This window comes from Kribbella deserti (assembly GCF_042434725.1).
GTDB lineage: Bacteria > Actinomycetota > Actinomycetes > Propionibacteriales > Kribbellaceae > Kribbella > Kribbella deserti.
In genome coordinates this window covers 1-57,671 of the sequence record NZ_JBHLTC010000005.1, presented here as the reverse complement: position 1 = coordinate 57,671, position 57,671 = coordinate 1, and the positions used below count along the sequence as shown (strand labels likewise).

The 57,671-nt window shown below is 65.8% G+C and carries 52 protein-coding genes (1 of these 52 running past the window's edge); 25 read left to right on the top strand and 27 right to left on the bottom strand.

Features of this window, described 5'->3' with window-relative positions; all coding sequences use genetic code 11:
• The 3 genes from ACFFGN_RS04410 to ACFFGN_RS04400 all read left to right on the top strand — a co-directional run.
• Nucleotides 1–478: the 3' portion of a GAF and ANTAR domain-containing protein gene (locus ACFFGN_RS04410; protein WP_380043990.1), read on the top strand. The gene continues 182 nt to the left of window position 1, outside the view; the window shows 478 of its 660 coding nt (coding positions 183–660); the start codon falls outside the window, past its left edge; its stop codon occupies nt 476–478.
• A 334-nt stretch (nt 479–812) separates the two neighbouring features.
• Complete coding sequence (locus tag ACFFGN_RS04405) at nt 813–1,454, top strand: hypothetical protein (RefSeq protein ID WP_380043989.1); 642 nt, start codon at nt 813–815, stop codon at nt 1,452–1,454.
• Nucleotides 1,455–1,630: 176 nt separating this feature from the next.
• Nucleotides 1,631–1,966: a hypothetical protein gene (locus tag ACFFGN_RS04400; protein WP_380043988.1), complete on the top strand. Its 336-nt coding sequence runs from the start codon at nt 1,631–1,633 to the stop codon at nt 1,964–1,966.
• Nucleotides 1,967–2,150: 184 nt separating this feature from the next.
• Here the strand turns inward: ACFFGN_RS04400 and ACFFGN_RS04395 are convergent, their stop codons facing one another.
• Entirely contained in the window at nt 2,151–3,023 is an 873-nt protein-coding gene (locus ACFFGN_RS04395; RefSeq protein ID WP_380043987.1) for an alpha/beta fold hydrolase, read from the bottom strand.
• Nucleotides 3,024–3,117: 94 nt separating this feature from the next.
• Between ACFFGN_RS04395 and ACFFGN_RS04390 the strand changes: the two genes are divergently transcribed.
• Nucleotides 3,118–4,044, top strand: coding sequence for a LysR family transcriptional regulator (locus ACFFGN_RS04390; protein ID WP_380043986.1), 927 nt, complete (start codon nt 3,118–3,120; stop codon nt 4,042–4,044).
• A 91-nt stretch (nt 4,045–4,135) separates the two neighbouring features.
• Here the strand turns inward: ACFFGN_RS04390 and ACFFGN_RS04385 are convergent, their stop codons facing one another.
• On the bottom strand, nt 4,136–7,747 hold the full coding sequence (locus ACFFGN_RS04385) for a DUF8189 domain-containing protein (RefSeq protein ID WP_380043985.1): 3,612 nt from the start codon (nt 7,745–7,747) through the stop codon (nt 4,136–4,138).
• A gap of 347 nt (nt 7,748–8,094) precedes the next feature.
• On the opposite strand from ACFFGN_RS04385, the gene ACFFGN_RS04380 reads away from it, so the two are divergent.
• Entirely contained in the window at nt 8,095–8,574 is a 480-nt protein-coding gene (locus tag ACFFGN_RS04380; protein ID WP_380043984.1) for a TipAS antibiotic-recognition domain-containing protein, read from the top strand.
• 49 nt (nt 8,575–8,623) lie between these two features.
• On the opposite strand, the gene ACFFGN_RS04375 is transcribed toward ACFFGN_RS04380, so the two are convergent.
• The 8 genes from ACFFGN_RS04375 to ACFFGN_RS04340 form a co-directional block, all read right to left on the bottom strand.
• A complete protein-coding gene (locus ACFFGN_RS04375) occupies nt 8,624–8,836 on the bottom strand; it encodes a hypothetical protein (protein ID WP_380043983.1) in 213 nt (70 codons plus the stop codon).
• 400 nt (nt 8,837–9,236) lie between these two features.
• Nucleotides 9,237–10,769, bottom strand: coding sequence for an AbgT family transporter (locus tag ACFFGN_RS04370; RefSeq protein WP_380043982.1), 1,533 nt, complete (start codon nt 10,767–10,769; stop codon nt 9,237–9,239).
• Nucleotides 10,766–11,683 (bottom strand): CE1 family esterase, encoded by a 918-nt coding sequence (locus ACFFGN_RS04365; RefSeq protein WP_380043981.1) that lies wholly within the window; start codon nt 11,681–11,683, stop codon nt 10,766–10,768. The genes ACFFGN_RS04370 and ACFFGN_RS04365 overlap by 4 nt, the downstream gene beginning before the upstream one ends.
• A gap of 92 nt (nt 11,684–11,775) precedes the next feature.
• A complete protein-coding gene (locus ACFFGN_RS04360) occupies nt 11,776–12,534 on the bottom strand; it encodes a creatininase family protein (RefSeq protein ID WP_380043980.1) in 759 nt (252 codons plus the stop codon).
• Nucleotides 12,531–13,214: a FadR/GntR family transcriptional regulator gene (locus ACFFGN_RS04355; protein ID WP_380043979.1), complete on the bottom strand. Its 684-nt coding sequence runs from the start codon at nt 13,212–13,214 to the stop codon at nt 12,531–12,533. Before ACFFGN_RS04355 ends, ACFFGN_RS04360 begins: the two co-directional genes overlap by 4 nt.
• Nucleotides 13,215–13,344: 130 nt before the next feature.
• Nucleotides 13,345–13,776 carry a nitroreductase family deazaflavin-dependent oxidoreductase gene (locus ACFFGN_RS04350; RefSeq protein WP_380043978.1) on the bottom strand — a complete coding sequence of 144 codons (432 nt, stop codon included), beginning with the start codon at nt 13,774–13,776 and terminating at the stop codon, nt 13,345–13,347.
• Nucleotides 13,777–13,778: 2 nt separating this feature from the next.
• Nucleotides 13,779–14,291 (bottom strand): VOC family protein, encoded by a 513-nt coding sequence (locus ACFFGN_RS04345; RefSeq protein WP_380043977.1) that lies wholly within the window; start codon nt 14,289–14,291, stop codon nt 13,779–13,781.
• Between the two features lie 439 nt (nt 14,292–14,730).
• Nucleotides 14,731–18,195, bottom strand: coding sequence for a glycoside hydrolase domain-containing protein (locus ACFFGN_RS04340; RefSeq protein ID WP_380043976.1), 3,465 nt, complete (start codon nt 18,193–18,195; stop codon nt 14,731–14,733).
• Between the two features lie 201 nt (nt 18,196–18,396).
• Between ACFFGN_RS04340 and ACFFGN_RS04335 the strand changes: the two genes are divergently transcribed.
• Nucleotides 18,397–19,149: a class I SAM-dependent DNA methyltransferase gene (locus ACFFGN_RS04335; RefSeq protein ID WP_380043975.1), complete on the top strand. Its 753-nt coding sequence runs from the start codon at nt 18,397–18,399 to the stop codon at nt 19,147–19,149.
• A gap of 16 nt (nt 19,150–19,165) precedes the next feature.
• Here the strand turns inward: ACFFGN_RS04335 and ACFFGN_RS04330 are convergent, their stop codons facing one another.
• On the bottom strand, nt 19,166–19,420 hold the full coding sequence (locus ACFFGN_RS04330; protein ID WP_380043974.1) for a hypothetical protein: 255 nt from the start codon (nt 19,418–19,420) through the stop codon (nt 19,166–19,168).
• 361 nt (nt 19,421–19,781) lie between these two features.
• Between ACFFGN_RS04330 and ACFFGN_RS04325 the strand changes: the two genes are divergently transcribed.
• From ACFFGN_RS04325 to ACFFGN_RS04310, 4 genes are all read left to right on the top strand, one after another.
• Complete coding sequence (locus tag ACFFGN_RS04325; protein ID WP_380043973.1) at nt 19,782–20,741, top strand: glycosyltransferase family 2 protein; 960 nt, start codon at nt 19,782–19,784, stop codon at nt 20,739–20,741.
• Nucleotides 20,738–21,934 carry an ATP-grasp domain-containing protein gene (locus ACFFGN_RS04320; RefSeq protein ID WP_380043972.1) on the top strand — a complete coding sequence of 399 codons (1,197 nt, stop codon included), beginning with the start codon at nt 20,738–20,740 and terminating at the stop codon, nt 21,932–21,934. The genes ACFFGN_RS04325 and ACFFGN_RS04320 overlap by 4 nt, the downstream gene beginning before the upstream one ends.
• Entirely contained in the window at nt 21,931–22,548 is a 618-nt protein-coding gene (locus ACFFGN_RS04315) for a GNAT family N-acetyltransferase (RefSeq protein ID WP_380043971.1), read from the top strand. Before ACFFGN_RS04320 ends, ACFFGN_RS04315 begins: the two co-directional genes overlap by 4 nt.
• An 88-nt stretch (nt 22,549–22,636) precedes the next feature.
• A complete protein-coding gene (locus ACFFGN_RS04310) occupies nt 22,637–23,761 on the top strand; it encodes a hypothetical protein (RefSeq protein WP_380043970.1) in 1,125 nt (374 codons plus the stop codon).
• Here the strand turns inward: ACFFGN_RS04310 and ACFFGN_RS04305 are convergent.
• Nucleotides 23,694–24,686, bottom strand: coding sequence for a GNAT family N-acetyltransferase (locus ACFFGN_RS04305; RefSeq protein WP_380043969.1), 993 nt, complete (start codon nt 24,684–24,686; stop codon nt 23,694–23,696). The genes ACFFGN_RS04310 and ACFFGN_RS04305 overlap by 68 nt on opposite strands.
• Nucleotides 24,687–24,742: 56 nt before the next feature.
• The gene (locus ACFFGN_RS04300; RefSeq protein ID WP_380043968.1) at nt 24,743–25,762 is read right to left on the bottom strand and encodes a hypothetical protein; all 1,020 of its coding nucleotides are present in this window, start codon (nt 25,760–25,762) and stop codon (nt 24,743–24,745) included.
• A 110-nt stretch (nt 25,763–25,872) separates the two neighbouring features.
• Between ACFFGN_RS04300 and ACFFGN_RS04295 the strand changes: the two genes are divergently transcribed.
• From ACFFGN_RS04295 to ACFFGN_RS04285, 3 genes are all read left to right on the top strand, one after another.
• Nucleotides 25,873–26,523 (top strand): hypothetical protein, encoded by a 651-nt coding sequence (locus ACFFGN_RS04295; protein ID WP_380043967.1) that lies wholly within the window; start codon nt 25,873–25,875, stop codon nt 26,521–26,523.
• 286 nt (nt 26,524–26,809) lie between these two features.
• Entirely contained in the window at nt 26,810–27,286 is a 477-nt protein-coding gene (locus ACFFGN_RS04290) for a hypothetical protein (protein WP_380043966.1), read from the top strand.
• A gap of 40 nt (nt 27,287–27,326) precedes the next feature.
• Nucleotides 27,327–28,337: an NAD-dependent epimerase/dehydratase family protein gene (locus ACFFGN_RS04285; RefSeq protein WP_380043965.1), complete on the top strand. Its 1,011-nt coding sequence runs from the start codon at nt 27,327–27,329 to the stop codon at nt 28,335–28,337.
• Between the two features lie 90 nt (nt 28,338–28,427).
• Here ACFFGN_RS04285 and ACFFGN_RS04280 read toward each other — a convergent pair whose 3' ends face one another.
• Nucleotides 28,428–28,649, bottom strand: coding sequence for a hypothetical protein (locus tag ACFFGN_RS04280; RefSeq protein WP_380043964.1), 222 nt, complete (start codon nt 28,647–28,649; stop codon nt 28,428–28,430).
• Nucleotides 28,650–28,742: 93 nt separating this feature from the next.
• Here ACFFGN_RS04280 and ACFFGN_RS04275 point away from each other — a divergent pair, with 93 nt between their 5' ends.
• The 4 genes from ACFFGN_RS04275 (at nt 28,743) to ACFFGN_RS04260 (ending at nt 33,252) form a co-directional block, all read left to right on the top strand.
• Nucleotides 28,743–28,880, top strand: coding sequence for a hypothetical protein (locus tag ACFFGN_RS04275; RefSeq protein ID WP_380043963.1), 138 nt, complete (start codon nt 28,743–28,745; stop codon nt 28,878–28,880).
• 831 nt (nt 28,881–29,711) lie between these two features.
• Nucleotides 29,712–30,098, top strand: coding sequence for a CU044_2847 family protein (locus ACFFGN_RS04270; protein WP_380043962.1), 387 nt, complete (start codon nt 29,712–29,714; stop codon nt 30,096–30,098).
• Entirely contained in the window at nt 30,095–32,578 is a 2,484-nt protein-coding gene (locus ACFFGN_RS04265; protein WP_380043961.1) for a S1 family peptidase, read from the top strand. The genes ACFFGN_RS04270 and ACFFGN_RS04265 overlap by 4 nt, the downstream gene beginning before the upstream one ends.
• Nucleotides 32,575–33,252, top strand: coding sequence for a hypothetical protein (locus ACFFGN_RS04260; RefSeq protein ID WP_380043960.1), 678 nt, complete (start codon nt 32,575–32,577; stop codon nt 33,250–33,252). The genes ACFFGN_RS04265 and ACFFGN_RS04260 overlap by 4 nt, the downstream gene beginning before the upstream one ends.
• Nucleotides 33,253–33,417: 165 nt before the next feature.
• On the opposite strand, the gene ACFFGN_RS04255 is transcribed toward ACFFGN_RS04260, so the two are convergent.
• Nucleotides 33,418–35,025, bottom strand: coding sequence for a Shedu anti-phage system protein SduA domain-containing protein (locus tag ACFFGN_RS04255; protein ID WP_380043959.1), 1,608 nt, complete (start codon nt 35,023–35,025; stop codon nt 33,418–33,420).
• Between the two features lie 631 nt (nt 35,026–35,656).
• Between ACFFGN_RS04255 and ACFFGN_RS04250 the strand changes: the two genes are divergently transcribed.
• A complete protein-coding gene (locus ACFFGN_RS04250; protein ID WP_380043958.1) occupies nt 35,657–38,920 on the top strand; it encodes an AAA domain-containing protein in 3,264 nt (1,087 codons plus the stop codon).
• A gap of 499 nt (nt 38,921–39,419) precedes the next feature.
• On the opposite strand, the gene ACFFGN_RS04245 is transcribed toward ACFFGN_RS04250, so the two are convergent.
• The 8 genes from ACFFGN_RS04245 to ACFFGN_RS04210 form a co-directional block, all read right to left on the bottom strand.
• Nucleotides 39,420–39,794 carry a hypothetical protein gene (locus ACFFGN_RS04245; protein ID WP_380043957.1) on the bottom strand — a complete coding sequence of 125 codons (375 nt, stop codon included), beginning with the start codon at nt 39,792–39,794 and terminating at the stop codon, nt 39,420–39,422.
• A gap of 35 nt (nt 39,795–39,829) precedes the next feature.
• Nucleotides 39,830–42,760 carry a DEAD/DEAH box helicase gene (locus ACFFGN_RS04240; protein WP_380043956.1) on the bottom strand — a complete coding sequence of 977 codons (2,931 nt, stop codon included), beginning with the start codon at nt 42,758–42,760 and terminating at the stop codon, nt 39,830–39,832.
• Complete coding sequence (locus tag ACFFGN_RS04235) at nt 42,757–44,109, bottom strand: ATP-binding protein (protein ID WP_380043955.1); 1,353 nt, start codon at nt 44,107–44,109, stop codon at nt 42,757–42,759. The genes ACFFGN_RS04240 and ACFFGN_RS04235 overlap by 4 nt, the downstream gene beginning before the upstream one ends.
• Nucleotides 44,106–46,262: a tellurite resistance TerB family protein gene (locus tag ACFFGN_RS04230; protein WP_380043954.1), complete on the bottom strand. Its 2,157-nt coding sequence runs from the start codon at nt 46,260–46,262 to the stop codon at nt 44,106–44,108. Before ACFFGN_RS04230 ends, ACFFGN_RS04235 begins: the two co-directional genes overlap by 4 nt.
• A 385-nt stretch (nt 46,263–46,647) precedes the next feature.
• A complete protein-coding gene (locus tag ACFFGN_RS04225) occupies nt 46,648–48,099 on the bottom strand; it encodes an SAVED domain-containing protein (protein WP_380043953.1) in 1,452 nt (483 codons plus the stop codon).
• A 2-nt stretch (nt 48,100–48,101) separates the two neighbouring features.
• Nucleotides 48,102–48,554: a Mov34/MPN/PAD-1 family protein gene (locus tag ACFFGN_RS04220; RefSeq protein ID WP_380043952.1), complete on the bottom strand. Its 453-nt coding sequence runs from the start codon at nt 48,552–48,554 to the stop codon at nt 48,102–48,104.
• A complete protein-coding gene (locus ACFFGN_RS04215) occupies nt 48,551–50,086 on the bottom strand; it encodes a ThiF family adenylyltransferase (protein ID WP_380043951.1) in 1,536 nt (511 codons plus the stop codon). Before ACFFGN_RS04215 ends, ACFFGN_RS04220 begins: the two co-directional genes overlap by 4 nt.
• Nucleotides 50,086–51,084 (bottom strand): SMODS domain-containing nucleotidyltransferase, encoded by a 999-nt coding sequence (locus ACFFGN_RS04210; protein ID WP_380043950.1) that lies wholly within the window; start codon nt 51,082–51,084, stop codon nt 50,086–50,088. Before ACFFGN_RS04210 ends, ACFFGN_RS04215 begins: the two co-directional genes overlap by 1 nt.
• Before the next feature lie 632 nt (nt 51,085–51,716).
• Between ACFFGN_RS04210 and cutA the strand changes: the two genes are divergently transcribed.
• The 5 genes from cutA to ACFFGN_RS04185 all read left to right on the top strand — a co-directional run bounded on the left by cutA (nt 51,717) and on the right by ACFFGN_RS04185 (nt 54,370).
• A complete protein-coding gene (cutA, locus tag ACFFGN_RS04205) occupies nt 51,717–52,037 on the top strand; it encodes a divalent-cation tolerance protein CutA (RefSeq protein ID WP_380043949.1) in 321 nt (106 codons plus the stop codon).
• Nucleotides 52,038–52,266: 229 nt separating this feature from the next.
• Nucleotides 52,267–52,800 (top strand): hypothetical protein, encoded by a 534-nt coding sequence (locus ACFFGN_RS04200; RefSeq protein ID WP_380043948.1) that lies wholly within the window; start codon nt 52,267–52,269, stop codon nt 52,798–52,800.
• Between the two features lie 322 nt (nt 52,801–53,122).
• Nucleotides 53,123–53,536 (top strand): hypothetical protein, encoded by a 414-nt coding sequence (locus ACFFGN_RS04195; protein ID WP_380043947.1) that lies wholly within the window; start codon nt 53,123–53,125, stop codon nt 53,534–53,536.
• Complete coding sequence (locus ACFFGN_RS04190; RefSeq protein WP_380043945.1) at nt 53,533–53,952, top strand: hypothetical protein; 420 nt, start codon at nt 53,533–53,535, stop codon at nt 53,950–53,952. The genes ACFFGN_RS04195 and ACFFGN_RS04190 overlap by 4 nt, the downstream gene beginning before the upstream one ends.
• A 211-nt stretch (nt 53,953–54,163) precedes the next feature.
• Complete coding sequence (locus ACFFGN_RS04185; RefSeq protein WP_380043944.1) at nt 54,164–54,370, top strand: helix-turn-helix domain-containing protein; 207 nt, start codon at nt 54,164–54,166, stop codon at nt 54,368–54,370.
• Nucleotides 54,371–54,416: 46 nt separating this feature from the next.
• Here the strand turns inward: ACFFGN_RS04185 and ACFFGN_RS04180 are convergent, their stop codons facing one another.
• Entirely contained in the window at nt 54,417–54,632 is a 216-nt protein-coding gene (locus tag ACFFGN_RS04180; protein WP_380043943.1) for a hypothetical protein, read from the bottom strand.
• Between the two features lie 15 nt (nt 54,633–54,647).
• Nucleotides 54,648–55,844 carry a helix-turn-helix domain-containing protein gene (locus ACFFGN_RS04175; RefSeq protein WP_380043942.1) on the bottom strand — a complete coding sequence of 399 codons (1,197 nt, stop codon included), beginning with the start codon at nt 55,842–55,844 and terminating at the stop codon, nt 54,648–54,650.
• A gap of 157 nt (nt 55,845–56,001) precedes the next feature.
• Here ACFFGN_RS04175 and ACFFGN_RS04170 point away from each other — a divergent pair, with 157 nt between their 5' ends.
• Nucleotides 56,002–56,175 (top strand): hypothetical protein, encoded by a 174-nt coding sequence (locus ACFFGN_RS04170; RefSeq protein WP_380043941.1) that lies wholly within the window; start codon nt 56,002–56,004, stop codon nt 56,173–56,175.
• A gap of 16 nt (nt 56,176–56,191) precedes the next feature.
• Nucleotides 56,192–56,383: a hypothetical protein gene (locus ACFFGN_RS04165; protein ID WP_380043940.1), complete on the top strand. Its 192-nt coding sequence runs from the start codon at nt 56,192–56,194 to the stop codon at nt 56,381–56,383.
• A gap of 251 nt (nt 56,384–56,634) precedes the next feature.
• Here the strand turns inward: ACFFGN_RS04165 and ACFFGN_RS04160 are convergent, their stop codons facing one another.
• The gene (locus ACFFGN_RS04160) at nt 56,635–56,892 is read right to left on the bottom strand and encodes a hypothetical protein (RefSeq protein WP_380043939.1); all 258 of its coding nucleotides are present in this window, start codon (nt 56,890–56,892) and stop codon (nt 56,635–56,637) included.
• A 4-nt stretch (nt 56,893–56,896) separates the two neighbouring features.
• A partial coding sequence (locus ACFFGN_RS04155) for a hypothetical protein (RefSeq protein WP_380043938.1) occupies nt 56,897–57,671 on the bottom strand: 775 nt, incomplete at its 5' end.

The window sequence follows — 57,671 nt, the reverse complement described above, 5'->3', positions numbered from 1 at the left end:
CGAGGCCGCGCGGCTTCAACTGGACACCATGGCTGGGCCTAATGTGTCGGCCCTGAACCATGGATGTGACTGTTTGGTCGCCGATACCAGCCGGGAACTGCGCTGGCCGGCCTGGTCGGCTGAGGTGGCGAAACTGCCGGTGCGCAGTACTTTGGCTCTGCATATGACGGCGCGCCACCAGGCGGTCGGCACGCTTCTCTTGGTGAACAGCTCGCCGTACCAGTTCAGCACGGTGGATGCGATGCTCGCCGGCACATTCGCCAGGCACGCCGCAAGCGCTTTGCAGTGCGTGCGACGCGCGGCCGGGTTGCATGAGGACATCGGCGGCAGGACGGTGATCGGTCAGGCCCAGGGCATCTTGATGGAGCGAATGAGTTTGACCGGTGACGAAGCCTTCGAGCTGTTGAAGCGGACCTCTCGGCGCAACGGTATCAATCTTCGCGAACTGGCCGAGCAGCTCACTACACCGGCCAGTTGAGTTCGCAGCTGGACCACAGCGACGGCCCGGGCCCGCGCAACTCCCGCCTTCATTGACGGGCGTGCGCGACGAGGTTGGCGCAGATGGGGGAGTGGATGGGCTACCGGGCGAGCCCGGCGGCAGATCGGGCACACGCCGCAGGCCTCCAGCCACGGAGGGCTGATCAACGCCGCCCGGCATCCGAGTGATACGAACCCGGCGATCTCCGCGCGATCCGCGTGACATGAGTTTGAGCGGCTGTGACATTCGTATGACCAAGTGTGGTCCACAGGTATAGCCGGTGGCGGGCCGGTTACCTCCACGTTCGTACAGCTCGACCCGAACTGGAGAGGACGTGATCACCATGGCAGTCAACGACGACCCACGCGAGACCAATACACAGAGTGCGCCGAGTGCGCCCGGTCACAACGGCCGGTCGGCTCTTGCCGAGGTAACGGTCAAAGACGCGACAACACCTCGGCGGCTTGATCCCGTGCGCTGGAGTTCGGTATGGGCGGGCCTCCTCATCGCGTTGTGCGTCTTCATCCTGCTCGAGCTGCTCTTCTTCGCAGCAGGCTGGCTGAGCCTTGAGCGAGGAGACGGGAGTTCCAGTGCCGGGTGGATAACGGGCCTGATCGGCTTGGTGGCCTTCTTCATCGGGGGCCTGGCCGCCGGGGCTTCCTCGCTGTGGTGGGGCGCCAGAGAGGGCATGCTCCACGGACTACTGGTGTGGGCGCTTGGCTTGGTAGGGATCCTCATGCTGTCGTTGTTCGGTGGCGGCGCGCTGTTCGGCGCGGCGTCCTCGGTCTTCGCTGACCTGGCGACCTTCGCTCAGGCGGACCTTCCGGATGTTGAGGCAGGCGAGGTGCTTCGTTCCGCCCGTGACGCCGCAGCCTGGGCGACGACGACGTTGTTGCTCTACCTACTTGCCGCGGTGGCCGGCGGTGCGATCGGCGTGAAGGTGGGCTCGCGCCGCTCAACCCGCCATCGCTCATGACCGGCGGTCTCGACGGTACGAGGCCACGGCGCCCGGTGGGCCTGAGGTGCTTTCTCGCCGTCGTTCTGGCTGTGGTGAGTGGCTGCGCCGAGTGGACACCGGGTGCCCTGACCGAAACGACAGGCGCTGGTCAGTCGGCTCGAACAGGGCCACTTCTTCTGCGCAACGTCGTCGCGGTGTCGGTGGGCGATGACAAAGCGACCTTGTTGATGACGATCCTTAACGAAGGTGCCCACGGCGATGCTCTCGTCGCCGTCCAGGTGCAGGGCGGCAGCGCCACCGTTCGGCCACGGCCATCGCCCATCCCGGCACAGGGCATCACTGTCTATGGTGTGAACACCTCACAGACAGAAGATCCGGATGAAGTGGTCTTGCGGGGGCCGGTGGTCGACGCTGGATACATCGTGCAGCTGACTCTGACCTTCCGGTACGCCGCACCGGTCGAAGTCGGCGCCTTGGTCATGCCTCACCGTGGCCCTTACCGTTCGGTCCCCACGCCGGTCGTGGCCTGACGCCGTCAGAGGTCACCGGCGCCGCGTTCACTACTCGACCCGAGGCGTTCGTCCGGACACGAGCACGAGTTGTGGAACGGCATCGCCGTCCCTCTCACCATCAAGTAGCGGCACCGAAGAGCCGCCCGAGGGCGGTGGCGACCGAGAACCAGAGCAGCCCAGCCCACGCGACTTTTCGCATAACTCATTGCTTGAACGCGCCTTGGCTGCGGTCGTGACGGGTTGAAATCGCTGCTATCGCGGCGGAGTGTACGCGTGGCGGCAGTTCGTGCCCGGCGGGCAGCAACTGGAGGCTCGAACCGGGAATCTCGGCCGCCAAGGCGGTGGCGTTGGCGGGCGGAAACAGCGGATCTTGGTCGCCGTGCAGGACCACCGTCGGTACTGCGATCGCGCCGAGACGCTCACGCCACCGGGGTCCCTGATCGGCGATGGGGTGGTTGGTGACCGCCGACCGTACATTGCCCGATCGAACGACGCAGCTGGTACAGATGTCGCGAGCGGCCTGGTCGTCGAACGGCGCAGCCGCCAAGGATCGCTCCGAGTCGACCAGGTAGTCGATCACCGCCGAAGGCTGGTCCCAGCTCGGCTCGCAGGTCCGCTCCCATACGGCGAGGAGATCCGCGGTGACTTCTGGCAGATCGGGATCGGCTGGGCCGTGGCCGGTCGGCCGGGTCGAGATCAAGGTGAGGGCAGCGACCCGGCCGGAGTGGTCGAGCGCTGCGAGCTGGCTCACCCAGCCACCTTGGGAAAAGCCGACCCAGTGCGCTCGGTCGATGCCATAGCCGTCAAGGACATGAACGGCGTCAAGCGTCAGATCTGTCAGCGAGTACGTCGGTCTGCCGGGTTCGTCACGGCTGGACCTGCCGGTGTCACGCTGATCAAAGCGAATGACGAAGAAGCCTTCGCCGGCAAGCGCCGTACAGAATTCCGGAGTCCACCAGTCCATCGAGCACGACGTTCCGGCGACCAGCAACGCGGCGGGATCCGCGGGCGAGCCGAAAGCCTGCGTGCACAGCTCGATTCCGTTGGTTTCGATCATTCGTTCAGGGTTGGTCATGCCATCGATCCTGACGGGCCACGCGATGACCCGTCCAACACCTTTGCCGCCGGCATTGACGCGGAGAGTGTGTCAATCGGGTAGAACTGATCCAGTGGAGAAGAACCTTGACCTGCGACTGGTGCGGCACTTCGTGGTCGTCGCCGAGGAACTGCACTTCCGCCGGGCGGCGGCCAGGCTGTTCATCGCCCAGCAGGTCCTGAGCCGCGACGTCCGCAAACTGGAGGACCAACTGGGCCTCCGGCTGCTCGATCGCACGACGCGCACGGTGAAACTGACCGCCGATGGCGAAGTGATGCTCGCCGGAGCGCGCGATCTGCTCGCCCGTCAGGACGACCTGCTGCAACGCCTACGAGGCCCAAGCGACCGCCTCGTGATCGATGTCGGCGGACACGGAACCACGCCCGACGTACTAGTCGCCGAGGCTCGATCGCACGAAGGCGGTTTCGAGTTCTATACGACGTTCAACTCCGGGCTGGGCGAGTCGCTGGCTCAACTCTCCGCCCGGGCCCTGGACGTCGCGTTCGGCGCCATCGACGTCAGCCCGCTGCCGCCCAATCTCCAGCGCCGGCTCGTGCGGCTCGAGCCATTTGCGCTCCTGATCCCCGACGGACACCCGTTCACCGAACTGCCTGCGATTCCGCTCGCGTATCTTCGCGGTGAGCCGATCTGCTATCGGGCCGGCGATCACGTCACCACCGAGTGGGAGGCGATCGCCGGGCAGTTGGTCACGCTGACCGGGGCCATCCCTGCGCCACCTCACCCGAAGGTCCGCGGCGCAGACGAACTGGCCCACCACATCCGCCCCGGGGAACCAGTGGTGCTGACCCTCGCCAGCCAGTACGCCGTCGCCTCCGCGGTACTGCGCCCGCTAATCGACCCGACGCCGCTCTACCCGTGGCACATGCTGTGGCGGAGCCGGTTCCACCACCCAGGACTGGACCTTCTGAACCAGGTAGCCGACTCCCACCTTCAGGCGTGGCTCAGCCGTCCCGCGAACCACTGGCTCCCCACACCCTGACTCGCGGCAGGCCGCCAGATCGGGCCGCTCGTGGCGGCATTGGACACGGTTGCCGCGTCACCGTCCTGCCTCGAACGGTGACGCGACAAAGTCAGCCCGCGATGCCCTCGCCGATGAACGAGGTGCTCCAGGCCAGGCTGGACGTGTTCTGCGAACCGTAGACGAGTCTGCTGCCGCTGCGGACGACGTAGGTCAGTCTGCGGAGGTGATCGAGCACGAGGTGTGGCTCGCCGTCGATCCTGCCGCCGGAAAGGCTTGGAAGCACCGTGGCGTGCCAAGGACCGCTGGCGGGCGCGTGCTGCCAGCCGTGCAGGATGCGGCCGTCCGACGTACGAACGGCGTAGGCCACCCGGCCCGCGTTGTCCTGGGCCAGGGTGGGATCGCCGCTGGCGGCAACGGTCTCGATTGGGCCCGTATCGGTTTTCGGCTCAAGTGTTATCGAGGTCCATCTGGCTGCATCAGCACCGAGGCCCCAACCGTGTTGCAGCTTCCCGTCTGCCCTGCGCGCGATGAAGACCGTCCATCCGTTCGCGTCCAGACCGATCGCCGGACGTCCCTGCAGAGGCGACGTCGTCTGAGTGCCGACGATGGTGGTGCTGAAGGTCGCCGAACCGGGGTGCGTCTGACGGCCGATGATCAGCTTGCCGTCCGCCGTCCGCGCGCCGAAGGTCAGTGCGCCGTCGCGGTCCAAGGTGAGCGCGGGATCGCCTGCGGTCGCCACGACTGCGCCGGTCGAGTCGAGAATCGGCGTGGCTGTGCCGTCGCGGCCTAGCAATAGTCCGTTGCCTGTGCGTGTGACGTACACGAGGTGACCGTCGGTGTCCATGGTCGCCGCGGGATCACCGACGGCCGATGCGGCCAACGTGATCACTTCTGAGCGCCAATCGAGGGTTCCGATCGTCTCTTCCCAGCCGTGGAGGATATTGCCGTCGCCGGTGCGGGCGAAGTAGTGCGTTCGCCCGGCGCTGTCCAAGGTCACCGATGGCGTTCCGGCGGCCGCGGCGGCGCCTGCCGGTACGCCGTTGTAGCGCCACGCCGCGCCCGGCGACCCCTGACGTCCGAACGTCAAACCGCCCGCGGTGTTGCGGCTGACGAACGCGAGCCGGTCCAGGGCGTCCCGGGTGAGGTAGCCGGGGGCAGGTGCATGACGGTTGCCGCTGGCTGGTACGACGTCGATGTAGTCCAGTTCCGCGAAGCTGCCGGCCCGAGTGATGCGGAAGGTGTTGCGCCCTGCCCTGAGGTGGACATCGACGGCTCGCAGCACCCACTTCTCCCAGGCGTACGGCGCGTAGGTGACGGTCGCGGCCCGGGTCCCGTTCACGGCGAGGTGGTGTGCTGCGGGTTGCTGCATACCGGTCGCGCCACTGAACATCAGCCTGTGGGTCCCGGCGTGGGCAGCGTTGTAGGTGAGCTCGACGTAGCTGGTCGCGTCATCCAGATGGCCGGCTTTGCCTTTGTTCGAGGCGTAGTAGGTAGGCAGCGCCTTCGCCAAACCGCCCAAGGTGCCAAGTTCCGCCTCAAGGCGCTTCGGCCGTGTGTCGGTCATTCCGCCGAACCAGCCCGCAGCTGCCCTGCTGTAGCCGCTTGCGCTGAGATGGACCTTGTCCCCGTTGGCATCGCTCGTGCTGTTGATCCGAGGCCGGTTATCGAGCAGCCTGATCTGCCGACCGGCCTCTAGCCGGGTACGAACGACCTCTGCGATGGCGTCGTTGGCCCGGGTGGTTCGGGCCACGTCATCGGCGCCGTCCTGGGTGATCGGGCCGACCGTGGCCAGGTAGATCCACGCGTCCGGGTTCTTCGCCCATGCCTGATCCAGCAGCGCATTGAGATCGGCCGCAAGCCGGCTCAGGTCGTACGTTTCGGACAGGACTTCTCGCGCCCCGGCGTGGATCAGGAGCGCGTCCGGCTGATATGTGGTCATCCACTGGTCGACATTCGCCCGGAACACGGCGAGGTCTCCATTGATGCCGGCGTGCTCGCGATCGCCGATGATCTGGTCGGCGTCATAGGACGGTCCGACGAAGTCAACCTGCTCCGGACGGCGACCGTCCTGAACCAGCCACTGCCACAGGTCGGGTCGGGCACCCGCGTTCGAGGCCGGACCAGAGTTCGGCTCTGCGGTGTTGCCGTCCATGGTCGACGAACCGATCGGCAGGACCCTCAGTACATCGGCGGCAAGTGAGGCGGTCCCGTCGAGCTTGGTGATCAGGTCGAGGATCTGGGCTCGATGGTGACGAAGTGCCTCCGAGGATTTGGAGTGTTTCGCAGCCGCGTCGCGAAGGTGTACTGCGGCGAGCAGTCGTTCGGCCTGCACCTTCAGGGCTGGGTTCACGCCTGTGGTCGCACCACGGCGTTGGAGCTCCTGCAGCAGGTTGTAGTCCTCGAGACCGTCGCGGACGTTCGCCAGTCGCTGCGAGCCCAGCGGGCCGGTCGCGCCAGGGTAGTAGAGCGACCCGTCACCTGCCGTTCCTCGGAAGGTGGCCGGGTTCCAGTTGCTGTAGATGCCATCAGTGATCGGCCCGTGTTGTCCGTCCGGTGCGAACCAGCGATCGATGTTGTAATACAGGACGCCATCGACGCCTTCCGCGTGCGTCATCACGCCCATCAGCATGCGGGCATCGATGGGTGGATAGCCGTTGAACCAGTTGGGATACGGCGCTCCACTGGCGATCGCCGGATACCAGAAGACCTTGTCACCTTGCGCCTGTGCATATTGCTTCCCTGCCCGTGGGTACCTGAACAGCTCCGGTGCCCACCAGTCCACGGAAGTGAGCCCGGTGTCTTTACCCATCGACGGGTCGAACAAGGTTGTCATGATGGGCAGCTGTGGGTAGGTCTGCTTCACCCGATCGAACATCTGCCGCACGAACTTCCGGCCCTGGACCGAGTTCAGCTCGTCGAACCCGTACACGTAGGCCTTTGCGGCGAGACCTTCGGCGGTGTAGACCTGCATGTTCGCGGACAGCTCGGTCATCCGTGCGCTGATCGCAGCCGGCCAGGTCGCTTCATTGCCGAGGTCGAGTCCGGCCGGCAGATCGGGACGGAGATAGTAGGCCGAGAACCGGTTGAGCCGGCCCTTGGATTCGAGGTACTTGAGGTCGTCCGGGTCTGGTCCGGTTCGTGTCTTGGTGTTGTAGACGATTCGACTGGCGTAGATGTTGTCCGGCTCGATGCGATATTCGGCCAGGAAGTCGTACGTCTTCCGCACGTGTGCACGCACTTGGGCGTGGTCGGTCATCCCGTAGACCGATTGGGCCGCCTGATCTGGGTGAGTGGTCAAAGTCGTCGCCAGCTCGTTACGCTCGCTGATCGTCACTGGCCAGACCTTCGCCTCGACCTGCTGTTCGACCTTGGAGCCGGCGGAGTCATTCAGTTCAACCGTGATCCGGTAGCGGCCGGGAGGAGCGTCTCGGCCGGCAACGACCTCCAGCCAGAACGGCTGCCGTGACCCGGCCGGCACGTCGACCTGCTGGAGATCTTCGCGAATCGGGTCGGGAATCCAGCCCGCGTATGTGTGCGCGCCTCGGTACTGCGACGTCGGCGTCACTTTGAGGAAGCCCAGCGGTGCGATCGAAGCGCTGACAGCGGCCGGATCGGCTGGCGCCCCGCCGGGCCCGGTAATCGCGCTCACGCGCGCGCGAAGTCCCGACACCGCAGTGTCCGCCAGTACGACGACCTGGGTGTCTTCGCGCTCACCGCGCACGAGGTCGAGGATCCGCCGTACAGGCACAAGGCATGTCGGCCTTGGGATACGACAAATCCATCGAGTCTGCCGTGGCAACCGAGAAAGGGGCGGCCAAGGAGACATGCTGGGCAGTTGGTGGAGGAACGGCACGGGCGGCCAGTGGGGGAGCGAAGCCGAGCGCTAGCACAAGCGGCAGAATCGCCTTTCGAGGTCTCATGCGGTGAAACTAGCCACGTCAGCACAACATGACGATCCCTTCAATCCACAGTGAAATATGGGCGTTGCTGCGCTAGGCCGAGCCCTGTGGCGCTTCGTGACCATGCAGTACTTGAAGCTGGCCTTACGTCAGCGTCTACCGTGCAGGGATGGCAAAACGGAAGATCCAATCACCGATGTCGGCAGGCGAAAAGCGCCAGGTGTGGGGCGAATTCGCCGCGGGTGAGGCCGAGTACTTGGGAGAGGTCGAGCAACGCTGGGGCGGCACCAGCGCCTACGCTCAGACGGCGCGTCGGGTTGCACGCTATGGGAAGTCGGACTGGCAGCGGATCAAGCAGGAGTATGCGGGTATCGAGGCCCGAATCCGGGAGCTGATCGATGCGGGCACTGCTCCGCACGAGGCAGCCGCTATGGACGTAGCCGAGGCTCAGCGCCAGCATGTCTGCCGCTGGTACTACGACATGAGCCACGAGTTCCAAGTCAGTAAGAGCGACCTGTACCTCCTGGATCCGCGCTATCGCGAACCTCTCGAGGACAATACTCGTCCTGGCGCGGCTGAATGGCTGGCTGCCGCGATCAAGGCGAACGCCGAACGGGCCGAAACTGACCTCACCCGTCACGACCCGTAACACGCGGGATCGCGCAGCTTGTCAACGAGGCTGACCGTCGACACCGACATCAGCCCGGACTACTACCTGCGGCGATGCCTGGGCGGACGTGAATCTCACGGCGTCGCTGGTCGCGTTCGGCTGGTGTGACGTGGTGTGCGGCGACCGCGACCGGGCAGGCCGCTTTCGCAATGGCTCGGCGGGCGACCGGGTCGCCGATGGGCAGCGGGCCGGCGTGGGCGCCGATCACGATGAGGTCGACACGCTCGCTTTCCTGGCCCAACGTGGCCACTATGCATCCGGTGTGAATGTACGACGATCAGGTCGCACTTGCGGTCGGCCGCGGTCCGGAAGGCGAACTCGACCGATTCCAGCGACAGAGCGGTGCCGTCGATCCCGACCGCGATGCAGTGCTCGGCGGTGATCGGCTGCCATCCGGTCGGCACCGCGATCACCGGGCGACCGGTACGCCCGGCCAGAGCAAGGTTGCCCTGTGCGGCAATGAGTCCGATCGCGTCCCACCACCACAACTGGCGCGTCGCGTGCGACTCGTTGCAGCACCTTCACCCGCGAGCCTTCCATCGACAGGGGGCTGACTCCAGAGTCCGACGTCCCATCCTCACAGGATCGGACGGCTTCACCCGTCGTGCTGAGATAGTTCTCCGGACGCCAGCGTCGAAGGGTCAGCGGACGGGGGCGCCAGGGCCTAGGGGGATGCCGAGGATCCACCAGGCCAGGAAGAGGGCTGTCCAGACCAGGGTCATCGAGATGGCCAGTGGCACAGTGTAGGAGGCGAGAGTGCCGATGCCCGCGTTCTTGCGGTAGCGCTGGAGGAAGCCGAGGGCCATCAGAAAGTACGGGCTCATCGGGGTGATCGCGGTCGAGCCCGAGTCGGCGATCCGGAACAGCGCCTGCGTGGTCTCGGCCGGGACCGCCAGCAGCATCATCATCGGCACCAGGATCGGCGCGGTCAGCGACCACATCGCCGAGCCGCTGGTGACGAGAACGTTGATCAACGTCAGCAACACCAGAATGCCGAGGAAGATCACCACCGTCGGCGCTCCGAGATCGCCCAGCACGCGTGCCGAGTTGGCGGACAACAGATCGCCGAGGTTCGACCAGTTGAAGTAGGCAAGGAACTGGGCGATCGCGAAGAACAGCACCAGTACCGGCGCCATCTGCCTGATGCCCTCGGCCATCAACGCCGGTACGTCGCCTGCCTTGGTGATCTTCGAAACGGTCACGCCGTACACGATGCCGACCAGACCGAACAGCACGGCCACCACCATCGCGATCCCGTCCAGGAAGGGTGATTCGACGATACTGCCGTTCTCGCCACGCAACGGGGAGTTGCCCGGAGCAATCATCGCCACCAGGGCAACGATCGCGAGCCCGAAGGCCAGGCCGGCCAGCCGCAGACCCTTGCGCTCGGCAACGGAAAGCTTCAGCGCGTCCAGGTCGTCCGGTTCCGAGTCGGCGTCCGGCTCAAGGTCCGTGCGCTTGCTCAGCACCAGTCGAACGACCACGGTGATGATCAGCGAAAGCACGATCGACGAGGCGATGTTGAAGTACCAGTTCGACAACGGCGAGACGTACGCGTCCGGGTCGACCGTGCGCGCCGCGGCGGTGGTGATCCCGGCGAAGATCGCGTCGTTCGGGGTCGGGATCGGGCTCGCGTCATACCCGGAGGCGATCGCGGTATAGGCGACCACCACGCCGAGGATCGGTGACCGCCCGACCGCCCGGAAGGCCAGTCCGCCCAGCGGCACCAAGATGATGTACGCCGCGGCGGAGGCGACGTGGGCCATGGTGCCCGCGAACGCCACCGCGAACACAACCATCGACGCCGGCACTCGGGAAACGCTGACGCGCATCAGCGCCTCGAGGAAGCCGGTCCGCTCCGCGATCGCCACACCCATGATGACGACCACGATCGTGGCCATCGGCGGGAACTCGGCGAAGTTCGAAACGGCCGTCGAGACCGCCATCTGCAGGCCCTCGCCGGACAGCAGATTCTGCACCTCGATGGTCTTGCCGTCCGCCGGCGAGATGGCCGAAACGTCAAGCCACGAGAGGATTGCGCTCACCAACGCCAGGACGGCGGACAAGATCCAGAATAGCCAGAACGGATGGGGCAACGCATTGCCGACCCGTTCGATTCCGGCCATCGCCCGAACCAGGCGCGGCACCTCGTGAGTGTCGACGGTTGTGCTCATCGGGTCATCCTGTGCTTGTTGAAGAAGCGCCCGATCAGCTCATGCGCCTCGAAGGTCTGGGTGACGTAACCGGGCCCCGAGCTCGCGTCGGAACCAGGCCAGGTGTGACCGCCTTCGGTCACCGCGACGTGCACCACCTCGGCCCGCGACCGGCAAGCGTCGTACGTCATCGTGGTCACATCGTTCCCGAGCAGGGTGACGCGGGGGATGAGCTGGCAGTTGTTCCGGACGGCCCAATCGCGCACCCAGGTCTCGATCGCCGGGAGATCGCGGGAACCGTCGCCGTCGTACGGGATGGTGTTGTCGCCGGTGCCGTGGATCTCCAGCATTGGGACGGGACGGCTCGGCGTACACCGCTGCGGGCTGAGGCGATAGAAGGCGCCTGCGACGGGCGCGATGGCCGCGAAGCGGTCGGCCATCGTGCACGCCAGGATGCCTGTGAAGGCGGCGCCGTTCGACTTACCGGTCGCGTAAACGGCGGAGCGGTCCACACACGTCGTTGCCTCAAGCTGGTCGAGCAGGTCGGCGGTGAACTTCACGTCGTCGACAACCTTGACCGAGTACGGCGCCCCCTGCCAGGCCTGCTTGTTCTCCGCGTCGAGTACGCCGTTGGGGTATGCCACTACCGCGTTGAGCTTCGACATGTCCGAGAACTGCTCGGTGAAGGCTCCAGTCTTACCGCGCCCGTGGAACACCAGGATCAACGGGTACGGCTTGCCGGGCTGGTAGCCCTCCGGAAGGTGCAGCCGGTAGGTGCGGGTCAGGCCGCCGCTTACGATCGACTGGTCGGCACTGGCCGGTGGAGTGGTTCCACAGCCCTTACTGGGCAGGGGTTTCGCCTCGGCGGCACTGGACGTCGTGGGGATCGCGATGGCTACGGCCAGCGCTGTCGCCAGCAGGATCAGTTTTCTCACGGGGGTCTCCAAGGGCAGGCTCGCGCCTGGAACGCACCAGACGTTCCAGCGGGCGGGTGATACGGGCGGCTTCCCCAGTCAGCCAGCGATCTTCAGGTGTTTAGTAGTTCGGCAGAGAAGTCGGCGATGCGTTGAGCGGCCGTCTCGATCAGTAGCCGGCCATTGGCTGCGGTCGCGGTCCGGGGATCTCCCAGTACGCCGCGCTCGTGGTACTGCTCGAAGCCGATCGCCAGCCTCGGTCCACGCTTGGTGCGCGCCAACCGGCCGGCGGAGTTGAGGTCATCCCGGCCGGTGACGCCGGGCTCGAGTCGTTCGGCGTACACCAGCTCGGGTGCGAGGTGCAGCATCTGCGCGGTCTCGGCCTCCCCGGCATGGCCGTGGATCTCGCTGACGGCCATGCCGGCGATCACGTCGGGCACGATCTCTGTGATGGGCGTCCAGGCGAATCGCAGGTCGGGAAGCTCGGTCAGCAGTTCCTGCGCCAGCACGGACAGCGCCGCGTTGTTGCCGCCATGACCGGTGATCACCAGAACGTGGCGCCAGCCATGCCGGTACAGACTGTCGACCAACTCGCGAACGACCGTCCGGAAGGTCGTCGGCGAGAGCGTGAGAGTCCCGGCAAAGGCCAGGTGATGCGGCGAGACGCCGTACGGGATGGCCGGCGCGACCACGGCCTTGCCGTCGAGCAGTGTGGCCACCAGATCCGCCACGCCATCGGCCCGAACCGTGTCGGTGGACAACGCCATCCCGCCGCCGTGCTGCTCCAGCGCGCCGACCGGGATGATCGCGAGCGGCGATGCGGTGACCGCATCCGCCGCCTCGTCCGTGGTGAGTCGCGCCAACCGGGTCATGCGAGCTCTCCGGCCGTCTCGACGGCCTGGCGGATGTGCTGCAAATGCGTGCGCGTCAGGTCCTGGGCGGTTGCGGCGTCACCCGCGCGAATGGCCTCGACGATCGCGTAGTGCTCTTCGTGGTCGCGCTGGCGGTTGTCGTACAGCTGCCGGATCTGCTGCTGCTCGCGAACCCGGACCGACAGCATCGACTCGATCAACTCGCGGACCAGGTCGTTGCCGGTGGCCGCGGCCAACTCGACGTGGAAGTTCAGCGCGAACTTGGGGCCGCCGGGAGGCGTGAGCGCATTCGTCACCGCCTCCTCGAGCCGCTCGAGGTTAGGGCGTTGCTGCGCTGCCGAGGCGGCGATGCCGGGCTCGATCATCAGGCGCGCGTCGATCAACTGCAGCACGGAATTCCGCGTGATCGGCGGTCGATGCGGATTGGCGAGTACAGCGTTGTTGATCGTTGGCCCGACGTACGTGCCCGACCCGTGCCGGAACTCGACCGCGCCCGTGGCCTCGAGTTTGCGCAACGCCTCGCGAATCGTCGGCGTGGTGATCTCGAACCGCTTGGCCAACTCCCGCGCGGACGGGATCGCATCACCCGTCGACAGCCCTTCGTCCCGGATGATCGCCAAAATGGCCTCGGTCAACCGGTCGGACAGGCTGGGAGCCGCATCGATCCTCGCGCTAGACATAAAGTGACTAAATCACTTGGACACTGCGTGGTCAAGAGCTAGCTCGACGGCGTTCGGATGTTCCCCGAAGCGGTAGTAGGTCAGGTACGAGGTGCCGGTGGCGTATGCGACGCGGTAGGGGGAGAACGAATCAGTTGCGTATGAGCAGCGCTACCGGGATGTCTCGGCTGGTCTTGCGCTGGAAGTCGGCGTACGACGGCATAGTCGCAACGAACTGCGGCCAATACCGGGCTTTCTCGTCGGCCGTCACAGTGGTTGCTCTGGCCTGGAAAACCTCGGCTCCGACCTGGACGGTCACTTCCGGCTCGGCGCACAGGTTCAGGTACCAGGCCGGGTGCCGGGCTGAGCCGCCGTTGGAGCCCACCACGAGGAACCGTGGTCCGTCGGTCCAGTAGTTCAGGACCGTGCGCCGCAATGCTCCGCTCCGCCGGCCGCGGGTCGTCAGCAGGAGCCTCCGGGCGGAGCTGCGACCTTGTTTCCCGTCGGTGGCCAGGAATTGCTGAAGGTGCTTGTGCACCCAATCGACAGGGCTGTCGTGGATCTCTTCGGATTGGCTCACCATGGCTAGCTCCGCAACAGATCGGCTCGGCGGTGCATTTCGTCGACCAGGGTGTCGACCGCGACCTTCATCTTGGCGAGCTCGTCCGGGTCGCTGAACACGTCCTCGAGTTCAGCCGGGTCGACTTCGTGCAGCGGCGTCTGCGGCCACCAGATGTTGCCGAGCGGGTCCGTGATCCGGCAACCCCTGTCGCCACTGATCCGCGATTCCATCATCGGAGTGAGCAGCGTCGCTCCGGCGGCCAGCGCCCGGGCGAGTACCGCGTCCACATCCGCGACGAAAACACTGAGGAAGGCTGGAGTGTCCGGCCAGTCCGGCCGTGCATCGAACGTCATCAGCACCGAGCCGTCGATGGTGATCTCGGCATGCCCGAGCGTGCCGTCCTCGTTCGGTACGCCGAAGGAGCGCTGCACCTCGAACGTCTCCTCGACGAACTCCAGAAACCGGGCCGCGCCTTTCACCACCACATACGGAGTCACTGCCGCCTTGCCACCGGGAAACCGCCTCGTCGTCGTCATGACTCCATCGTGAATCAGGCAGCGGTCAAAGGATGGCCGCTACCTCAGGACAGCAAAGAACTGCTCGAGAACGCCGTCGGTCGACGGTTCGCTTTCGCCATGCCGGCGCGCTCCTTGGAGAGTTCGATGCTGAGATGGCGGAGGATGGCCTGCTCCGACCGTGACGTGCCAGTCGTCGGCCGGCTTGCCAGCGGGTCGCAGCCCATCGCGTCGCGACACCGGAGTTACTCCGGCTTTAGCGGATGTAATTCGCAGGCGGGTAGCGGCGTTGAGCAAGTACTCCAGCGGTCCGCGCCGGGACCCGGCTCGCGAGTTAGCATCGATCAGCTTGCCTCCGGCACCTATGAGGCGGTGGAACCTGTCAACGAGGCCTACGGGGTCGACCGGTTCCTACGTACTGGAACCGGTCGTGTCGCTCCATCATCGTCGATCGCCTGGCCTAGCTTGTGTGCACGGTGATCTCGTCGAGGAAGACGTAGTCGCCGAAGTCCGCCCAGGTCTTCGTCAGCCGTAGGCGGATGTGGCGCGCATTCACCGCTGGGAAGGCCAGGTCGAACCAGCGCGACGTGGGAGCCGTGACGAGGCTGCGCTGCGTGTAGTCCACACCGTCTGCACTGGTCAGCACTGCGACCGAATCCGGCTTGTAGTTGTGTACGCCGTCGAAGTACTCGCGGAGCGCGACATGGTCGACAGTACGACTTGTACCGAGATCGACGTCGACTGTCGCCGTACGCGGCTGCGGCGGCGCCGACGAGTACTGCCAGCCGTACGACAAGGTGTCCGTGTAATGGCCAGCAAGGATGCCGTCCGTCGACTCCGACCCGCTATCGCCGTACGACGGATCTAGTCCTGCCGACGGCGCGTACTTGATCTCCGCACGCGTTCCCGGCCCGTAGACCTCGATCTCGTCCAGGAACAAGTAGTCCGCGAAGTGCGCGTTCCACTTGGTAAAGCGAAGAGTGACGTCCTTCGTCGTCAACGTGGGGAAGGACAACTCATGCCAACCACCTGTCGGCCAATGCGCCTCTGCCAGGACAGCGCCGCCTACTAGCACTTGCACCCGGTCTGGCGCGTAGTCGTGGACACCGTCATCGAAGGCGGCCGTACGTACCCGTGAGACCGGCCGCGGGGTGCCGAGGTCGACGCTGACGTCTACGGACACCGGCGCCTGCCCTGCCGGCAGCTTGTACCCGTAGCCGTGGCCGTCCGTGTAGCCGCCTGCGACCACTCCGTCGGTCGACTCGCCTCGTCCGTCGGGGTAGGCCGGGTCGATCCCGCCGGACTGGCTGTAGGTCCTGCCGAGCGCAAGGTTCTGCGCGGGCGCTGACGCCTCGTACACCTCCACCTCGTCGACGAAGACCGCGCTTGCGTCGGCCGTGAACGCCTTGGTCAAGGTGACCTTGACGTATCGCGCCGGCGCCGCTCCGAACCGTGCGTCGTACCAGAGACCGGCGGTGCCGTTCGGCGTCACGCGTGCGCCCCGCTGGACGAACCGCGTGCCGTCGACGCTCGTCGAGATGCTGACGGAATCCGGCCGGTAGGCGAGGTACTCCTCGTAGGCGTGGATGCGGACGTTGTCCGTCACCTTCACCGCGCCGAGGTCGAGCGTCAGCTGGATAGCGCGACTCGTGCCGGCCGGAGCGGTGTAGCCGTGTGAGCGGGCGTCGCTCCACTCGTCCGCGAGTAGGCCGTCGGTCGATTCGATCTGGCTCGCGTCCGGCCAACGGCCGTCCGGTTGCTGCGATCGCGCGGAGAACGTCTTGCCTCCCGCGAGGTTGGTCGCGGCCAAGCGGGCGCCGTTGAGTTCCAGGCTTGCGAGACTTCCGGCGGTGGTGAGGCGGACGTATCGCGCCTTGACGTTGAGCGCGGTCGCCTGCGCACGGATGGGCACGGGCGTCCAGCGCGAACCGTCGTACGAGATCTCGAACGTGGCCGCCGCCGCGGTCGACCACCGCAGCCGGAGTACGTCGAGCTGCGCCTGGTGGCCGAGGTCGACGGTCAGCGCGGTGCTGCCCGACGGCTGCCAGACGGTCGCCGTGTCGCCGTCGATCGCGGCCGACGCGTTTCCGCTGGGCGCCGAGGCGGTCGCGGTCCGCGCGATGTCGGCGACCGTCCGGCCAGCGGCGAGGTCGAGGGCGATACGTCGTACCCGCTGCATGAAACCGCTGTCGGGGGAGTACTTGTCACCGAGCGGGACCATGCTGCCGGCCAGCTCGCGCGCTTGTTCGGGATTGGTCTTGCCGAGCAGCGTCAGCACCTCGAAGTCCTCGACACCGTCTCGCAGCGCCTCGTACCGGACGGTGGACTTGACCGTCTTGCGTTCGACGTCCTTCTGCACGATCCAGCCGTCGCCCTTGAGGTCCTGCGCGCAGCACGTGGTGCCGGCCGGTAGATCTTCGCGGTTGAGGACGAACTCCCACTGGTTGAACGCCCAGTGCAGATAGCCGGACGCCCGCCGGGAGTACGCGAACCAGGCGAGCTGGCGTTGTGCCCATTGCGGCTGGTCGATCGCACGGTTCAGGTAGTTGATCGTCGGCGCGTTGGCGGTGTAGAGCCAGAGCTCTTTGCCCTTGGCGCGTTCGGTGTCCCAGGCGGCCGGGTTGTCGCTGTAGGTGCGCAGCTGCGGGATCATCACGTCCGTGTACGGCGCGAGGCGGCTGACCCACGGGTCGTGGACCATCGCGTCACCGAGTTTCACGTCCGGCCAGTGGCTGCGGATCTTCGCCGCGATCCCACGCCAGGCGGTCTCGCCGTGATCACCGTGCACCTCGTCACCGACGTGCATGAAGAACTTCCCGGACCAGCCCTTACTGTCCAGATGAGCCTTCAGCGCCGGGATGAACTGGGAGAACCAGCTGTTGGCGGCAGCAGAGTTCCACGGGACCCACAGGTGCTTGCTGTTGGCGTCGAACGTACTGACGTGCCACCCGAGTTCCGGGTTGTTGTAGCCGGGACCTCCACCCCAGTAGAACCCCTCGATCCTACTGATTCCACCGCCGGCCAGAATGCGTTCTACGACCTGGTCGAACCTGCTCCACACAAACGTGTAGCTGCCGTCTGCCAGCTTCTTACTGCCCGCGTCCATCAGTAGGCGGAGCATGCCGACAGTCAACGCGTTGGTCCGGTGCTTCTTCCGCTCCTGTGTCACGTTGTCGAGCAGCTGCCACCACTCGGCGCTGTACTTGTCGAAGCCGTACGCGCGCTTGATGAAGTCCGGCTCCTCCTGGTCGGCGTTGATCTCACCGCCGAAGTGGTTCCACAGGACGGTCGTGAACGCGCCGTTGGCCGCCTCGGGGAGAGTGACCGCGCGTACGTCGACCTCGACCGGTACCGCTAGGTCGCCCGAGGTGGTGCGCACTGTCGCCGTACCGCGGTAGAGCCCGCCTGGGACGGTTCCCGGCACGTAGACGCGCACCCAGATCGGCTGGGTCGTCCGGGCGGGTACTGCGCGAGTCGGATCGTTCGAGAGCACGTCCGGGAATTTCGCCGGTGCAGCGCGGAGGACCGGGGTGATCGGACCGAAGAAGTTCGAGTTCGCCGTGAGCTGGACGTGGTCGACGAACTTGTACTCGAGGTTCGCCGCCGGGATCGAGCTCACGCCGCTCGTCAGGTCGGTGAACGTCACGCCGTTGACGGTGAAGGCGTCATTGCGGCGTACGACGATCTGCGCGCCTTCGTACTCGTTGCGGGCGGTGTCGAGACGGATCGACGAACCGGCGTCGGCGGACGGACGCGAGTCCTGGAAGACACTCGTGTACGCCGACTCGGTCCAAAAGCCGGTCGCTGCCGTCGCCGCGACCGCTCCCGGCGCCGCGATCGGTGCCGCCTCGGAACCAGGTAGGACGGCGGAGGTGAGCAGCAGCGTGGGGACGAGCGCGGCGACGAGCTTCCGGAGACGGGACACGTTTTCCTCCGAGCACCTGGCGAGACGGACGGCCATCCTCGCCGACGGGGCCGAGCGCCGTACAGAAACTGCGTTAGACCACTGCTGTCTACGTCTTCCGGCGCACGACGGTTGCGTCGTCGGACACTTTGTTTCAATGGCCCAGGTGTTTGTTGGCCGAAGCGGCAGGCTGCCCAAGATCCGGCAAGGAGTGTGCGTCTCATGAGCGAGCAGTTCTACTCGGACGCGAGGTTGTACGACCGGTTGTTCCCCGGAGGCGAACAGGCCGTCGACTTCTATCGGACCGAGGCCGATCGGCAAGGCGGGTCGGTCTTGGAACTCGGGAGTGGCACCGGAAACAAGCTAATCCCGATCGCATCCGACGGGCATCCGTGCGTGGGCCTTGAGCTCTCGCCGGACATGCTTGCCGAGGCTCAGCGCAAGGCAGACGAGCGCGGCGTGGAGGTGCAATGGGTGCAGGGCGACATGCGCGAGTTCGACCTGGGAAGAACGTTCGATCTCGTGTTCATCGCCGCCAATTCGCTGCTCCATCTGCATGAAGCTGAGGACTTGGTGGACTGCTTCCAGTCGGTGCGAAAGCATCTGGCGCCCGGAGCGCGGCTCATCTTCGACGTGTTCAACCCGAGCGTGCGCATGCTTGCCCAGGCTGACGGCGTTCGACGCAGGCGCGACGCATTGTCGTTCGTGGATCCCGATCGTGGCGTAGTCCATGTCGATGTCGCGGAGACCTACGACGCGGCCGCGCAGGTGACTCGCGGCAGGTGGTACTTCTCGACCGATTCCGAGCTCGACTTCAGAGTCACGCCGCTCGAGATCAGGAGCATCTTTCCCAAGGAGTTGCCGCTGCTGCTCACGCTTGGCGGTCTTCGGGTTGTCGAACGCTTCGGCGACTGGTCCCGTGCGCCATTCCCGGCAGATGCGGCGCTCCAACTCTACGTCTGCGCACCGGACTGAGCCGCGAGCCGGCCACTCAGCGCGGTCGTATGTCCATCACGGCGGTCGAGCCTCTGACCAAGCGCACGTGGAAGTCGTAGCCACCAATGGCCACTGTCTTTCCCGGCCTGATCGTCGCCGTGCTGTTCCCGGCATAGATGCGGATGCCGTACCCCGGGATCAACTGCGGATTGTAGTAGTTCTCGCTGTAACCGCAGACCAACCAGTCGCCGTCGACCTTGGCGCCGTCAGTGGCCTTCATCGACGTCTGCCCGTTCTGGAAGGTGAACACGCAGCGCTGCACGACCTTCTTCGGTGGTCCGCGCGCGGCGCGAGGGGGTGGCCATCGCTTTCCATCGGGCCAGGGCAGCGGCCGGTACGCCTGGCTCGTGCTGACCGACCCCCTCCGAATCCGCCGATTCCTCCGTAGCGTTCCGAAGAGTGAGTCTGAGCGTCCGGGATGGCGAAGGCCCGCGCCAACTGACATCGCCACTGAGTTGCACTGGATCGCTGCTTCGCGCCGGCTTATGTTGACGACGGCAATCGTCACTCGTAAGTGGTGGCATGCGTGAGCCCAGGTCACTGCGGGTGACGGTTCTTCGACCACTGTGGAAGAGATCGACCGGCCCCCGACGCGCTCGTAGCCTCTGCGCATGCCTGAACTGGAGCCGGGCCTTACCGTGCTGCTGCCTTGTTACAACGAGGCGGACCACCTCGATGCCGCCTGGGCGTCGATCCACGCCGCGCTCGGTGCGGTCGATGGCCTCGAGGTGCTGATCGTGGACGACGGAAGTACCGACGCCACGCTGGAGCGCATCCGGGCGTTGGCCGCTAGCGATGACCGGGTCAGGTACTTGTCGTTCACCCGCAATTTCGGTCTCGAGGCCGCGCAGGAGGCCGGATTCCGCCATGCCTCCAAGCAATGGCTGGTCCAGCTGGACGCGGACCTCCAGTCGCCACCCGAGGAAGCCCTGAAACTCTTGACGGTCGCGCAGGACGGCGGCTACGACGTCGTCTTCGGCATCCGCGAGCACCGGCGCGATCCGTGGGTACGACGACTGGGATCGGCCGGTCTGGGCCTGGTCGCCCGGGCGATGCTGGACATCCGGATTCCCCGCGGAGCCTCGGTCTTCCGCGTGATCCACACGCCGGTGGCCAGGACCATCGCCGCCATGGAGCTCGGCAGCCCCTACACCGTCGCCAGCATCATCTCGGTTGGCGCCCGCTATGCCTGTGTGCCGACTTCACACCGGCAGCGCAGTGGCAGATCCCGCTGGCGACCAGGGCGCCTGGTCGGTCATGCCTTCGAGTTGTTCTTCAGCTATTCGTGGCGTCCGCTGAACGCCGCCTACGCCGTGGCGGTCGGCGCCGCGTTGAGCTGCGGCCTGCTGGCGCTCCTCGCTTTGACCGGAGCACTAGACGCGGGCACCGTCGCTGCCGGCGCGCTTCTCATCCTGGCGGCGAAGATCCTTGTCACCGCGGTGATCGGGCGATACCTCCATCGCTCCATTCTCGACGCCAGGCACGGGCCGGCCTACCTGGTCCGCGAAACCAACCTCGAGATCCCGGCTCGCTTCCGGCTGGACGGCGGCCTGATGAGGCTGGCGGGATGAGCTCGCCCTTGCTGATCCTGGGGACCGGAGAGGACCAGCTGCCGGTCTACCGCGAAGCGACCAGGCGCGGGCTCCGGACGATCGGCGTTGACCGAAGCAGTTCCGGCCCTGGTGGGCCGGTCGCGGACGAGTTCCTGCAGATTTCGACCCATGACGGTGAGGCGATCGCGGCCGCCTTGGCCGGCCGGACCATCGCCGGGGTCGCGACCGCGGCCAGCGATGCGTGCCTCGCCAGCGTGGTCACGTTGACCGAGCGCTTCGGTGTACGCCGCTGGCTGTCCGCGACGGCGGCGGCAGCGTCGATGGATAAGGCCTTGTTCCGCCGGATGATGGCCGACGCGGGTATCGGCGGGCCAGCTTGGGTGGCCGGTGACGACGCCGGATATCTGATCGCCGCGGCCGGGCGGCTCCGGTTGCCGGTCGTGACCAAGCCAGTGGACGCCTCGGGCAGCCACGGCGCCGGATTGGTGACGACTCCAGCCGAACTGCCCGACGCGATCCACGTCGCCGTCGACGCGTCCCCCACCGGCACCGCCATCGTGGAGGAGTTCATCGCCGGGCGGAACCTCACGGTCGAGCTCTTCCTGCTGGACGGGCGGATCCGCCTCTGCGTCATCTCGGAGAAGCAGCTCAGTGGTTCCGGGTTCGTTATCGCGGGCCATTGTTGTCCCGCCGAGCTAAGCGCACTGGCCCGGCAGCGGCTGGTCGCGGCCTCGGCCGCCGTCGCCAAGGCGATGGAGGTTTGTGACGGGCCACTCAACCTGGACTTCATCCTCACCCCGGGCGGGGAACCGATCGTGCTGGAGGCGGGCGCCCGGCTGTGCGGTAACGGTTTTCCCTTGCTGGTGAAGGCGATGCGCGGCGTCGACACGGTGCGGGCGCTGGTCTCCCTCAGCCTCGGCGAACCGGTCGACCTCGAACCGGCGATGGACCGCTTCGGCCTGCTCCAGGTCATCGCGTCGCCGCTGGCGGAGCCCGCCACCCTCGTCTCAGTCAACGGCGTCGCGGTAGCCCGTGAGTTGCCGGGTGTCGCTTTCGCGGAGGTCTATCCGCAGCCTGGCGACGTGATCCATCCCTTCACCCGATCGGGCCACAAACTTGGGTACGTCGGTGTCGCCGGGGATACGGCAGCTGCGGCGGACCAGACCCTGCGGGCCGCGCTGGCGCTGATCGAAATCGACTTGGCGCCGTGAGCACCGACATCCTCATTCGCGCGGCCGACCCGGCGGAGCTCCCGGCGGTCTACGAGCTGATGGTCACCGGATTCGCGGACGTGTTCGGTCCGGCCTTCGGCGGCAGGCCGGCCGACGTACAGCGCGACGTACTGGTCCGGTTGCGGCAGTGCCGACCGGAACCCGCCACTGGACTGGTCGTCGCAATCCGGGACGGGAAGGTGGTGGGTGCCACCGAGTGGCGGACCACCGAACTGGCCGGTGCCGGACTGCTCCCGCGTCTGCTGGTGCTGACTCGGCTCGGACCGGTGGGCCTGCTGCGCTTCGCCATCCGGACCCGGCCGATCGGCAGACCACCGCTGCGTACCGGCGAGGCTCAGCTGCCCGGCACGGTCGTTGCTCCCGGCAACCAAGGCCTCGGTATCGGCCGGTCGCTGCTGGCGTACAGCCTGGAGGTCACCGAACGGGCCGGGGTCCGGATCTGGCGTGACCTGGTCGCCGAGGAGAACCTGGCGTCCCGGGCGATGCTGACCGCCCTCGGCTTCCGCGAGGTAGCTCGGTTCGGGCCTTCCTGGTGGCAGCGACGGCTCGGTGCTTCGGCCAGTTTAGTGATGGAGCGGCGTGCCGAGGGCTGATCGGCCCGAAACCACGGCACCGGCCGGATCGCCGCAGGTGTCACGTCCATCCGGGTTGGTGACACTCGGTCTGTTGGTGGGCCGCGGCGTGTTCAGGTTGGGCCAGTGGCTGTCCGCGGTGTTGCTGTTGGGCGCTTGGGGACAGACCCGCTTCGCGGTTTTCGCAGCTGCGATCGCCGGTTCGCAATGGCTGACCGCCGTGGCGTCGGCCGGTGCGGAGAAAACGTTGATCGCCTTGGCGCCATTGCCCAACGGTTCCGCCGTACGTCGGCGCCTGCTCGCCTGGATGTCGCTCGGGCTTGTCGTCGTGGTCGGCCTCACCGCTGCGCTGACGCTCTTCGAAGGCCGGATTCGCCCGTGGCCGGTGGCCATGGTGTACGGCGCTTCGGTTGGCGCGTTGCTCGTTGCGGTGGCCGCCCTACGGCTGGCGAGACGGATGTGGCCGGACCTCCTGGCCATGTCCGCGATCGGGCTGGCACACGTACTCGCGGCAGGGCTGGCCCTTGTCGGTCAGTGGCCGGTTGTGGCGGTGCTATCCGCCCTCGCGGGCGTGGCCGCCTTGGCGGCGACCCTCACGCTACTAGCGGCCTGGCGGCTCAATGGCGGCGCCACGGGGACTAGCCCGCGCTCGGTCCACCTCGTGCGGGAGATGTCTCTCACTGGCGCGAGCGAGGTCTGCAACATGCTGGCCGTTGCCGTCGTTTATGCGATCCTTGCGTCCACCAGGCACGCCCAACAGGCTGCCGACCTGTACGTCGCTTCGATGGTGGGCCAGGTCGCCATCGGCGCGGTGGCCTACCTCATGCGGCTCAGCGGCGGAGCGCTTGCCGTGGCGGGTCCTGTCGCGGCAGGCGTGGAGTCCGCGGCCGCGTCGCGATTCCGTACGTGTGCGATGGTCACCGCGCCACATCTGGCGGTGGTCGCCGGCCTGCTTGCCACGCCGTTGCCGGATCGTGTCCTCGTGTCGCTCGCCACCTTGCTGGCTGTTCCTCCCACCCTCTTGGTGCTTCGGGCCTCCGCCTGGGCCGAGTTCAGTGCGGCCGCCGGCCGGAGAGCCTCGGCGACGGCTGCGGTGGCGGGGCTACTGACGGCGGTCGGCCTGGCCTCGTTCCTGATCGGGATCACCGGCGCCACCGGCGGGATCATCAGCCTGCTCGCCGGTATCGGCGTACAGAGCCTCGTCGCGGGACATCTGCTGAGGAAGGCCGGTTGAGGACGAGGAACTGCGGCTGTGGTTCGGCGCCGAAACGCTGCTTGACCTGCTGCATTCCCTTGCCCAGGGACAACTTCCGCCGGCCGTTCTCGACCAGGTGGATGGCCGCACGATGGAACATGTCGAGATAGAACCCCGCCCGGCCGCCCTCGGCGGCATCCGCCTGACCGAACACGCTCATCACCAGATCGGTGCCGTCGTCATGCAACATCGTGAACGCGGCCAGCCGGCCCTCGCGGCGATAGACGATGAACGAGACGTCGGAGCAGAGCGCCAACTGCTCGAAGTACTCGACCGGCGCGGGTGGAAACACCCACCACCGAGGCCGCCGGCGCCGGTGCACTGCGGCCAGCAGCCGGCTCGCCTCGTCCACGGGAACGTACGGCTCCAGCTGGACCGACAGGCCGGGAATCTCGGCCAGCCGACGTTCGATCCGGCGCACCTCGGAGCGTTGTTTCCGGCCCATTGCCCGCAGGTACTGCTCGGTGCCGGTCCACTGGTTCTCGATCACCATCTCCGGTGTCGCCGCCCAACTCACCGCGCCGGCCGTCGTGAAGGCGTCGAGGTCCTCCAGCGGGATGTTGCGGAATCCGACCAGCACCCGACGATCGCCGACCCGTTCCGCCACCGCGTAGGCGGCGGCCCGGACCGCTTCCGTACGCCATCTGTCCGAGGAGCCGCCGACGAATAGCCGGCCCGGTAGTGAACCACCCGGGTGGAGGCGGCAGTCGGCCACCGCGGCCCACGGCATTCGGCCGACGGTGAAGCGAGAAGGAACGGCGGGCGGCCCGAGCAGACGAAAGTGGAAAAGCGCTTGGGCCGCTCCGTCCGCCACGAGCACCGCGACCGAAGGCGTCTGCGACGACCAGGCCAGCGTGCGAAGGATCTGCCCGGACCACAGCGAGCCAACTCCCCGGCTGGTCACCGCCTCATCCCAGCCGGCTGGAGGATCTTCTGTCAGCAGGTTGGCCGTCTGGACCTTCACAGCGGACCCATCACCAGATAGCGAGGTTCCAGCCGGGCACCGAAACTCTCCTTGATGTCGGTCATGCCCTTGCCCATGTCGAGCTGCCGCCGTCCGGTCTCGATCAGCGCTTCGACCGACCGGAACGCGGCGTCGAAGTAGAGGTTCCGCCGCCCACCGGCCGCGGGATCCTCGGCGCCCCAGAGCCCGTTGACGATCGCCTTACCGGTGTCTTCCCACCCCGCGAAGGCGAGCAACCGGCCGCTCTCCGCCTCGCGATAGCTGGAGAACCGGACGCCTTCCGCCCTGGTCATCAGCTCGATCTGCTCCACGGCGATCGGCGGTTCGATCAGCCCGCGATGCCGGTGGCGCATGCGGACCAGCTCCACCAGGCGAGCCGCCGCCTCGGGATCGATCTGCCGTTCCGTTGCCACGGTCAACGTCTGATCAGCGGAGATCTGGCGGCGCAATCTGCGAATGCTGTTTCTGCGCTTGTGATGCAGGTGCGCGAGGTAGTCTTCGACGGCGTCCCACTCGTTGTCCAGTACCGCACGCGGCTGAACCCGCACGGCCACATTTCGGCTGGTGCAGACGGCTGCGAGGTCCTCGCGCGCGAGATGCCGGTAGGCGATGGCGAAGGGCCGCCTCCCGGCGTATCTGCGTACGGCGCGGCCGAACTGGTCCACCACTTCCCGGCGGTCGGCCACGTTGAGCCCGGCGGCGAAGGTGAACCCGCTGTCGGCACCAGGCGGACGCCGTACTTCCAGCAGGGCGGCAAGCGGGAACCGGCTGCCGCGACGAAAACGGTCGGGCCTGGCCGGCAGGCCGAGGGCACGGGCGTGCACGACCGCGATCGGCGTACCGGCGTTGTCCGTGGCCAGACCGAGCAGGGTCGGGTTCTGGCTGTTCCAGGCGGCTGCCCGCAAGGCGTCGGCCGACCATTGCCAGACCAGCTGGTGGTCGGCAGCGAAACGGTCCCATTCGGCCGGAACCGGCTCGGCCAGCGGGTCCAGCAGTTGCACCACGATCGAAGTCATCCGGCCTCCTCTGGCTGCGAGCAGACTAAAGTCCTGCCGCCTCCGGTTCGACCGTTTCGTCGCTGCTCGAATCGATCGACCGGCCCTACCCTCAGACCTACGCTGCTGGGGTGCTAGTCACCTTCCTGCGAACGAACGCCGTGACCCTCCTAGCCGGAGCTCTGGCCGTCGCCGGTGCGGCGTACATCTGGCTCGCCCTACCGCATGAGCGCCACATCACCTCCGCGGGCCTGCTGTTGTTCAAGTTGCTGCCGTTCGCCGCTGGTGTCGTGGCGGTCGCGTGGGTCGACCAGGACCTGGCGAGACGCCTGCGCATGCCGCTATGGCTTATGCCGTTGTGCTTCCTGGGATTCTTCTGCTACTTCGTGCCGAAGATCCTGCGCTTCGCCAACCAGGGCGACTTCGCCAACGCGTACTACCACATGCTCACGTTAGTGCCCTTCATCATCCTCACGATGCTGCTGTCGTTCCGGCTCGGCGGCGGTGCGAGTGGTGTGGTGGTGCGACTTGGTACGGCGCTGATCCTGTTGCAGCTGTCCGGCCTGGAAGACCTGGCCTTCCTGCTGCTGCACGACGTCCGGCCCATCCCCGAAGTCTGGACGTGGGCATCGCACATGACCGTGTTCCTGGGCCATCCGCCGAGCCGAGCCGAGGCGTACGCCTTCATCACGGTCCACGTGGTGCTGGCGATCGCGGCGCTGACCGTACCGACGTCGGCGCTGCGCAGGGCTCGCCCGGTGGCGGACGGTTCTGGTGCTTGAGCGGCCCTTCCGGCGGGCGGCGGCGTTCCGGCGAGCGGCGTGGGCGGCGGCGTACAGGCGGCGATCGCGCCGGGCCGCCCTGACCGTGCCGCTCTATCGCGAGCGAAGCGCGCCTTGGCTGCAACCTGCAAAACCCTTGCACGTAGGGGATTTGGCTGGCAGCGAAGCTCGACTCTGCCCTTTCAGCCGTCCGTGGGACCCGCAGCGCGAGCCGTCCTTATGGATCGGGCGTCCAGGCAACCTCCTGACCGCGCTCCGCACCACCGGCCGCCTTCAACGGACCACCGTGATCCTGGAGGTCCGTGACTCGCTCCTTGACCGCCAAAGGCTCGGTCACCACCCGTACGGCGTCCTCCTGTCGGCCAACGCGGAAGTGCCGTCTGAGCAGTGGCGGGCGGAGCACAACGCCCGGATCGTCGAGCAAGCGTCCGGCCGCGGCCTCGCGGTGGTCGGTGCCTCCGCGGATCTGGTCGAGCTTGAAGGCGTTGTCGAGCGGGGTGCGCTTGAGGGGCCGCCGACGACCGGAGCGGCGCTACTCCACGATCCGTGGCTCGGTTACGTCGCAGCACGTGCGCGCCGCTGCGACGTACTGCATGTGAACTGGCGCGACTATCACGTCCGGGCCGAAGGCGATGCCCTGGCCTGGACCGATCTTCGCCGTAGTCGTCCAACCCTCGTGGATGTCCTGGCCGGATCCGGTTGGGACCTCGGGGACTGTCCGCATCACCACGTACCGGCCCTCTTCATCCGCGAGGACCGGTAGTTCCGACCACACCACCACAGTGGTGCGAAGAGAGGGTGAAATGCCGAACCGTATTGCCCTGGTGACGGGTGTCGCCGGCCTGCTGGGAAGCCACACCGCCCGCACGTTGGCCGACGCCGGATACGAGGTCCGGGCCATCGACAACATGCTCGGTGGCTACAAGGAGAACGTGCCCGAAGGGATCGAGTTCCGGTTGGCCGACTGCCGCCTGCCCGATCAGTACGCCGACCTGCTGACCGGTGTCGACCTCGTCTACCACTGCGCGGCGGCGCCGTACGAGGGACTGAGCGTCTTCTCCCCACTGCTCGTCCACGAACACACCTGCGGCTCCACGGTCGCCCTGGCCTCCGCGTCGATCGCCGCGGGTGTCGGCCGGTTCGTGCTGCTGTCGTCGATGGCGCGGTACGGGCGTCAGCAGCCGCCGTTCACCGAGGACCTGACGCCGGCGCCGGTTGACCCGTACGGCGTGGCCAAGTACTCGGCGGAGTTGACGCTGCGATCACTCGCTGACATACACGGCATGGAGTACAACATTGCCGTACCGCACAACGTGATCGGGCCGGGTCAGCGCTTCGACGACCCCTATCGGAACGTGGCTGCGATCATGATCAACCGGATGCTGCGAGGGCTGCAGCCGATCGTGTACGGCGACGGCTCGCAGCGACGGTGCTTCAGTTTCGTCAGCGACGCGGTCTCTTGTCTGGTGAGGCTCGGCACGGATCCGGCACTGACCGGCGAGGTGGTCAACATTGGGCCTGACGAGGAGACCGTGAGCATCCTGGAGCTCGCGGAACTGATCGCCGAGTTAGTAGGCCTCCCGCTGGACCCGATCTTCGTACCGGGCAGACCGCTCGAGGTGCACCACGCCATCTGCAGCTCGGACAAGGCCCGGCGACTGCTCGACTACCGAACGAGGGTCCCACTCCGCGAAGGCCTCGCCGAGATGGTCGAGTGGATCAATCTCCAAGGCCCAAGGGAATTCGACTACCACCTCCCACTGGAGATCATCACCGCCCGCACCCCCATCACCTGGACCCGACATCTCATCTAGTGACGTGGGCGGGTGGAGTTGCTTGAAGCGGGAAGCGCGGTCGGTTGTCGAACGTCGTCGCAGATCGCTGGGCCAGGCGTCTTCGAGGTCTTATGTCACCTCCTCGAGGTGGTCCATCACCGTTCTCCCCGCGATGACGATGACCTCGAACTGGTAGTACAGCACTCCGTTCACGGTCTTCTCCGGCCGCAGGAAACTGGTATGCGGCAGTGCGATGTTCCGCACGGTTACCGGCTCGCCGCCGGTCGGGGTGGAGAGCCGGGCCGCTTGCTCGGAGATCGCGCCCACTGCCAGGATCCCGCCGATCCGCACCTCGGCGCCCTTCTATGTCCGGGCCACCGCCTCCATCACGATGGCCTGGAGGTGCGCAGAGCGCACGCCTTGCCGGGTGGCTTGGATCGGCAAGTGGCTAAGCTCGACGCGGGCGGCGTCATCATCGGCTCGGGCGAGAGCGGTGACCTCCTGCCAGGGGAGAAGACCGCCGTGGTGGTGAGGCGCAGCCCGGCCTTCGCCCCGACGCCGACTTCCCGCAGCAAGTTCTAGCTGCGGCCTGCCTCGATGGTGTCGAGGTCCCGCGGCGTGATGCAGACGCATCATCGAAGAGAGGCTGAGAACCAAGAAAGGGTTCATATCCCTGGAGATATGAACCCACATGGTGTCCGAGGAGGAACACCCACCTTAACCACACGCCTTGACCTCGAACTGCCGGTGGCGGACGGGCCATCAGTCGGGTGAGGCCAGCCTGTGAACATCGGCCGTCTGCAGTTGCCTCATGAGGTCCTTCGAGATGGTCCGTGCCGCCTCGAGAGGTGTTCAGATGACCATGTCTACGAGCTCCTTAAGCATGTGAGGCTGCTCCGTCAGCGGCGCGACGGAATCCCTTGGCAACGGGCGACGATCTGGGCAAGGCACCGCCGGCGATGATTGCCATCCCCAGCGGCCATGTTGTGGATGCAGCGGACGGGGAGCTCGTAGGGATGAAGTGGTCGGTCTACAGGACGGACCGGCTCGGGGTGATTCGGTCGGCTTGTAGCTGTTGGTGATTCCATGGAAGAGGTCGATGAATGCATGCGATCACGTCCGGTGATCGGCGCGTCGCGGAGATTGCACGACCGCACGAACTGCTCGGCGAACAGACCTATGTGCGTCTTGGCGTCCTATTGCCCCTCGGTGAAGGAGATCGCCTCCTCATGCGGACGCGGGGGTGGCGGCGTACGAATTACCGATCAGTAGTGATGTCCGGTCGCTTTTGGTCACGACGATCGGGAAGGTCGACCAGGGCGGGGTGGTCAGTCGGTTCTTCGTACCGGGGAAAGACGCGCCGATTTGACCGACCGTGACCGACAATTGCTGACTACGCTACGACGTCAGAGCGTGACTGAAAAGATCAGGGGGATGCTGGGGATGCAGTCTGTCGTGGTTGAGACCGAGGTTGGTGGGATCCCGGTACTGGTGGAGGCCGTCGTGGGACCTGGCTTTCAGCGGACTGGCAGTTCGAAGCCCGTGGAAAAGTTGCAGGGCATGTTCACCCGAGCAGAAGCAGTGATCGAGCAGCTCGCTCTCACTGCGGTGCAGATCGGCGAGCGGGTGGCCGCGCAGAGCGCTCGCCCCGACGAGATCGAGGTCCAGTTCGGGTTGAAGTTCTCGGCCACCGGCGACATTGTTATCGCGAGTGCGGGAGCTGAGGCGTCGCTGGGCGTCAGGGTCGTGTACCGCGATCGGACGCTTGGTAAGGAATCCGACGGCGCGGACGCCACATGAGCGCATCGGCCACCCGGTTCCACGGCCGGATCCTCGATGTGGACGGCAGGCCGGTCGGGACGTGCTTCCACCTCGGTGGCGGAGTGTTGGCTACCGCACTGCACGTCGTATACCAGGCCTCCGCTGATGGCGTGGTGCGCTTCGAGCCGCTCGCCGACTCGGCCGCTGGCGAAGGCACCGGGACGGCCGCTCTGCTCGCCTCCGACGCCGATCACGACCTGGCGATCCTGCGCACCGCCACTCCACCTTCGGCCAGCGTGGAGCTCGTTGCGATGTCGGATGACCAAGATTCGGGTCTGCCGATCAGTCTGACGGGATATGCGCTTCTCTCATCAGGGCATTCGTACCGGATTATGCCGTCGTCCGGGCGTTGGGAAGGCCCGTCCAAGGAGGAGGGTGGGCCTGCTACCGGTTGGGTGTACGCGGACGGTGTGCAGCCTGGCATGAGCGGCGCACCGCTGATCCGGCAGCACGACGGGGCTGTCATCGGCGTGCTGATCGACCGCTTCGAGACCGACGAGATCTGGTCCGCAGGCCGCGTTCGGACGGCCCGGACCGAAAGGCTTCTTGAGCTGCTGGCCGGACACACGACGGTCGCTGTGGAATCGAAGGCTGTTCGTGCCCTGAAGCCGGCTGATCGGCTGGCTGAGCAGCCGCTTGATCGTGCGAAGCTCAGAGCCGACCGGACCATCGTCGTTCCCGTGAGCTGGAAGGACGAACGGGAGAAGGGCAGCGCAGCTCTGGGACGCGGTGACGTAGTTGTCGTCGTGGCGCCGCCGGGAATCGGTTCGACAACGTTCGCCGAGCAACTGGTGGCGCACGAGGCTCCGGCGGAGATGCTGATGACCGCCTTCGACCCGGACTGGGAGCATCCGACGGTCGCTGCGCTGCGGCCGAAGGCCGGCTACGTACACGTCCTCGATGTCGAGACGTCCGTGGATCTTGGGAAGGCGCGAGCTTTCGTCGTCGGCCTCACGGAGCTGGCCGGTATCTATCGCGATATGAACGCCAGGCTGGTGCTGACCGTCCGAACCGAGTTCTGGCGGTCGGTGGTCAGCGGCTCGATCCCTGAGGTCCATGTGATTCAGCTCGAGGAAGCACCGGACTCGGTCCAGGTGGTCGGCCGGCGGCTGGGGGTCATCACTGCGAGGCTGCAACCACACGTGGATGCCGACACGGTCAAGCCCTACCTGAAGGGCTTGAGTGCGGTGCAGGCAACGCGGGCTGCGGCGAGAATTCTGGACGCGTGGAGATCCTGGCCTGACCAAGATGACGACAGCCAATGGGCCCAGCGGCTCCACAAGTTGCTCGACAACCACGTCAAGACGCTGGACGGGCTGTTCCTTGCTCCTGAGTCGGCGCTATCCCCGGAGGATCGCTGTTTCTTGCTCGCACTTGCGTGCGTGCAGAGTGTCCGCCTCTCCGAGCTCGACGACCTGAGCACATCACTGGCTGCACGGCTGCAGGCGACAACGGATGACAAGGACAAGGTGAAGGAGAGCGCGTTCGCGGTGTTCAGCCGGCCGGGGCTGGTCGGGCGCGTCAACGCGATCCAGGCGAAGATTCTCCCCGGGGAGATCGTGGTCTTCAAGGAGTCGGCTTTCGGCGACGCAGCTGTGCGCTACGCCTGGGACAACTTCCCGCCGATCCGCAAGCCGATGGCAGACTGGCTGATCGGTCTGGCCGTGAAAGACGCGGGTCGACAAAACCTGGTACAGGAACGGCTGTCAGGTTTGGTCATTCGGCACCAGGACGTCGGCTTCATCAAAAACGAGCTTAAGGAGCTGACCTCCGACAGCCGATGGCTGCTGGAGGAAGTTCTGCTGGCAGGTGCCAAGGACCCGCACATGCAGCGCGGCTGTGAGCAGCTCCTCTATGGCTGGGCGACGACCGCGGGGCTTCGGAGTACCGTGGTGACTGTTGCCAGTCGCATGCTGCTGGAGGGTGTGCGGACCGAGATCGCCGTACGGCGTCTGCAACGCGTTGCGGATGCGACCGAGGACCCGGGCATCGACAAGGCGGTCCAGGAAGCGTTCGAAGCGGCACTCCAGGTGCCCGGGATCCGCGGGACGGTCGCCGCGGCATTCGCTAAGTGGCTACGAGACAATGCTGCTGCGCGGTCCGCAAAGATCGCACTGCGAGCGTTGATGGCCGTTGACACCGGCGATATCCCCTGGCTGCTGAGCGAGCAGGCGTCTGACATCGATCTCATCTTGGTGCTTCGCGAGGCCTTGGCTGACAGGACATCTCATCCTGCACTCGCGGCGATCGTCAGTAGGGCGAGCATCGACGATGCCCGCTACAACGGGATGATCGACGCGCTCGCGCGGGCGCTGGTCGGGCTGGGCTCGCTGGTTCCGTTCCGGCTGTACGAGGCGTTCGTCGGGTACGACTTCAACGGACGCACCCCGGAGGCCGACCTAGACGCGAAGTTCAAGATCATCCTTGCCAGCGACGACGAGCCGCCGTCGGTCGCATGAGATTCAAGTTTCGTCGACGCCGCATCGAAGTGCCCCGGTCGGGTCCGTATCAGTTGCCTACGGCACTCGAAGCGATTCGGTTCGATGCGGCGATCACGGGGTCGTTCACTCCCGGCTCAGCCCGACACTCCGAGGTGACGAGCGTCGTACTGGTGGACGCATGCAACCGAGCAGCAAGCATCTCCCAAGCATTTGGTGCAGACGACGTGCTTGCAGCAGGAGCGGCGATCAACGCCGACCTCGGTCGTCCGCGCGACTGCCCCAACGATCACTACAAACAGTTGACGGTCACGGTCGGCTTGACTGTGACCGCGGAGGCTGCTCGCGCTGCAGCCGAGCATCGCCGCGACGAGGCACGCATTGCTCGGATGAAACACCTGCGATCAGTGATCTCATCGGACCCGAGTCTGCTGGCGATCGAGTACTTAGATCGCAACCCGGGCGCGCCACCGGATCTCGCGAAGATCGTCGAGTACTACAAGATGGCCGGCTATCTGCAGGAAGCAGGAGAGTGGTGGGGGTCCCTGCTGGCGGCTTGGAACGAACTGGTCGCCATATCTGGCAAAACGCCGCAGGAGAGGGCGCGAGTCATGAAGCGGCTGCGCGACGCGATCTACGAAATGGATGCTGGATTGGCTGCCAAGCACTGTCTTCCGAAGCCACCTGACGGATGAGCTGCTCCGTGCATCTTCAGTTTGACGGAATCTATATGATGCGCGGGTACCAGAATCATGCGCCCCGGCTACCGTCCGCGATGCGGAGCTCCTGGACGGCGAACCGGCGTTGCAGGTAGCAGCGCAACTGGCGCTGCTGAAAATCAGAGCAGGCAGCGGTGTTGCCTACTCCGTGGTGGAACCCAGATCCAGTGCGCGCTGGGCGTCCTCGATCAGGCGTTCATAGGTGGTCACGCGGATCCTGGAACGGTCCGAATTGAATGTGCGTATGGTCTCGTCGACCTCTTGCTGCGACGAGTCGGTGAAGCGGCTGTGGCCGATGACCACTGTCATCGAGGCGCGCCGGGTATCGATGTGCAGGTCGGTGAGGATCTGTGCACGCTTCTCGTCCAGTTCTCTGAGGTAACTGGCGGCCTGGCCGACCGCCTCGTTAACGCAGGCGCCGACGATCATGTGGCTGCGGTGGGGGATGATCAGGTCGTCGACCTTTGCCTTCTTCAGTTCGACGCCGTGCAGGGTGCCGTCAGGGCGGAAGAGGACCAGGTCGAGCTGGTCTCGGAGGGTGAGGTTGCGTCTGGCCGACCCGGGCAGAAACTCTCCGCCGAACATCCATGTCATCTTCGCGAGCAGCCGCTGCAGCTTGCTCTCGGAGGTGGTGGGGTCCGCGACTGCGGTACGAAGGTCGTTCAGCGCTACTTGGCGCCTGGCGCGTTCGACAAGATGGGCTAGCAGTTGGGCCTCGCCGAGCTCTCCGAGCATCCTGAGAGTCGCGGGCTCGGCCTCCACCCTGGCCAACAGGTTGCGGATGAGGCTTGCCGGCCCCTCGGCGGTGGCATGAAGCTGTAGGTCAAGGCGGGGCGCCTTCCGAAATGCGGCGGCGATATCGGCGGGAAACGGAATTCCGCTCAGCTGGCGGAGCCTGAACAGGGGGGCATGCAGATCTTCAGTGGCGGCCAGGCCCGTGTAGTTTCGGAAGCGTTCTCGCTGGCCCGCATGGAGCCACGACTCGACAGGCCGATCCGGGTCGATTGCGAACTCGCCCAGGTACAGGCACCCATCCTTCTTGGTCAGGAACACCCGGAGGGGATTGGCACGCCGACGATGGCCGAGCACAGCCAGGTTCGCCGATGAATGGTTGCTGTCGGTTGACTGTGACTGGCCTGCGGCGAAGAGGATCGATCTGTCCCAGCGTGGAGCGAGGCCGTCCAATCTGCTGGCGTCGAGGAAGACGAACGCCTCGACTGTCCGGCCGCTCGCCCCAACGCTCACCCTATGGCTGCCGCCGTACGCGCCGTGGAGTTGTCGCCGTCTGACCACCGACCCCGCCGGAACGGCCCATGACGTTGGCGCGCGCGTCGATGGTCGCTCCTGGCCGACCAGTTGTTGAAGAAGGTTCCAGCTGTCGGCCGCGATGTCGATCGACACCGACCGACGGTTGTAGTCGAGCGAGCGGACAGCTTTCACCACCTCGTTCAGACCCGTGTCACGGAGTTCGTGAACTGTCAGAGGGGCCGAGAAACACAGCACGGTGAACTCGACATCTGCTTTCGTCAGAGCAGGGTCCGACAGCCTCCACGGCTCGATCGTGGTCGTCGCGGCTAGCCGCCCTGTGGCGACGACGCCACCATCTCGGCCAGGGCGCCACATCAAAACTGCCTCATCGACGTGGACGTCGTCGGCTGTGGTGATCGAGGGGGAGACATCGCCAGGCCCCGGCGTGCGGCTCACAGTCGTCGCGGACTTCTCCTCGGCCGCGATGATCCAGAGCTTCATCCATCTCCCTTGTGTACGGTGGCTGGCGGCAGATGGGACCTGGCAGCACATGCGCACGTGCTGCCCACCTCATCGGGCTCGACGGATTCTGGAAAGCATGCCATGGCTCGTACAGGCACCGTGTGCTCGGGGGAGGAGGCTGGATGACTTGGTTCGGGGACATGCTGGGCAGGGCCCGCCTGCGCGGGCGGGCTCCGACTTGCTCAGCTAGGAGCCGCGTGGGCGACGGCTGCGCAGTTCGCATCGTGGCGCGATCTTCTGGAGCAATCCTCATTCCACCGTTCGGCATCCCGCCGATCGGTACGCCACTGGTTGATCAATAGACCGGCAATGGTGACTGCGGCACCAATGATGTACCCCAGGGAGGTCCTTCGTGCCGGGCAGAGCCGGAGTTGCCCTCGGCGCCGCCGCCGATGTGCCGACTGCCGCGGCATCTTGCCGGATGCAGCTTGGGGGACTTCAACGCTGCGGTTCCGCTGCAATGGCTGCCGTCCTACAACTGGTCGGAAGAGATCGTGCCCAGACCAAGGTGGATCTGCCCCTCGAGTCGTTCGACGCAGTTTCGACAGGCGTTCGGCCGCCGACTGTGAGATCTTGGCTACGCAGTGATCACTGTCGGTAAGGGGGACGGGTGGGGTGGAGCGATGAGGTCACGACAGCGCTGGATGAGTGGATCGCCCTGGAGGGCGGTACTTCACGACGGCCGTCATGGCGGCGCATCGGGCGCGCAGTGCGGACGGCCGTCGGCGGCGAATACCTCGTCGACATCCGGGGCTCGGAGCTCGGACCGGACCAGCTCGACGATTTGAAGCTGGCAGGTCCGGAGCGAGCCACCATCGACTCCGGTCATGCTGTCATGGAGGCTTCCCAGAGCGGGGCGACACTCACGATTCGGGTCGCGGAGTTTGCTGACCCGGAGGATCCGCACTTGTGGCTTCTGCAGCAGCCGACGACCTTCCTGATCGAGGCGCTGCGGGACGGGTTGGCCAAACTCGGAGACGCTCCGCTCACCGCCATGCTGGCTGATGGAAAGGTGCTGGGCAGGCCGGCCCCGGCTGCGGCCCAGCCCGGACTTCTGCCGGCTCAGGTGGAGACGTACCGTGCCTGCCTGGGGTCGGGTCTGTTCCTGGTTTGGGGACCGCCAGGTACCGGTAAGACGATGGTCCTCAAGCGGGCGATCGTAGATCTGCTGGCCGAAGGCAAACGGATTTTGCTGGTGTCCGGTACCAACATCGCCGTGGACAATGCGCTGCTCGGCGTCCTGCGAGAGGGAGGTCACTCCGGCGGCGAAGTCGTTCGGGTCGGCCCGCCCCAGCTCCGTGAGGTGGCGGCGGATGCGGCAGTCTCCCTGCCCCTGCTCGTGCGGGAGCGTCTGACGGCGACCGAGGCGAAGCGGCAGGCAATATCAGACGAACTGGTCGCCATTCAGGAACGTGAGGATCGGCTGGCCGCCCTGGAAAAGCAACTTGCAGGCTTCGACGTCACGCGGTACATCGGCGCGCGGCGACTGCTGGCACGGCACGGCGACGACCTGACCGGGCTGAACGCTGCCGTGCTGAACGCCGAGGCCGCGTACCGGAATCGGACCGGCGATGTGGAGACCGCAGCACGTGAGGTCGAGCAGGCTCGGCAGCAGCTCGACGAAGTCGCCGACTCCCGGCTCATGTGGATACAGGTGCAGGAGTTGCGGGCGCAGGCGGACCAGGTCGAGGTTGCGGCGAACAAGGCCGAAGCGGCGGCGCTGATCGCCGACCAGGAGCGCGGCGACCTTCAGCATCGGCTTGCTGAATTGGAAGGTCTCTCGGGTATCTCCAAGTGGCGGGCCCGGAAGGAAGTGGCAGCGACGGCGGAACGGGTCCGAGTGGCGGCTGAGATGCAGAGCACTCTGGCAGCAAAGGCATTGGCAGCCCGCGACGTCGCTAACCGTCGGTCGCGGGTTCTTCTCGACCAGGTCGAGGCAATCGTGACCGGCATACCGTTCAGCAGGGAGGTCATCCAGGATCGGGAAGATCGGGCGCGTGCGGCAGCGCCGGAGCTTCAGCGGCTCATCCGGAGCAAAGAGGAGGCACTCAACGATCTGCGGCGGGCCGTAGTGCGGCACAAGGAGGCGCAAGAGGCGGACGAGATCGTTCGGTCCGAGAGTGCGGCCGGGCGGCCGGCTCTGCATGCTCAAGCGGAATCGTTGCGGCGGCGTGTGAAGGTGGACCGTCCGCGGTCGGCGGAGTTGCAGGTGCAGTACCAGGCTGTTCAGGAGGAGTTCGAGCGGCTGGCGCGAGACGCGGAAGGAGAGATCATCGCGACCGCGCGGTTGGTCGCGACGACATTGGCCAGATCGCGGACCAACAAACACGTGCTCAACGGCACCTACGACGTCGTACTCGTAGACGAGGTCGGTGCGGCAACGCTGCCAGAGGTCCTGCTGGCCATTTCGCGGGCATCGTCGACCGCGGTCCTGCTCGGTGACTTCCTGCAGCTTGGTGCGGTGCTCCCGAAGGACATCAAGTACAGCGACCGGCCAGAATTAGTCACCTGGCTGCAGCGCGATGTCTTTGAACACTGCGGAATCACCAGTCCGGCCAAGGCGATGGCCAACGCCTCTTGCATTACCTTGACGGCCCAGAATCGCTTCGGCCGCACGGTCATGGATCTAGCCAACTCGATCGCATACGACGGTGCGCTCGAGGCCGGGCCACTGGTGCCAGAGCGAGATGTCGCCAGCGATCCCGAGATCGTCCTGATCGACACCGACGGGCTGGGAGAACTCGCCGTGCCGACGAGGACGGGGGCAGGGAAGGGATGGTGGCCAGCCGGCGCCTTGCTGGCCAGGGCGCTGATTGAGCTGCACGAAGAAGACGGCGAGGCCACCGGCGTGGTGACGCCGTACCGGGATCAGGCGATCGCGACGCTCGAGGCGCTTCGTGACGTCGAGCGGACCGGAGATCCTCTGGCAGAGGTGGGGACGGCTCATCGATTCCAGGGCCGGGAGTTTCCGATCGTGGTCTTCGACCTTGTCGAGGGAAGCGACGGCAAGGCACTGTGGATGGCTCAGGCGGGCCGCGGACCGGGCACCAACGGGTGGAAACAGGACGGGCTTCGCCTGTTCAACGTTGCGATCACCCGCGTCCAGACCAGGCTCTATCTGCTGGGGAGCCGGCAACGGATCGCCGAGGCAGTCCCCGGAACTGTTTTCGCTGAGCTGAAACATCGGATTAATCGCACGGTACCCGGGACAGCTCTGGTCATGCCCCGGACCATCGCCGACTCAGAACGGCTAGGGCCTTTCGGCTCACGGCTGCGCGACGTTCTCGGGCGGCATGTCGAGATCACCGACATCGACGACGAACGGGTGTTTTTCGATACCTTCATCGAAGCGATCCGTACAGCGCGTGCCTCGCTGTGGATCTGGGCACCCTGGGTCGCCAAGCGCGTCAGCCAGCTCCTTCCGCATCTTGCAGAGGCCGCCGCGCGCGGAGTCCGGATCGTGGTCTTTGTCCGTGACCCCAGCGACCCCACGCAGCGGGCCGCTGTGGAGCTGGTGACGGAACTGCGTGCTGCCGTGCACGTCGCGGTCCTGGTGCATCTGATGCATCAGAAGATCATCGTGGTGGACGAGCAGACGGTGATGCTCGGCAGCCTGAACGCACTTTCCCAAAGCCGGACCCGCGAGATCATGGTGACCATCCGCGGCGCGCACTTCGCTCGGAAGGTTCTTGAGCACCAGCACGCCACGGTGTTCGCTAACCCTCCAGATTGCCCGAGATGCGGACTGGCCGATGTCGATCTTCGGCGCCGGCGCAACTACGTCTGGTACTGGCGCTGCTTCAACCCGACCTGTCCGGGTGGGACCGGCCGACAGGCTTGGAACCAGGACGTCGTGTTCCCTCGCAAGGCCTGACGACGAACCGACAGACGAGGTCAGAGCTCGCTGGAAGGGCCGGAGCGGCCATCGGCAAGGTGGTGGTCAACCTCCTGGCCGCAGACCTAGGGGTGCGAGCGATCGAATAGAGTTTGCTGGACTAGCGGTGGAGCCCTGAACTGATCGCGCGCGAGCTGCCAGTCCTGTATGGGCCGGCACCTGGGCGATCGAAACGATCTGCCAGGCGCTCTACAGCCCTGAGTGCGTGGTGCAGCGCGAGCCCTAGGGTGCTGCTGCGAACCCGCCGCCAACTGGCGGCGACCAGCGTCGGCCACGTTCATCGCTCCGCTGCGCATGATTTATCAGCGCCCCAGGCAGGTCCAAGACCGCCCGGACCACGGGCATTGGAAAGAGATCCGATTTTCGGAGAACTCAACCGGTCGGCGATCGCCCTGCTGGTCGAGCGGACCATCCGCTTCACTGCGCTGTTGCACATGGCCGGCGACCGCATCGTGATCGAGCTCGTCTGTCCCGATCCTCACTCCTTCGCTGTTGCGTTACCGTCTGAGAGTTCAACTCCTGCTGACTGGCAGAGGTCGCGGATGGCATGGTCGATCTGGTCGAGGCTGGGTTCTGTGATGATGGGGTGTTCGCCGTACAGGGCGATGGCGTTCCGGCCGTCGGTGGTCGTACCGACCAGGTCGAGCTCACCTTCCTCATCCTCCATCGGGCTCCAGCCGATGTCGTAAAGATGTCGCATCGCCCTCGTCCAGTCCGCCCAGTGCAGCGACAGGGCAGGCTCCCAGCCATACTGTCCGAGCCCTGCGAGCCAGACCCGTTCACCTAGTAGCCCATCCGGCGGTTCGAGGTCGTGCTCCGGATCTGGTTGGACGAGGAGGCCGGTGCCTGTCATCGGGTCGAGGTGGGCGGCGTGGACCGCGAACGTGATTACTTGCATGGCGATCTCCAGTCAGGGCTCCTGCGGGGAAGGAGCCGAGGTATCGCCGGAGCCGGCAGGTTGCCGGCTGGAGGTAGCGGCTTCTCGCAGCCGACGGCCTGCAAGTCGGCCAGACCGGCAATCGTCGCCCGGGACAGGCAGGCCTCGAGGAGGTGCGCTGTGGCTGTCGCGTCTCCAAGTGCGGTGTGGCCGGCGTTGAGAGTGATGCCGTAGGCGGCGCAGCAGGACTCGAGGGTGAGAGAGTCGGCTGTTCCGAGGTGGCGATTGAGCTCGAGGGTGCACAGCGTTGCCCAGTCCGGCGGGTCGACATCGGAGCGTTCGTACTCGGTGGTGAGGAACGCCAGATCGTACGGCGCGTTGTGCGCGACGATCACGCGTTCGGCGAGGAGGTCCGTCAGCCAGTCCGTGAGCTCTGCGAAGTGGGGGGCGTTCGACAAATCGTCGGAGCGCAGTCCGTGGATCTCGGTAGGCCCGGCGGCGCGGCCGGGGTTGACCAGCGTGCTCCATCGGTTGGTGATGCGACCATGTGGGTCCGTGTGGATGACGGCGAGTTCGACCACCCGGTCGTCCAGGTGGCCTGCGAAGCCGGTGGTCTCGAGATCGATCACCGCGAACGGTGTCTCCCCGAGGCGTGGATAGACCGGAGCGGCGGGTTTCGGATGGTCTCCCAGCGGCAGGAATGAGTCGATCCCGGACTCGTAGGTCGAGAGATCCCGGAGCGTCGACCAAGACCCGGGAACGTCGAGGCTGTGAGCGGCGTAAGCCTTGGCCAGGAGCTCGTCGGAGAGGTATTCGTCGTACTTGTCTCGGTGCTTGTTCCCCACGGTCGCCGCGAGGACTTCGGGGTCTGGCTCGGGCTGGCTGGCGAGGTTTCGGAGTACCGTTAGGACGCCTTCGGCAGTGTTGTCGTTGACCTGCAGGGCAACGCCGTCGAGGCTGACTCTGAGGCCGGCGTCAGCGAGGGCAACGGCGAGCGTGTTGAGGATCCGGTCGCCACGCCAGCAGAAGATCAGCGTGTCGTTGCCCCAGGCCACAATCGGATGCTGGTCGAGTCTGAGCCGCCGATAGGATTCGCGCGCCTGGTCGAGAAGCTCCTGCGCTTCCCGGTTGAGATAGACGGGTACGTCAGTGGACTCGTAGATCGATCGCATTCGCTGCCGCACCAGGTCGGCGACTTCGCCGCCACCACCGGAGAACATCGGCGGACGGCCGCCACTGGAACGCGACAGCTCGATTATGCGGGAGCGGCTGTCGACATCGACCACCTGCCACCGGCGTCCCGCGAAGATCAGCAGGCTGCCGACCAGCACCGGATAGTCGACCGGGATGGAGCCGAGGGTTCGGCCACGCGTGACGAGGCGATACTCGTCGGCGGTCTGGAAGGCGGCATAGAAGGTGTAATGGTTGACGAGTTGGTCGCCACGTTCTCCGTGCAGCAAGAGGCCGTCGCTCGACTGAGTGAGGAGTTCAGTCGCGCCGAGATCGCTGAGCAGGTTGACGAAGGTGGACTGGTCAACGCGCGAGAACGGCCCGTTCCCGCACAGTGTCGTGTAGAGCTGCTGTGCGGTTGCTCCACCGTGTTGGGCGATGATCGAGAGAATCTGTTGAGTCAAGGTGGAGAGGTGAAGCGCGCCCGTGTTGGGTGGCTCGAACCAGCGGTCTTTCAGCATGAGCTCGACCATGGCAATGGTCTGGATCAGCTGAGCCCGGAGTTGGTCGGCCGGTGGCGTCCGCTCAGTCAGCTCGCCTTCGGACACATAGACGCGCAGCACAGCGGGCTGATCGCGCCGGCCAGACCGGCCGAGTCGTTGGCGCAACGCGGCGACGCTGTGGGGCGCGCCAACCTGCGCCACGGCGTCGGTGCTGCCGATGTCGATCCCCATCTCGAGGGTTGAGGTGCAGACGGCAGTGGTAGGTGTGTCGATGGCGCGCAGTCGGCGTTCGACGTCTTCGCGGTACTCCTTGGAGAGGTTGCCGTGGTGGGGCAAGAACTCGTTGGGTACTGATCGGCGTTCGGACATGCCGTGGAGGAGGTCAACGTACGCTTCGACTGCTGATCTGCTGTTGGCGAAGACCAGGTTGTCCTTACCCCGGAGAGTCGCATAGAGATGTTCGGCGATCGACCTGGCGTCGTTGGCGTGGACCGCTGCGTCGTCGTCAGCACTGATTTCGGCTGCTGTCTTGGGATCGCTCTTGACGTAGCCACGCATCTGCAACTGGATCTCGGCGGTGTCGCCGCCCGGGTTGTCAATGATGTGCGCGAGGTGCCCGCGGCCCGGACGCAGGAAGTCGGCGGCGATCGCAAGGTCGGACAGCGTCGCGGACAGGCCGATCCGGGGAATACGTCGGCGGATGGCGAGTTCCAGCCGGTGCATCAGCGATTGGAGTTGGGCGCCACGTTCGGTACCGATGAAGTCGTGCAACTCGTCGACCACCAAGTATTGCAAACCTGCGAACACGGCCGAAAGTCGGTGTCCCTCCCGGACGAACATCGCTTCGAGGGACTCCGGGGTGATGAGCAGGATGCCATCCGGGTTCTTCATCAAGTTGCGTTTGCGACTGGCCGCGACGTCGCCGTGCCAGGGATGCACGGGCACGTCGACCGAGTCTCCCAGCGACTCCAAACGTAGGTGTTGGTCGTTGATCAACGCCTTCAGAGGCCCGATGTAAAGCGCCTTGATTCCCGACTGTGCGCGGACCTCCTGGTCCGCGAGCCTGGAGCAGATCGGGAACCAAGCTGCCTCAGTCTTGCCGCTCGCGGTAGCGGCCGCGATGACAACGTCCTGACCCTCGAGGACCGGGGCGACCGCGTGTGCTTGGACGGATCTGAGCCGGTCCCAGTGTTGCCCGTAGATCCATCGCTGGATGCCCGGATGGAGCCGATCGTAGGCGTCGGCGGGATCCGCGGCGGCGGTGGTCACAGCCTGAAGGTTGACAACTCGTCGTCCGCGCCGCTCGACGCACTCTGGTCGGCGGCCGTTTCGTCCGGAAGCGGGTCGAGGTCTGGATTGGACTCGAGTGCCAGCGGCACGGAGCCGATGACCTGAGTCCACTGCAGATCGGGATTTTGTTCGAGGATAGCGAGCAGGTCGAGGAAGCTGCGGATGGTGTTGCGCGGGGTACGGAAGTAGGCGTCGCCGATCTTCGACGAGCAGTGGTTCATGAACGCGTGCAAGCCCTCGGCGGGCAGAAGGTAGGCGGCACTGTTGCCAGAGGCATGTACGTGGACCAGCTTGCTGAGCAGCACGTACAAGTCTTCAGGGGTAAGCGATGCGAGCCTGATGACCGGTCCGGTCAGGTCGGCCCGGCCGCTGGTGGCGAAAGTGTTCTCGCTGAGTCGGGACTGCAGCGCGGTGTACGAGTAGAGCCCTCGGCGGCTGTCGGTGAGGAAGTCCGGCGTCCCGCCGAACAGGAATCCGATGCCTGCCGCTGATCCTTGCAGGGCGTCGTTGAGGATTCGCAGGATCTGTTCGTAGTTGGAGTTGCGCGCCTGGCTGTTAGCCAGTTTGTACAGGTTGACCATCTCGTCGAGGCCGACGAGCAGACCATCGAAACCTGCCAGGCGGACGAAACGAGCCAGGAGCTTCAGTTGATCGTAGAAGTTGGCGTCGTCGACGATCGTCCGTACACCAAGTGCGGCGCGAGCGTCGGTACGAGTGGTGAACTCTCCGCGCAGCCAGCGGACCGCGTCCGACTTGAGCTGTTCGTTGCCAGTGTCATGTCCTTGCCAGTACTTTGCCACGACATCGGCGAAGTCGTAGCCGCCGGTCAGTTCGGTCAGCTGATTGAGTCCGGAGCGGATGACGGCTTCTGGGGATCGGTCTGTCGCGCGGGCATCGCTGAGGGCGCTGGTCACGAAGCGCTCGACCACACTGCCCATGGCTCCGCCGTCCGGCTTGGCGCGGGTAGCCATGTTGCGCATCAGTTCGCTGTACAGGCTCCGAGCCTGTCCGCCGGTGGCGTGCAGACGCCGATCGGGGGAGAGGTCGGCATGGACGGTCACCAGCTTCTTCTGGAGGGCTACAGATCGCACCAACTGCAGGAAGAAAGTTTTGCCCGAGCCGTACTCGCCGATCACGAAGCGGGCGGCCGAACCGTTGTCGGCGACCCGCTCGATATCGGTCAGCAAAGCGGCGAGTTCGCCGGCGCGCCCAACCTGGATGTGCTGTTGCCCGATCCGCGGCACCACGCCTGCGCGCAGCGAGTTGACGATGGCGTCGCGATCACGTGGGCGGATGCGTTCGGTGCCGGGAGCGGTCTCGATGGTCATGCGAAGAGCTCCTGCCGAGCGAAGTCGTTGATGGTCAGCGTGTCGTTGCCATCGTCCTCGACGAAGGGCTCGTCGACGGTGTCCAGCGCTGCCTCGTTGAGGGTGTCGAGCGCGCCGTCGGGCATCACGCCGTACTGCGCTGCCAGTTCCTCGAACTCGCTTCGAGTCCACACGTCGCGGCCCGCGAGCGTTCGCAGGATTGCGGAGTGGGTGCCGTCGAGTCCAGCCAGCGAGGGAGTGTCGGGCGGCTCTGCCGCCCCCTGCCTCACAGTAGTCGCCTCGGGCTCGTCGTCGCTGAAGATGTCCGTAAGCAACGAGGAAACCTCGGCGGTTTCCGCGAACTTCGCTTCGATGGCAGCAAGGTCCAACGCAACCCCTCGGCCCGCGGCGGGGCCGAGCCGGTGGAGTCCTTCTTGCTTCTCGGGTTCGCGGATCGGATAGCCCGGATCGGGTGCGCCAGCAGGACGAACAGTGACCGGTCCGGCGGCGGGCTCTGGACGGCGGCTGACATCGCCGGAGAGGTGAGCATGGAGGCGGCTGTGAACCTGCGACGTATCCAGCGAGAGCAACCGGAATATCTTGGTCAGGCTGGCAACCTCGTCCGGCGAGATGACGCCGTCCGCTGCCGCAACGCTGACCAGCAGATCGGCCACCGCCTCTCGTTGGGATCTGTTGAGAGCCTCGACGCGGCGCTTCAGTCCGGTGAGCTTGATGTCGCTGGCCGTCAGCCACAGTAAGTGGGCCTCCAGCCGCGCCTGCTCTCCTGTGGTGAGTTGGAGTGACGATTTCAGATGCGAGACGAGATGGATCTGTTCGGCTTCGCTGATCGTCCCGTCGGCGGCGGACACAGCCGTGGCCAGATGCAGCAGAGTGGTGGCGGCCGCATAGCTTGCTGTCGCTGCGTTCGGCGGGTTATCGGTGGCATGGAACACGACGACGGGCGTCGCGGGCGTGATCGCCGGTCCGCCGAGCCGCACATCGGGTTCTATCGCAAGACCAAACTGTGCCAGCAGTTGCGCCAAGGCGACGGCTTCCGGCTTGGCCATCCGCTCCGGTGACTTGATCGGCCATTGGGCGAACAGCGCATCGCCGCTGATGGCGCGGCGGGTGTCAGCCAAGTCAGCTGCCCAGCTACGCAATCGGGCAACCTCGCCGGTGGGTTGCCCTAGCAACTCCCGCGGTAGAAGGGCGGCCGCGGACACAGTGCCGCGACCATCCGGGTTGCGTCCCAGGTACCTGCTGTACGGCTCAAGATCGTCCATCGCCGAGTGAGCAAGGGAAGCCAACTGCCGTCGTGCGTCGGGATCGTTGAACACGTTGGGAATGTTGGTCGTCAGAGTCGCGGATGGGAGTCCCTGGCTAGCCGCGTAGTACTCGAGGCCCACGGTCGCCTGCCCGGGCCTGACCAGCAGGCCGGCGTTGTACATCTCGGCGTACCGTGACTTGAACAGCGCGACGAACTCATCCGTGCACCGGGTGGCGGTCGTTCTCAGCGAGACATCGGGGTGGTACCAGGCCCATGCCAGTGCCCAGTCAGCGGGGATCGGCCGGCCATCGGATGCGAACGTTCCCAGCTGAACCAACAGGGATGGTGGCGGCTGCCATTTGTTTTCGCGGGTGAGTGGTGGCACCACCGACGGCTCGGCAGCTGTCAGCACTTCGAGCAGACCAAGGAACCTAGTCGCATAGCGATGGAACGAGTCGTTGTCGCCGTAGATTGAGAGCAGGCGTTGAACTTCCGCACGCAGCGGCGGAAGTTCCCAGCTCAGCGTCGGATCGTTGGCGATATCGACGAGCACCCGCCGCTCGATACCGTAGAAGAACAGGAAGACGTAGCCGATGTACGCGCTCGGATGGCCGCGCCCGGTGCCGAGCCACTGGAGGTACGCCGCTCGAGCCTCCGGAGTGATTTCGTCGTACGACGGCCAGTAGCCCATCGTGGAGCCCGCGTAGTCCGGCCGGTGATGATTCACCTTGAGCGCGGGGTTGATGAGGGCCGGCTCGAGATCGCCGGTCGGCGCGGTCAGCCCCTGGCCGACGAACAGCATGCCACCCGGTATCTGCACGCCTGCGATGTTTGCCGGCGCCCCAGGGCCGACCCACTGCGCGTGCCGCGTCAACCGGTGGATGGCAGGCGGAGGTGTCGACAGCATCGCCGCCGGCGGATGCCCGATAAGTGTCTGCGGAGCTGACTTCCGCCAACGGTCTAGTAGGCCCACCCTTTGTCCCCCCTGGATCTCCGGTGCTGCGCCCGGAACCCTACACGCGAAACCGAGCTCTCGGCAGGGCGCAAAGGTCACTCGTAGTGAAATCGACGCACGTTCCAGCGATCAGCCGGGCTCTTCTGGCCCGAGCGCAAAGCCGCACCAGCCGTGAAGTGCCCACGCCATAGCGCGCCGTGCGTCGTCCATACGGTCCTTACGAAGGCCTGCTCATTCCGACCGCCTGAGCCGTGGCTTGAGTTCAGGCGGCCGCAACCCGAGGCGAGAGCAGTGTGGTCGAGTACTTGAGTTTTGTTTTGCTCGGCCGTCTCCGGGACTAGGCGAGGGTCATTGTTTGGACGTAGCCGTTCTCCGACGGGATGTACTCGTAGAGGACAGTGGTCGGCATCATGTTCCAGTAGTGGCCGAGCATCATTGCCGTCCCTGCGGGCGCAGCCATGAAGAGGTGCACGCGCTTCGCGTTGGTTGCAGTCACCGCTCGTCGGACGGTTTCCCGGGCAGCTCGAGCCCATCCAGCCGACCAGTCCCCACTGGGCACTGCAGTGTGGCCGGGATCTCCATTTGGGCCGAGGATGAGCAGGCGGCCGACGGTCGGGCCGTGAGAGCGTGCCCATAGCTCGATGCTCGCGCCAGGGTCGGACGTGAGCGCGATCGCAACGGCGAGCTCAGCGCCGTTGCCCAGATGGCGGTCGTCGATGACGCGAGGTGCAGCGGACGCGGGGGAGGCGGTCGTCCACTCCTGGTCGTGTTGGTCCCAGCTGAGAACCCATCCACGGACGTCCGGGAGCGCCCGACCAACGGCGAAAAGCATCGGCAACCTTATGGCGCCGGTTACGTGGACCCGGCGCGGCCCGTAGGCCTCGAGTTCTCGGACCCTATTCTGGAGTAGCGGGAGAACACGGCCGTTCCAGTCGCAGGGTTCGCGGAGCTGACGCCGCGAGAAGGGGGCGTCGCCTTCGTAGAGATGGACAATGTCGAGTTCTACGGTCGGTTGTACTCGGTCCGGAGTCCGGTCGATGGCGTGAATAGCGAAGATCAGGGTGCCTGCACGAGCCAGGAGGCCGCGGTCCGCGACTTGGCGCCGAAGGTCGTCCCTCGTCTGCCTCCCGAGCCCTCGCTTGACCCATTCCCGCACCATTGACTTGCCGATGACGACTGCGTCGGGGTCCGCGCGGAGTCCGACGTTGCGCATCATTGCCTGCGACGCCTTGTCCACGGACGACTCGTTGCCCTCGGTGAGTAGCTGCAGGTCGCCGAGAAATTCAATCAGCTCATCGCGGTTGACCTGAAGGTGCTTTGCCCAGCGATCACGCGCTTTACCCAACTTCGATCGAGTACCAGCGGAGCGGATAGCGTCGGTTCGCAGCCGGCCGTCGTACAAGCTCCGGGCGGCGCCAAGAATGGGATGTCCGCCGTCGAAGCCGCGGTTGGCGACAAGCGCGAGCTCGAACGATTGTGCGGCCCGCCGGAAGGTGCACCAGGTGGTGTAGAAGTGTTGGAGCGGGCTGGACCCCTTGTTGGTCTTAATGGTAACCAACCAGTCTTCGGTGACCATCGTGTCGCCATAGTTCGAGCTCTTGACCTGCCAGTAGACGTTCGGCTGCGTGCATCGCCGGACGACAACGTCGTCGAAGGCTCCACCTTCCCTGTCCTCGATGCTCACCGACTCGATATCGGGGTCATCCAATGCCTCACAGACCCATCGCCAGCCGATCGCGTGCTGGTAGTCGTCGCCCCGGAGGGCGGCCGCGCGGGCGGGAAGGGTCATGACTAAGTCCTGGGGTCCGGGCGGGAGATGGAGACGGAGCAGGAGCGGCCGTGGTGGGCTGCGCGGACGTCGACAGTATGGTCCGGGAGATGCACGATGAGCACTAGCGGAAGGGTGTACTGCTCAGATGTAAGGGCAAGCGATTGGATGTCACGTCCGCTGGCGTGACATACCTCAGGGTGAGAGTGCCAGTCTCCGATGTATCCGAGCAATGGGTGGTCCAGGTCGGCCAGGGCCGCCTTCAGCACACTTCTTGCGGCGCGCGGTCGGCGAGTCCATGAGGAGCGACCTGCCTGTTGGTCCGGAACCTCAACAGCGTGCCGTACGACTATGGCGCCGTTCTCCCACCAACCCAGTAGGAGGCCGCCGGTCTCCAAAGGTGCGGCAGCGCTCGCGAAATGGGCGAGCTCCGTCGTGATCGGTCCGGCGAGCCATACCCGGAGAGGGGTCTTCACTTGGCTAACCGGGGGTTCGATGTCAAGGTGGCCAGTTTGTCGTACGGCGCGTCGGGCTGCGGCCTGATGACGCGGAGTATGGTGGCCGGAAAGCGCCTCTCGTCGCTCAGCTGGTCTAGGCTCAGTTCGGTGGCGAGTTCCGCGGCAGCTACGACTGCTGATGGCGGGGTCGGTGAGACGGCGTCGCCGCAGCCACGCTCGCGGTATGAGCCGCGCAGATCGTCGCGCAATGGCACCGGTGAGAGGTGCTGCTCGCCAGGTCGCAGTGGGAACCGATCCACGCGGGCGACACCGCCGCCGCGCATGACAGCGACGGAAACAAGCGTACGGCCGGTCTGTTCGGCGGCCCATGACAGGAGAGAGGTCGTGCGCTCGTCCGCCGTCGCGTCAACTACGAGGTCGTGCGTTTGAAGCATGTTGATGGCGGTGATTGGATCTGTGACGGAGGTGACGTGCGTGTCTACGTGGGTCACGTCGAGTCCTGTGGCTCCGAGGTGGGCCTTCGTAGCAACGACCTTGGAGAGCCCCACATAGGTGTCTCCCGCGAGGTGCCGGATCACGTTCCCGGGTCGCAGCCTCTGCGGATCGCGCAGATCGAGGTGGCGTAATCCGTCGCGGAACAACATGTCAGCCATGAACGAGCCGACAGCGCCGCAGCCGACGATGGCCACCTTACGGTCCACTAGTTCGGCCGAGGGCGGGCCGGACCGCAGCCGCCGGGATACTTCGCTGGTGTCGGCGGCCTCGCAGCGGCGGACGGCAGGTCTTCCATTGAGCTTCGTAGTCGCTAGGACGAGCATTCCCGTCCGGCCGCCACGGCGGTAGCGCAGCAAGAGCAGATCAAGGGCGCCCTGGACCACGAGGCGTCGAACCGTGACCGCGTCGTCTCCCAGGGCGGCTTCGGTGTCAGCCCATCCGGTCAGCGGGCGGGCTACGTGCCCCAGGTCAGCCAGCCAGGCCAGGTGCCTTCTGGTGCGCTGAGTTCCCTTCTTGTGCCGCTGGCTGGGTGGGACTCCGCGTGCCGTTGGCAGCACAGTGATCGTCATCTCGTGCGCGTCGATCTTGGTCTCAACGCAGCCGGACAGGCCCTCGAGTTCCATTTCGTCGTACAGAACCATTCGCGGGTCGACAGCTCCCTCGACGTATCGCTCGAGGTCAATGTCGTCGTCGTCCGGCCATCCCCGAGCAGTTTGCGTGAGCCAGCCCGCAACCCGCTCAAGAATCCGCTTCGGGTCGGTCCAGGGAGCGTCCGTCGCCGGATCGGTGTTGTCCCAGAGGCACAGGGCGCCATCCTGGATATGGAAGGTGAGGTCTAGCGGGGTGCCGGCATCGACCAGTTCGACCCGCGGCGGGCCAAACGGGAAATGGTCGAGGATAGTGACGTCGATGGTGGCCATGGCGATCCCGGTGCTGGGGTGTGTCCACGGCACCGGTCCGCGCAGAACCTCACCGTCGTCGTCGAAGCCGCACTTCTCCAATCCACGGCGCAGGTCTGCGCGCGCCGCCGCGAGCTCGCCGAAGGGCTGACTCATCATGCGTAGCGGCCGGTACCCGCAGGTGAGCCAGCACCCTTCACCGTCGTGGCCGTCGCTCGACGGGTGCCGTCGGCGTTGCAGTACTCCGGGGTGGGGAACACCCGCTCGTCCTCTGTGGTCGCGCCAAGGAGGCGCTGCCACAGAACGGCGGCCTGGCAGTCGTCGTCATCGTCCAGGGCGTCCCGCGCGAGTTTGCTGGCCTCGTCGAACTTCTTGATGGCGACCTTGAAGTCGTCCTCGGTGGCGCGAGTGGCGATCTTCTTGCCGTCGATGGTTGGGTCGTCCAGACCGTCCGCGGCGACGTTCGGCAGCTCCGCGGCGATATGCTCCAGAGCGAGGGTGAGGTACTCCGCCTGGCTTCGGGCCGCGAGTTCATGGTTGCGGAACGCCCAGAACGTCATCAGCTCGAGGAACAGGCCTCCGGGCTGGTCGTCGAGCCACGTACGGCGGACCTGGCGGACCAGCTTCACGGTCGGCACGTAGATGCCCTTGCCATTCAGCGTGAAGTCGGCGTTCGCCTGCGTCGTCAAGTCGTTGAGCTTGAGTGGGTTGGTCTCGATCCAGCTCGCGCGGTTGTCCTGGTCGGTCTTCTTCGGGATCTCCCAATTGTTGCCGGACTTGCGAGCGGGAACGACGTCGACCGCGAGGTCGTAGTCGGGAAAATCAACCTTGAATGACCGGTGCTGGGCGTGCACGCGGTTCTTGTCGTACCCCTCTAGGAGGGCATTGTGGAACAGGACGAGGGCGTGGCCGGGGCGCAACGTGTCGTCCGCATCGTCCAGCCGACCGAACACGTCGACGTCCTTCACCCGGCGGATGGAGACGTTGCGCTTGTATGAGCCGATCAGAACGGGGTTGATGCCAAGGTCCCGCAGGTCCGGCGACTGCTGGAGAACGTCCCGGACTTCAGCGTGGGCATCGCGGGCATGGTCGGCATCCTTGCCGGGTTCGATGTTCTGCAGGGACTCGCGAAAGTAGCTAGCAAGGGTCGCCATGGGGTCCTCCCGGTCGGCGTGCACGATGATGGGTTTCGTTCCGGTGCCGCGCCACGTTAGGGCCCGTCCTGGGTGGCAAATCAGGCTGTCCGTCGGCTCCGACACTTCCGGCTGCCCGAACCGCTCACCGAGCGAGCCGGCAGCGATGTAAGGCCGCGGGGAGGCGCGGCACCATCTGCATGGCCTCCGTCCCCGGCTGCGTGCCCGCGCGACGTACGCCGCTGATGGCAGCCTCCGGCGCTGTCGGGAGCGGGTGCGTGACGCGCTACGAGCGTGAGGCGTCCGGCCGGATCCACAGAGTGACCGCAGGCCATGGTCGCTGGGGCTCTTTCACTTGAACGTCTAGAAGATCACGTGTGCAGCCCATGGGTTACCTCCATGTAGTTCGCGGCGGGGCGTCGGCCAGTTAGGCAAAGCCATGACGTCGTCCCGCCCCAGGTCCGAACTACATCAGTGTTGTTAGCATACTGCTTCACTGCGACATGAGGCAACTCAGTGTCGCAGGATTGAATCTATGACCCGCCTCGAGGTCGTCCACCGGAGCTTGAAGGTGCTGCGGTGGCACTGTCCGCCCAAGGCCGTGACGAGCTGGCGGGCTGTGCACTTCGGCGGCGGTTCGTAAAGTGAGGCACATGTCGACCTATTTGCAAATCTCAACTACGGCTGCCACGAGGGACGAGGCTGTTCGGCTAGCGGCCTCAGCGGTCAAGAGCGGTCTCGCCGCCAGCGCGCAGGTCCAAGGGCCGGCGACGTCGGTGTTCTGGCATCAAGGTGAGTACGGCGAGGCCGAGGAGTGGCAGATCACGCTGAAGACTGCTGAGGCGCGGTATGCCGAGCTGGAAGCACATCTGCGGCTGGAGCACTCGTGGGATAACCCTGAGATTGCGGCCGTAGCTATCGTGGCTGGCTCTGCGGACTACCTGGCCTGGATTGACCGAACTGTCAAGGACTAGTCGCGAGCCCGATCTAGTACGGCCTTCACGTCGGGATCGGCAAAGTGGATCAGGCGTCGTAGTACACCTTGGACGCGTTCGCCAGGACGGACTGTTCCCACCCCTGCTGCTAGGTCGAGGGCTCGTTGGCAGACCGCGGCGGCCCAGTTCCGACCGACAGCGGCCGCTCATGATGTCGATCTCAGCATCGTCGCCGCGGCATCACCAAACCCTTGTGCCGGGTTCTCCGGTGTCACTTGAGCATCCACCGACGGTGTATCTCAGAGAGGACCGCCTCGCGGCCAAGATCAACGAGTGGATTGGCACACTCTTCAGCGCACAGAACCTTGATGAAACCGTTGCAATTCTGGTTGGCTCTCAGGACGGCGCAGATCCCACTGAGGCGGCTGAACGGGGCTTCAGGCAGCGGATTGAGGCCGCGAAGGCGACCATCGGCCGCTTGCAACGGGCGCTGGAGGCCGGCTGGGATCCGGAGACGCTCACCGCGCAGTACAACGCCGCCGTTGCAGAACAGAAGTCTGCTGAAGCCGATTTGGAAGCGTTGGAACCCGCCGAACGGCTGACAACTCAGGAGATGCGCGCGATCGTCGACGAGCTCGGGAACATTCAGCGGGTCCTCGCTGAGGCTGATCGCGAAGACCTAGCCGAGCTTTACCGCGGACTGCGTCTCGCGGTGACTTATGACCACAAAGAAAACAGGGCTGATGTCTCCATCAGCCCTGAACCGCATGTGGTTAAGTTGTGTGTCCGAGGGGGGACTTGAACTTTCGCGGGGTCGCGAACATCTGAGGACGGGCGGGCACATTTCAGTGCAGCCTGAGCGGGCGGGGGAGTGGTACCCGCCCCATGCGGAGCATCGGCGGACATCCCCGCCCGCGCCGGGCAGTATCACCGCGGTATCACGACGACGGACGCGACTGCCGCGCGGTCCGCCGCCGGCTCATCACGTAGCCGCCCCGTTCCCTTCAAGTCGCCAGCTGCTCGCTTCAGTCGACGGCTCGCCTAACAGCATGAAGCGGCCCTCGCCGGTGTTGGTAGCACCGGGCGAGGGCCTCCACCGAACCCCTGTCTCGAGAGGTTTGATCGTGAGCAACAAGGTACAACCCACCGAAGTCAGCAACCTCCTGGCCCTTCGCCGGAGTGACCGGCATCCCGCGTGGTGCGCCGAGCATGGTAGCTGCAACTACATCCACATGAGCCGCGAATTCGCCGGTCGTTCGGCCGACTCCGAGCAGACTCATGACCGCCCCGAGTTCTCCTGGTACGTGAACGCCGTCGAGCACACTGATGGCTCTCGCGACCTGCACGTATCCGCGGCCCTCTTTCTCAACAACGACATGGGCATGGACCGGGTCGCCGGCCTCCGGTGCTCGGTCGACGACGCTGAGCGGTTCGCGTGGGATCTCCTGAACGCCGTTGTCCTGATTCGCGAGAATCAGCCGGAGCCCTCGAACGTCAGCAGCCTGGCCGAAATGCGTGCCCGGGTCGGTGCGCGATGACGACAATCACGATGGCCAAATCGCTGCCGCAGACGGTTATGCAGGCGATGGCGTTCATTGCCGCGATCGCGTGGCAGAAGCGCCGCATCCCGCCGGACGGGGTACACCCGGCCTGGTGCGACCGCCGGAAAGACGGCTGCGAGGAATTCCATCACATGCCGTACAGCGCGGGCCGTGGCGCAGCGTGCTCGTGGCATCTCTCGGCGAGGGTGCCGATTGTCGACGCAGACGAGCCGGAGCCGCGGGTAACCGCCGTCGTCTTCCATCAGGAAGCCGGCTGGTTCATCAACGCGCCCGAGGGGCGCCATATGGCGATGCTCGAGCTGAACGCGTCAGACGCCCGTGCGCTCGCGCTGGACCTTCTGCGCATGGCGGACAGGACCGAGGGCGGCACGGCCGAGGAGCGGCAGTCATGATCAGCGCAGCGATCCGTGTGTCGATGCCGCTCGTAGAGCTGGTGCTAATTGGTGGTGGCGCCTTCGTGGCCGGCTTCTTCTTGGGCATTTGGGTTCGGCAGTAGCGCACCTGTGCGAAGGAGCGGCTTTGCCGAATCGTCATCCAACTGCTGGATGGCGGTTCGGCACGTGAGACCAGAGAGCCGCGCCGCAGCCGGTGAGACTGGACCTCATGACGAACTGGCTGCTGGTCAGCGAGGTCGCGCAGGTGATGCGCGTCAGTGATCATCACGTACGCCGCCTGATTCGCACGGGACTGCTCAGCGCGGTGAACGTGGGCGGTGAACGGCGCCCGACGTACCGGATCGATCAGCGAGCAGTTGAGTCGTATATGAACGCTCGCCGCACCCTGATTATGGACCGGCCCCCTCCCCGATGAGGTTCGGGAGGGGGCCGGTCACTTTGCGCATGAGCGCTGCTACGGCTCAGCCGCGGACGGAGGTGAACGAGATGCGCGAGAGTTTCCCAGCGTGAAGTCCCCCGGCCTCTTCCACTAGCGCCGCGAGGTCTGCGAGCGGTTCGTTCAGTTCCGGTTCGAGTGGTACTCCCGGGGTGAGCAGACCGATGTGCTCGATCTCGTTCTCTGTCAGCTCGATGTGGAGCATGAAGCCTTCGCCGCGGTTCTCGAACGTTGCGCGCATCGCCTGCCTTCTCTCCTAAACGGTCACGCCGACGTGGTCGGCGAGCACTCCCACCTGTTCCGCGTATGCCCGCTTCCGATCATGCACCAACTGCCGAACGATGTCCTTGGCGTAGCGCTGATGCTTGAGCCACTGGGGCGACGCCTGACGAAGGTCCAGCAGGGTCTCGATGGCATCCCCGGCCTGGTGCTGGGCGAGGTGGGAGGCGGCCAGGTCGAGCTTGTGCCGATCCCGGTTGTTCGACGTCGGCACCTTGGACGGCGCCAGCCGTGACGAGATCTCCAGTGCCTTCCCGTGCTCCTCGAGGAGCACGGCGTTCTCCGCGTCCTTGTAGCCGACAGTCGTCTCGCAGAACCCGCGCACAGGCGGCGGCATCCACTTCGCGACCTTGCCGGCCTCCGTGCCGAGGCGGCTCGCCGCTGCACGCGCCGCGCGCATGTACTCCTCAGCATCGTCCGGGCGGGCATCACGGATCGCGGCCGAGGCGGCACGGATCATCAGCCACCCCCAGGTCGCGAGCTTTGGTGATGCCGGCTCGGACAGGCGGGGCTCGATCAGCTCGGCCGTAGACACGGCGAGATGCTCGACCTCGGAGAACCGCGCCTGCCGGATCAGCGTCCAGCACTGGATCGAGCTAGCCCATGCGGCGAGCAACTCGTCGGAGAGATCGTGAGCGGCCCTGGCTGCCTCGACAAGGGCATGGTTCGCTAGGTCCAGTTGTCGGACCTGCGTGAGGGTCTGCGCGGCGTACAGGTACGCCTGAGCGAGCGGGCGCGGGGTGTCCAAGGAACGGGCCTCGTCGAGCAGCACAGGGACGGCCGCCAGCGCGGCAGCGTAGTTGTCGTCTCGGTACAGCCGCTCAGCGTACGCGAGGGTGTCGCGCCATGCCGCCGGGTCACCCGGCGTATCGGCCACACTCGCCCCGAATAGGGGAGGGGTCAGCGCGCGACGCACGGCGAGGAGTTCGTCCGGCGACGCGTCGGGGGCGACCTTGACCGTGCGGGACGGGATGAGGAGGTCCGTGGTGGTGATGTTGAGCGCGCGGGCGAGCTTGTTCAACGTTGGCATTGACCCTGTCCGGGTGCCCTGCTCGATCGCCTTCACCATCGACTTTGAGACGCCGGCGCGTTCGGCGAGTTCCTCTTGCGTCATGTTCAGGCGGTACCGATAGCGGGCGAGTGCTTCACCTGCCGTGGGGGTATCGTTCGTCATATCGGGGCGTACCTTTCCTGGAGTCTTAAGCACCTCCAACGGTACGCCCCGTTTTCTATGGCAGGGCCACACTGTGTGTTCCTCTGGTCGCGACACGGTCGAAAAGGCCACAGTTTGTCGCTCGCTCACTGCCGTCGTGACAGCCAGTATCGATCACATGACGCAGACCGCAGCGAGCAGCCGAAACGCACACCTTCGCGCTCAGCACGCACTCACCGCCGACGAGCTCGAGATCTTCCTCGACTGCGAATCGCCGGAGCGCGACCTAAAGACCACGGCCGCTGACCCGTTGCCGCCTGGCTCGGCGGCCGTGCTGGACGAGCAGCGATGACCGGGCGGGGCAACGAATGGTGATCGAGCGCAGGCAGGTGCGTGTTTGGTTCGGCGAACACGTGATCGTCAACCATGTCGCCCCGCCGGCTCTTGCCGCGGAGTTCGAGGAAGCCATGAGGCGCCGCTTCCAGAGTCTCCGCGTCACCAACGACGAACTGCCCGACCTGCCATACCGCGAACCACTGCTCGTCGATCACCACCCATGAGCGCGGCAGCCCGGCTCCTTGACCCCTGCGTCGGCGCTGGGCTGCCGCTTCCACGTCACTTGATTCCGTCCCACCGAAGCGGAATCCGGTGACTAACGGGGGCAGACGCTCCCTCTCCCATCGGCCCCTGTCAGGCGGGAGAGGGAGCTTTCGCGTTCGGGCGAGGAACGCGGACAACAACCCCCTTCCCTGCGCCTGAGGGAGGGGGGTTGTTGTTGGTTGTGCTCGCCGCCGGCCCCCCCGCAGCAGGTTTAGAAATCGGGCAGCGAAACCGTGCGGGCGAGCAGCTGATACAGCAGACTGCCGTCAGGTTCGATGTGAATCCCCCAGCCATCCGGCTCGGGACCGTGTTCAGCGAGCCTGTCGAACCGGCTCGTCGCCCACTCGAGAATGTCCTCCACGTTTGTCTCGCCTAGCGGGTGGAGCGTCTGCGTCCACTCGCCGTCTGGGGTCACAGTTACCTGCAAGGCCCCTACGTATCCGAGCGCGACCGCATCCTCGTAGTCCATCAGATCACCACGTTTTCCCCATGAGCTGCAGCTTGCTGTTGGCGCGCTGAGCGATCCGGTCCGCTTCGTTCATGGACATGCCGTTGAAGGTGTTGTGCTGGTGGTTCTCGACGTACGTAGTCGCACCACCGCCGCCGCTGTTCGAGCCGGCCCAGCCGCGGATGTACTGCTTCGAGGCCTGGTTCGAGTGAACCCAGCCCGGGCGGCGGCCCATGGTCAGGATCTCAGGGCCCAACTCGCCCACCAGGTAGTCGTTGAACGGCTCGACCGGTCCACCACCGGCGCGGGCCTGCAGCTTCGGGATCGTCTTGCCGTACAGCACGTCAGCCGAGTTCGCGCCGATCGCGTTGGCCTGCTTCTCCAGCTCGGCCTGCGCCTTGTTCAACGCGTCGACCATGCCCTTGCCTGCGTCGAGGATCGACTGGGCTGCCTCGCCGCCCTCAGTGGCGCCCTTGCCGATCAGCTGCTGGATCAGGTCCTCGTCCAGCCCGGCCGCGCGCAGCCGGGAGATCCGGGACCCGAACTGGGCCACGTCTCGGCCTTGCTGCTGCAGGTCGAACAGCGTGCCCTTGGCGGTCCCGGACCGGCCGAACAGGTCGCCGATGTTGCCGCCTTGCTGCAGGCCCTCGGAGATTTGGCGGGCCATGTCGATCGCGGCCTGCTTCTGGTCGAGGAGGTCCTGGATCGCGTCCCGTTGCGCGTCGCTGGCTTTCGCGACACGGTCCATGGCGTCCTTGACGCCACGCTCGGCCTTGGCGAGCTGGTCGGCCGAGGCCTTG

Bases quoted from the DNA above. Each gene is read 5' to 3' on its own strand.
- ACFFGN_RS04170 (WP_380043941.1), top strand. From the start codon at position 56,002: ATGACGCAGACCGCAGCGAGCAGCCGAAACGCACACCTTCGCGCTCAG.
- ACFFGN_RS04320 (WP_380043972.1), top strand. From the start codon at position 20,738: ATGAGCTCGCCCTTGCTGATCCTGGGGACCGGAGAGGACCAGCTGCCG.
- ACFFGN_RS04335 (WP_380043975.1), top strand. From the start codon at position 18,397: ATGAGCGAGCAGTTCTACTCGGACGCGAGGTTGTACGACCGGTTGTTC.
- ACFFGN_RS04260 (WP_380043960.1), top strand. From the start codon at position 32,575: ATGAGATTCAAGTTTCGTCGACGCCGCATCGAAGTGCCCCGGTCGGGT.
- ACFFGN_RS04255 (WP_380043959.1), bottom strand. From the start codon at position 35,025: ATGAAGCTCTGGATCATCGCGGCCGAGGAGAAGTCCGCGACGACTGTG.
- ACFFGN_RS04230 (WP_380043954.1), bottom strand. From the start codon at position 46,262: ATGCTGTCGACACCTCCGCCTGCCATCCACCGGTTGACGCGGCACGCG.
- ACFFGN_RS04380 (WP_380043984.1), top strand. From the start codon at position 8,095: ATGGCAAAACGGAAGATCCAATCACCGATGTCGGCAGGCGAAAAGCGC.
- ACFFGN_RS04395 (WP_380043987.1), bottom strand. From the start codon at position 3,023: ATGACCAACCCTGAACGAATGATCGAAACCAACGGAATCGAGCTGTGC.
- ACFFGN_RS04190 (WP_380043945.1), top strand. From the start codon at position 53,533: ATGACGACAATCACGATGGCCAAATCGCTGCCGCAGACGGTTATGCAG.
- ACFFGN_RS04185 (WP_380043944.1), top strand. From the start codon at position 54,164: ATGACGAACTGGCTGCTGGTCAGCGAGGTCGCGCAGGTGATGCGCGTC.
- ACFFGN_RS04175 (WP_380043942.1), bottom strand. From the start codon at position 55,844: ATGACGAACGATACCCCCACGGCAGGTGAAGCACTCGCCCGCTATCGG.
- ACFFGN_RS04265 (WP_380043961.1), top strand. From the start codon at position 30,095: ATGAGCGCATCGGCCACCCGGTTCCACGGCCGGATCCTCGATGTGGAC.
- ACFFGN_RS04355 (WP_380043979.1), bottom strand. From the start codon at position 13,214: ATGTCTAGCGCGAGGATCGATGCGGCTCCCAGCCTGTCCGACCGGTTG.
- ACFFGN_RS04345 (WP_380043977.1), bottom strand. From the start codon at position 14,291: ATGACGACGACGAGGCGGTTTCCCGGTGGCAAGGCGGCAGTGACTCCG.
- ACFFGN_RS04235 (WP_380043955.1), bottom strand. From the start codon at position 44,109: ATGACCATCGAGACCGCTCCCGGCACCGAACGCATCCGCCCACGTGAT.
- ACFFGN_RS04165 (WP_380043940.1), top strand. From the start codon at position 56,192: ATGGTGATCGAGCGCAGGCAGGTGCGTGTTTGGTTCGGCGAACACGTG.
- ACFFGN_RS04350 (WP_380043978.1), bottom strand. From the start codon at position 13,776: ATGGTGAGCCAATCCGAAGAGATCCACGACAGCCCTGTCGATTGGGTG.
- ACFFGN_RS04300 (WP_380043968.1), bottom strand. From the start codon at position 25,762: ATGACTTCGATCGTGGTGCAACTGCTGGACCCGCTGGCCGAGCCGGTT.
- ACFFGN_RS04285 (WP_380043965.1), top strand. From the start codon at position 27,327: ATGCCGAACCGTATTGCCCTGGTGACGGGTGTCGCCGGCCTGCTGGGA.
- ACFFGN_RS04210 (WP_380043950.1), bottom strand. From the start codon at position 51,084: ATGGCGACCCTTGCTAGCTACTTTCGCGAGTCCCTGCAGAACATCGAA.
- ACFFGN_RS04360 (WP_380043980.1), bottom strand. From the start codon at position 12,534: ATGACCCGGTTGGCGCGACTCACCACGGACGAGGCGGCGGATGCGGTC.
- ACFFGN_RS04225 (WP_380043953.1), bottom strand. From the start codon at position 48,099: ATGACCCTTCCCGCCCGCGCGGCCGCCCTCCGGGGCGACGACTACCAG.
- ACFFGN_RS04325 (WP_380043973.1), top strand. From the start codon at position 19,782: ATGCCTGAACTGGAGCCGGGCCTTACCGTGCTGCTGCCTTGTTACAAC.
- ACFFGN_RS04215 (WP_380043951.1), bottom strand. From the start codon at position 50,086: ATGAGTCAGCCCTTCGGCGAGCTCGCGGCGGCGCGCGCAGACCTGCGC.
- ACFFGN_RS04245 (WP_380043957.1), bottom strand. From the start codon at position 39,794: ATGACAGGCACCGGCCTCCTCGTCCAACCAGATCCGGAGCACGACCTC.
- cutA (WP_380043949.1), top strand. From the start codon at position 51,717: ATGTCGACCTATTTGCAAATCTCAACTACGGCTGCCACGAGGGACGAG.
- ACFFGN_RS04160 (WP_380043939.1), bottom strand. From the start codon at position 56,892: ATGGACTACGAGGATGCGGTCGCGCTCGGATACGTAGGGGCCTTGCAG.
- ACFFGN_RS04370 (WP_380043982.1), bottom strand. From the start codon at position 10,769: ATGAGCACAACCGTCGACACTCACGAGGTGCCGCGCCTGGTTCGGGCG.
- ACFFGN_RS04180 (WP_380043943.1), bottom strand. From the start codon at position 54,632: ATGCGCGCAACGTTCGAGAACCGCGGCGAAGGCTTCATGCTCCACATC.